Here is a 57,671-nt window from a genome sequence, read left to right on the forward strand (position 1 = left end):
CATTTGAGTTTGAATATGAGAACGCCTTTCGAGTTTCATCAAAGTTATGGGTGTTCTGCATAGAAAAAACCAGATACACGGGGTATCTGGCTTGTTTTAAATCATCAACCTATTTTAGGACGAGACAGACCCTACAACATGAGCAGAGCTAAACTTGTCATAGCAGAAAGCCCGTAGGAAGTCTTATACTCTAACTTAAGTCTGCCATTATTTTAGGTGTAGTTTAACGCATAATGTCAATTTATGTATATCATCAGCCCATGACTTTTATTGAAAGCTATATCCAGAAAACTACTCACTAAACAGCTTTAACGTTAACAACGCTAAGACTATCTAAGTAGTACTTTCAATTAGCTGCCTTATGACTTTTTTAAACGTATATAACAAAGCCCACCAATTACTAAGTAAAAGGTGGGCTTTGTTAGCTTTATTCTAAAGACATCTAACGCATTAGACTTTAGTAGCCGTACATTACTGCCTGATTTATAGCATCTTGCTGACCTGAGGCTATTAATGCAAAACCTATAAGAATAAATGGTAAAGATATCAATGACTTAAGAAATGGTGATTTACATTTCTGCCAGCGAGTTATGATATAGTAAAGGCTAGCGAAAGGTAAAAATAAATACATTAAGCCCCAAGCTGTTGACTCCTGAAATGCAATAACAATCAATTTAATAGTGAATATCAGTGAAATAATACAACCTATAATTAATAAAATAGACCCTAATGCAGTCATTTCCTCTCCCTTTGAATAATAAAGAATCACTTCATAGCATCAGTGAGACTTGTTAAATAAAACTAATTTAACTTTAAATCAGTCTTCAAGAAATTATAATACCATCATAGTTTGGGAAAGTGTATCCTGACATTATTAAAAATTTTATTAAAATCAACCCTTCTTCCTATAAGGCTTCTAGCTTTATTTAAACTCATAGGTATTAACCGACTAATTTGGTGCGACGCGTCATTAAGAAGAACCACCTGTTAATGCCTCTAGCATCTCATTAATCTCAACTTTAAACTCTTTGTCTTCGATTTTGTTGGCATGCGTTTTGGCAAACTGTAAGCTTTCAATCGCTGCGTCGGTTTGGCCCAGTTGATGCTGCAATTCCGCTTTTGAAAAGGCAATGGATGCCAAATGGTCTTTGGAGTTAATCGCTTGTGCTTTCGCGAGGGCCTTATCATACAGCGCTAACGCTTCATCGAAATCTGCCGTAAAGTCGGCCAACGTCTCCCACTGTGCAGGATGGTCCTTATCTGTGCCTTCATGCGCTTGGCACAGTGCTTCAAGCTCAGTATATAGCTTATCGAATTCAGCCTGATCGCCTTTGTTATCCGCTTCCAATAGCTGCTCTGCTAATTGATATATCGACTTATATAGTTTGGTGTTAATCATTTTTTGCCTTGTTTATTTAGGAGTCTATCTAAAAATCCATTATATCTAACACTTATTATAGAACCTTGTTCCCATTGATGCAGGGCTATTTACACTCTTCTAGCAGATTCGCCTAGGTGACTGGACTTTTTGACAATACAAGACCAATGAGACTTGGATTATGCCGCCTTATTGTCTATATAATGATAAGATTAATGCCGGCAGGGACTTTTGAGTCTGCCAGTTTAGGACCTAAACTCACCTTGTTTATTATGTATGCAGGATTTTCATGACAGACACAGTAGCGCCTACCTTTATTCCAAAGATTATCTTTTTTGATATTGATGATACCTTAAGTCGAGACGGTATTATCGCACCGCATAACCAAGCGACTCTAGAACAGCTTGCAACCACTGATATTAAGCTGGTGATTGCCACTGGCCGCTCAAAATCCATCATTCCTAAAGATATTGTTCAGTTACTGGACTCAGATGTTCTCGATGCCATTGTCTGTACCAATGGTCAATATAGCTTTGATAAAAAAGGCATTATTAGTCACTATCCACTTAGCCGCGATCAAGCTAGCAGAATACATGAGCTGTGCATCCAAAAAAACGTGGTTCATAAGTTTGACTCTGACCGTCATCTGGCGTGGGCAAATGATAACGCGGCGATACGTGCTTTTATCGCGAATAACCCCAACGCCATCATAGATCCAGACTATTACCAGTCAAATGATGTCTATCAATGCTCTGTGTTTTTTAATAGTGAAACTCAAAGGCTCGAAGAGGTTAACTTTGCTAAGCGGGGATTAAAGCTTGTCTATTGGCACCATGTTGGCGGCGATATATTGCCTATAGAGGCATCTAAAGCGCGCGGTATTGTTGATGTTTGTGAGTATTTAAATATTGATATCAAAGATGCCATGGCGATTGGCGATGGCTATAATGATTTAGAGATGTTTGATGCCGTTGGCTATGCTGTCGCCATGGGTGACGCCCAGCCCACTCTCAAACTTAAGGCAGATTTGATCACCGGTACTATTGAAGAGTATGGACTGCAATCTGCGGTACAGCATTTTCTTGGTTGATTCTATCCCATTGGCTTTAATAGTTTGACAGCTAACCAAATAATGAAGATATCTTATTTAGTTAAATTGGGCTTAGTTTAAGTCAATTAGGGATGCCATTTTTTTAGCATCCGCTGTACCTACCGCATTTAATCCTGCAACTACACCCGCTCTGTCTGAGTCAGACTTATTTTGACTAAGTTTAAACTGCGCCTTTACTTTATCCATTTGTATATCAATACGAATACCCACAATGGCTCGGCACAACCCCTGAACATAGTTGTTAGGAGCATCTTTCAATGACCAAGGCTTGGGCTGATTCGACTCAAAGGTATGGGTAATACGAGTTAGAATATCAATCAGACTGTTTGCGTCATCTAATAGCTGAGCCTTACCACTAATATGTACGCTGCGGTAATTCCAAGTTGGTACCTGCTTATGTGTTTCTGCTTTACTCGGATACCAATTAGGGCTGATATAATGCCCTGCATCCTGAAAAATAACCAACCATTCCGTTAACAACAAATCAGAATTATTCAGTGGATTGACCTTAGCAATATGTCCTAGCAAATAGTCACATTGAGAATTATCCTCACCTTTAATCCACTGCATCGGCACATGACTGGCCTCAAGACCACTTGATGTTATCGCAATAATCGTTGCTAGCGGATGCTGTTCAATAAACGCCTTTAAAACTTCACTGTCATTTTGCTCAAAAGATTTCGGGATAAACAAGCGACACTCCAAAAAAGAAAACCGTTTAACATCATAAGTGTTAAACGGTTTTAATCATAGGTATTTCGCTATCGTTATCGCTATTAAACTTGCTTAACGATGATATAAATGGTTCGGATCGGTTGGCAAATACGTTTCTTTGTCCACAGCCCATGCCCCACTTCCGCGAACCCATAAATATAAGAAGATAAAACAGTACAACACTGCCCCTTCTCCTTCATTATTTAAAGGCAACCAAAAGTTATTAAGCTCAGCGTGGAATCCAAAATAAGCCACCGCCATCATTCCTGAACATAAAAAGGCCGCCAGTCTGGTCTGAAAGCCGATAAGTATCATTACTCCAAGTACTACCTCAAGCAGTCCCCCAAACCATCTAAACGAAAATAACTCTGGAAACATATGCTCGCTAACAGGAATACCAAACAGCTTCGTTGTTCCATTCAATAAAAAAGCATAGGCGGTGACAATTCGTAAGAGAGCTAAGACGTATGGTTCAAAACGCGACATGGAACTAAACAGCACTTTCATTGACTACTCCTTACATTCGCATGGTTTTAATACCTAATCTAGTCATTAACCTAACGAGAAAGCCAAGTCCAAACGTATCAAGTCAAATGCGACAAATAATAGATTTAATGAGCTTGAACGAGTCTAACAAGGATAGGTTATTTTATTGAATAAGGTTGATATAAAGACAATGACATTAAAAAAGCAGGGTGAGGTTGGGGGATAGCCAGCAATACTATACTCAAAGGTTCAAGCTACATACGAAAGACCAACCTACCCCCAATCATCCCTTTTAGTTTATAACTATTAGATTAGATTACATTGATTATTCTAATTTGACTAAGTCAAAATTGTTTAACTTTTGTTTAATAATAGGTTTGCCTCACAACCTTATCCCTATTCCTATAACGCTGGTCTTATAATCCTGCCTTTAAGCTGGCTTCAATAAACTGATCTAGATCACCATCTAATACCGCTCCTGTATTAAAGGTCTCAACACCTGTGCGTAAGTCTTTAATGCGTGAGTCATCGAGTACATACGAGCGAATTTGACTGCCCCAACCGACATCCGACTTATTATCCTCAACCGCTTGTTGTTTCTCCATTCGCTTTTGCATCTCAAGCTCATACAGCTTAGCACGCAGCATCTTCATCGCTGTAGCCTTGTTGCCATGTTGGCTACGCTCATTCTGACACTGTACGACAATATTGGTCGGCTCATGTGTAATACGTACCGCAGAGTCGGTTGTATTGACATGCTGACCACCGGCACCGCTCGAGCGATAAGTATCAATGCGCAGATCTGCAGGATTAATATCAATGTCGATATCATCATCAATTTCAGGGGACACAAATACCGCGGCAAACGAAGTATGACGCCCATTATTGCTATCAAAAGGCGACTTACGCACTAAACGATGCACCCCCGTTTCGGTACGTAGCCAACCAAACGCATAATCACCTGATACTTTAAAGGATGCTGACTTAATGCCCGCCACACTGCCAGCAGAGACTTCAGTGATATCGACCTTAAAGCCATGCGCTTCACACCAGCGCGTATACATCCGAAGTAGCATTTCTGCCCAATCTTGCGCCTCAGTGCCGCCACTACCCGACTGAATATCAACGAAGCAGTTATTGGCATCCATCTCACCGTTGAACATACGCTTAAATTCGAGATCTTCAACTTGAGCCTGTGCAGCATTTAACTCACTTTGCACATCAATAAGTAGACTCTCGTCATCCGCCTCTACTGCTAGATCTAGCATGGCGGCCGCGTCTTCTAAGGTAGTTTCTAACCCTGTTATGGTATTAATCACGCCATCTAACTGGCTTTTTTCTTTACTGATTTTGGTCGCCCGCTCTGGATCATTCCAAAGCTCTGGGTTCTCCATTTCAAGGTTCACTTCTTCTAGACGCTCTGACTTACCATCAAAGTCAAAGATACCTCCGCAGATCCTGCGCACGGTCGGTTAAGTCTTTGATTTGTTCTTGATATTGATTGATTTCCATTGATATTCCTAAGGTTTTAAAAAGTTGTAAGGGTTATAAAAGAATAGAAAGGGTACTAAATTAAAGTAGGACTGACGCTAACACATTAGATGTTCTTAATTCCGATATTTAAAGCGACCAGTCTTCAACTGCCCAGCGGTGCGCTAAGGCATGGGCATGAAGCACATTGTCTGGCGTAACTGCGATAGCCACATCCGCCCACTCGAGCAAGGGCAGATCATTTTTTGAATCAGAATAAGCATACGTTTTATCATAGGTGATGCCTTGCTCTTGCTGTCTATCCAGCCACTTTTTCAGATGATAGAGCTTACCGTCTTTGAAGTTTGGCTTGTCCGTAAGCTTACCGGTATAGCGGTTATTTTTGACCTCAAGTGGCGTTGCCAATACTTTGGCCTGCTCGATACCGAAGCGTTCAGCAATGGCACACACCACAAAGTCATTCGTCGCCGAAATAATAACCACCTCATGACCAGCCTCCAAATGATGACGCAAGGTACTGATCGCTTGGGGGCGCATATGCGGTTCGATCTCCGTTTTGATATAGTCTTCACGTAGCTCACACAGTCTGTCCATCGGTAAGCTACTTAAAAACTGCGCCACAAATTCATTGTATTCTGTCGCATCTAAGGTGCCTTCGATATATTCTTCATAAAAGCGCTGGTTCGCTGTGCGATACTCTGCCTCATCAACCAAACCGTTTTTAACAATATATTCTCCCCAAAGATAATCACTATCGACATCCAATAACGTATGATCTAAGTCAAATAAAGCCAATTCTTTTGATTGCATAAAATACCTTTTTAAAAACACTTTTATAAGTGATTGAATATATTAGGGTCTGTTAACCCTTAACCTGAGTGTGAAAGTGGTGCGGTTTAGCCGTGATTGCAGCGGATATACTTGGTGACGCAAAAGGCTGAGGCGTGAGCTTTAGACCGTTCTCGCGGTAGCAGGAACGGGGTAAAACCACACGCCTCGCCTTATGCTAGCCAAGATAGTAGCGAAAAGCGCGATAAGCTCCAAACTCTAAGCTTTATATTTATAAGCTAATTGCTGGCTTAATAATTTTACGCTTTATACATTTTAGCTCTATAACTATTAATGCTATAACCCTAATCAGGCAGTGGCATCTCTTCAAGACCTGTCTTAAACTCTTGACACTTATGAGCGTAATGTAAGGCGGACATCTTAAGCATCGCCACTTGCGCATCACTTAATGTTTTGACGACTTTGGCCGGTGACCCCATCACCAGTGAGTTATCTGGAATCTCTTTGCCTTCAGTGACCAATGCTTTTGCGCCGATAATACAGTTTTTACCGATTTTCGCATTATTGAGTACCACGGAACCAATACCGATTAGGCTGTTTTCACCAATGCTACAGCCATGCAACATCGCCAAATGACCAATGGTCACATAATCGCCGATAGTCACTTCGATACCTGCATCGGTATGAATCACCACATTTTCTTGCACATTGCTAAAGTCGCCAATATTAATGCGGGCATTATCACCTCGAATCACCGCCCCAAACCAAACGCTGGCTTTATGACCGAGTGACACATCGCCAATGACTCGGGCAGTATCAGCAACCCAACCTTCAAAAGGCGTCGCAAACTGAGGAGCTTTATCCAAATACTTATATATCATGTTGAAAATCCTTTTAATTGGTTTACGTTTTACTTTTAATTGCATACGTCTTAACGTTTAAAAGTCTAATCCGGTTATTTTATTATATTGTATACTATCTTTTTATGAGCATTATCCAATCATTTATTATAATGTCAATTTATTGTCCGTTGTACTCGTGCTATTATCTGCTCCATCTATCAAAACACTTTTTCATTGCCTTTTTATAGTCATATTTTTATAGTCATATTATTAATGTTTAAAACATTAATAACTAAACTGCTCTAATTAAAATGACTAAATCTTCTGGATACCCTATGCGTCATTTTTTATTCGATTTTATTTTTACTATTTTGTGTTTAATCGTCGCAGCGTGGTGGGGCTTCTCACATGGTGGCGTCCCCGGCTTGGGTAAGGCGCTTGCCATTACGGTCATCTTAGCGATTATGGAAATATCGTTGTCTTTTGATAATGCGGTGGTCAATGCCTCTATTTTAAAAGGCTGGAATGACTTCTGGAAAAAGATATTTTTAACAATTGGCATTCTGGTAGCCGTCTTCGGTATGCGTTTGGTATTCCCTATTGTTATCGTGGCAGTAACCGCCAATTTAGGCTTCTTTGAGGTCATTCAACTTGCCTTAAATGAGCCTGCCCAATATGCCCAGCATCTCAACGCGCATCATGCTGAGATTTCTGCGTTTGGTGGAATGTTTTTGTTACTGGTCTTCTTAACCTTCTTATTTGGCGATAAAGACGTCCTTTGGTTTAAATGGTTTGAGGGTAAACTGAGACGATTTAGCAAAGTGGATGCCATGAGTACCTTTGTGGCCATTGTGGTATTGATGATCTCTTTAAGCTGGGTCGATGACGCTCATCAGTCGGTTATATTAATGGCCGGTATCTGGGGTATTTTAGTGTATCTGGGAGTCAATGTACTCTCGAGCATGCTTGAGGGTAGCAGCGATGCGGATGATGTCGAGGTGCTAACGGATGCGAAAGGCAATGTCATTACCAATACATCAGGCGTCTCCTCGACGATATTAAAGGGCGGTATCGCGGGCTTTATTTATCTTGAAGTATTAGATGCCTCATTTAGTTTTGACGGGGTGATTGGTGCCTTTGCGATTACCAACGATGTGATTATCATTATGTTGGGCTTGGCAATTGGTGCGATGTTTGTGCGCTCGATGACGATTTTCTTAGTAGATAAAGGCACGTTAAATGAATTTGTTTACTTAGAACATGGCGCCCATTATGCAATTGGGGCATTGGCAATTATTATGCTATTGTCCATGAAGTTTCATGTACCTGAGCTGGTGACTGGGCTTATTGGAGTGGCGTTTATTGGATTGTCTTTATTTAATTCGATCCAATATCGCAAACATGAACAGGCCAATGAATAAAAGTCTATCAAAACTTAAGCCACCACTTTTAAGGTTTCGTTTTGTTAAGCTTAAGAACCTTCTTTTAAGAAAAAGTTTTTAGGAAATAGTTGATGCGATACACATATTCTTCCGCCCTATTATTATCAGGTGCCATGATGGCGACTTGCCCTGCTTATGCCGGCAGCTCCGATATCGAAACGGCTGGCGATATCGTGATGGTAGCCATCCCTGCTGTTGCCTATGGCTCGACCTTTTATATGAACGACGAGGAAGGACGCAACCAGTTTTATAAATCTTTCGCGACCAATGCGGTGGCGACCTATGGTCTAAAAGAGCTTGTTGATAAAGAACGTCCTGATCACAGTGATGATGACTCTTTTCCATCAGGTCACACCTCTATCGCCTTTCAGGGTGCCAGCTTTATTCATAAACGCTATGGCTGGGAAGTTAGTATCCCAGCCTATATTGGTGCGACTTTTGTTGGCTATAGCCGGGTAGAGGCAGATAAGCATCATACTTCTGACGTACTGGCCGGCGCTGCTCTTGGTGTGGCAAGTAGTCTGTTTTTTACTAAAAGCTATGACAATGACAATCTACACATCAGTGCCAATCTCGCACCTGAGTCATACCAGTTAGCCGTACACTATCAGTTCTAAGCACTTTATTAATAATATTAGCTCATTATTAATAACAGATAAACAGTGCGATTGGAATTTGTTAGAGTCACCCCCATCTAGCCTATTACCAATACAAAGAAAATATTCGACCTGCGTGGATATATTTTTAATGATTGCCTAGCCATTTAGAGTCAGGTTTTGTATAATATGCAAAATCTGTACCTAAGCGAGTAGACATGACACAGTTTGCAACACTCACTAATGACCTATCCTTTAGTGATTTTGTTGTTTCCTGTCATTGGTCTACTCGCTTTTTTGTGGCTGAAATTTGTTAAATCAAATTTTATTGAGCAGAAAAACAGTCGTAATTTTCACAAATATCAGGTCATGATAAACACGAATAACAAGGGTGGTAATATGGGCGTACAACAAGACACAACTCACACTAATTTAAATCAGGCGGAAGCTGTATTGGCCTTGGCTGACGGCAGCATTTTTCGCGGCATCTCAATTGGTGCAAGCGGTCACCGCATCGGTGAGGTGGTATTTAACACCTCAATGACGGGCTATCAAGAAATTCTGACTGACCCAAGCTATGCCAAACAAATTGTCACCCTAACCTATCCACATATTGGTAACACAGGTACCAATAGTGAAGATGCCGAATCTGGCGATATTTATCAAAAGCATCAAATTTGGGCAGAAGGTTTGATTATTCGTGATGCTACCATGACCACCTCAAACTTCCGTAATTCAGAAAGCTTATCCGATTATCTTATTCGTCAAGAAACCGTTGCGATTGCTGAAATTGATACCCGTAAGTTGACCCGTATTCTGCGTGATAAAGGCGCTCAAAACGGCTGTATTCTGACCGCAAGCAATGGTGATACCCTAAGTGATGACGACATCGCAAAAGCGCTAGAGTTGGCCAAAGGTTTTGAAGGACTTGAGGGCATGGATCTTGCAAAAGAGTGCACTCATCCAGAAGGCTTTGAGTGGACAGCAGGTACATGGGAATTAGCGGACCGCGGCGTACACGGTGTAACCGAAAGTGATACTGGCGGCTACTACAAACAACTAGGCGAGCACATCGAACATAAATATGATGTGGTGGCGTATGACTTCGGCACCAAGACCAATATCTTACGTATGCTGGTCGACATCGGCTGTAAGGTGACAGTTGTGCCTGCCACCACCCCAATTGCTGACGTATTAGCGATGAATCCAGATGGTATCTTCTTATCAAATGGCCCTGGTGACCCTGCTGCTTGTGATTATGCCATCGATGCGGTGCGTCATATTATTGAAGAGACGGATATTCCAACCTTTGGTATTTGCTTAGGTCATCAGTTGGTTGGTCTAGCAAGTGGCGCGAAGACCTTGAAAATGAAAACCGGTCACCACGGTGCTAACCACCCTGTGCAGGATTTAGAAACCAAGTCAGTGATGATTACCAGTCAGAACCACGGCTTTGCGGTTGATGAATCAACGCTTCCTGACAACATCAAGCCCACGCATCGCTCATTATTTGATGGCACTAATCAGGGGATTGAGCTGACCAATAAGCCGGTATTTAGCTTCCAAGGTCACCCTGAAGCCAGTCCTGGACCTCATGATGCTGCGCCTTTATTTAAGAAGTTTGCAGACATGATGGCCGCTGCTAAGCAAGGTTAATCAAGCATATTTATTTGCTTAAGCTCAAGTTGCACTCATAAATACCAGCAGAATTAAATAAGCAGAATTAAATAAATAGAAGAGAGACTTATGCCAAAACGTACCGACATAAAAAGCATCCTAATCATCGGCGCCGGCCCTATCGTTATCGGCCAAGCATGTGAGTTTGATTACTCAGGTGCTCAGGCGTGTAAAGCGCTTCGTGAAGAAGGCTACCGCGTTATCCTTGTTAACTCAAACCCAGCAACTATCATGACTGACCCTGTCATGGCAGATGCCACGTATATTGAACCCATTACTTGGCAAACCGTCGAGCAAATTATTGACAAAGAACGTCCAGACGCCATTTTGCCTACCATGGGCGGTCAGACAGCGCTTAATTGTGCGCTAGATTTAGACAAAAATGGCGTATTAAAAAAATACAATGTAGAGCTTATCGGTGCGACCAAAGACGCCATCGAAATGGCAGAAGACCGCGACCTATTTGACCAAGCGATGAAACGTATTGGTCTTGAATGTCCGCGAGCTGAAATTGCCGAAACCATGGAGCAAGCTTTTGAGATCCAAGCAAGCTTAGGCTTCCCCTGTATTATCCGTCCTTCCTATACCATGGGTGGCTCTGGCGGCGGTATCGCCTACAACCGTGACGAATTTATCGAAATTTGTGAGCGTGGCTTTGATCTATCCCCTACTCACCAGTTATTGATTGATGAATCGCTGATTGGCTGGAAAGAATATGAAATGGAGGTAGTACGTGACAAAAATGATAACTGTATCATTGTCTGTGCTATCGAAAACGTTGACCCGATGGGCGTGCACACTGGTGACTCAATCACTGTTGCCCCAGCACAAACGCTAACGGATAAAGAATATCAGATCATGCGTAACGCCTCATTAGCGGTACTGCGTGAGATTGGTGTTGAAACCGGCGGTTCAAACGTACAATTCGGCGTGAACCCGAAAACAGGCCGCATGGTCGTGATTGAGATGAACCCACGTGTGTCACGCTCCTCTGCTCTGGCTTCAAAAGCGACAGGGTTCCCTATCGCAAAAATCGCTGCAAAACTTGCAGTTGGCTATACGCTTGATGAGCTTCAAAATGACATCACTGGCGGTAAAACACCAGCAAGCTTTGAGCCATCAATTGATTATGTAGTGACTAAGATTCCTCGTTTTAACTTCGAGAAATTCCCCCAAGCAGAAAACATCTTATCGACACAGATGAAATCTGTTGGTGAAGTCATGGCTATCGGCCGTAATTTCCAAGAGTCTATGCACAAAGCACTGCGCGGCTTAGAGACTGGTGCTGATGGCTTTGATGAACAAATCGATTTCGCCGCATTAAAAGCAGGCAAAATCAGCGAAGATAAAATCAAAGCGGAAATCACAAACCGCCTGACTGTGCCAACACCTGAGCGTATCTTCTATTTAGCAGACGCTTTCCGTTTGGGTATGAGTGTTGATGACGTCTTTAAATTTACCAATATCGACCCATGGTTCTTAGTACAAATTGAAGACATCGTTAAAACCGAAGAGCAAGTAAAACTACTAGGTTTCGGCGGCATCACTGCTAAGAACTTACGTCAATTCAAACGCAAAGGCCTATCAGATTTACGTCTGGCCAAATTACTTGGCGTATCGCAAAAGCAGCTGCGTAAAAAGCGTTGGGACTTAGAAGTTCACCCTGTTTATAAGCGTGTGGATACCTGTGCTGCTGAGTTTGCAACCTCTACAGCATACATGTACTCAACCTATGATGAAGAGTGTGAAGCCAACCCAACTGATAACAAAAAAATCATGGTTATCGGCGGTGGTCCAAACCGTATTGGTCAAGGTATTGAGTTCGACTACTGCTGTGTGCATGCCGCCCTTGCTATGCGTGAAGACGGTTATGAAACCATCATGGTGAATTGTAACCCTGAAACAGTATCAACCGATTATGATACCTCAGACCGTCTGTACTTTGAGTCAATCACGTTAGAGGATGTGCTAGAGATCGTACGTATCGAGAAGCCAGAAGGCGTTATCGTACAGTTTGGTGGTCAGACACCGCTTAAATTAGCACGTAGCTTAGAAGCAGCTGGCGTTAACATCATTGGTACCTCTCCTGACGCTATCGACCGTGCAGAAGACCGTGAGCGTTTCCAGCATATGATTCAACAGCTAAACCTGATTCAGCCACCGAACGCGCTAGCGACTAGCATGGAAGATGGCCTGATGAAGGCAAGCAGCGTTGGCTATCCATTAGTGGTTCGTCCGTCATACGTTCTTGGCGGCCGTGCGATGGAAATTGTTTATAACGAAGATGAGCTTAAGCACTACTTGCGTACTGCGGTACGTGCATCAAACGAAGCACCTGTCCTACTAGACCGCTTCTTAGACGATGCGATCGAAGTAGACGTAGACTGTGTGAGCGATGGTAATGAAGTGGTTATCGGCGGTATCATGCAGCACATTGAGCAAGCCGGCGTTCACTCAGGTGACTCAGCTTGTTCATTACCTCCTTACTCATTGTCTGATGAGATTTGTGATGAGATGCGCGCTCAAACTGTTTCTATGGCTAAAGAGCTTGGCGTGGTCGGTCTGATGAACGTCCAATTTGCAGTAAAAGATGGCACGGTTTATATTCTAGAAGTGAACCCTCGTGCCGCGCGTACAGTACCTTTTGTCTCCAAATGTATCGGTACATCATTGGCTCAAGTGGCCGCACGCTGCATGGCAGGCACATCGTTACAAGACCAGAAATTTACCAAAGAAATTAAGCCAGCCTTCTTTGCGGTTAAAGAATCGGTATTCCCATTTGCTAAGTTCCCAGGTGTTGACCCTATCTTAAGCCCTGAGATGAAGTCTACTGGTGAGGTTATGGGCGTTGGTAAGACTTTTGGTGAGGCCTTCTATAAAGGTATTATCGGTACAAACGAGCGTCTACCAGGTCTACCAGAAGAAGGCGAAATCAAAACCGTCTTCTTATCGGTGCGTGACAGCGACAAGCCAAACTTACCACCGATTGCTAAGCAATTGATTGATTACGGCTTTAAACTGGTTGCCACCTCAGGTACTGAGAAATATCTAAACGAGCAAGGTATTGAGTGCGCACGTATTAACAAAGTAACCGAAGGCCGCCCACACATTGTCGATGCCTTGAAAAATGGTGAAATAGACCTTATTATCAATACAACTGAGGGCAAACAAGCACAAGAAGATTCGTTCTCTATTCGCCGTAACGCCTTACAGAGCAAGGTTTTCTACGTAACTACACTAGGCGCTGCTGATGCTGTATGTAAGTCATACGCCATTGATCTACCATTTGATGTGTATAAGTTACAAACCTTACATGCTCAAGCAGATACTGCTGAATAATTGACATTGTGCTATTAAACAAGCAAAATTAGCGTTTAACAAACCCTATTTTGCAGCGTTATTATTATTTGAATTCATTGCTAATCGATCACGTCGGTTAGCAATTTTTTATAAGGGTCTGTTCTGTTTTTTGATTAATACAGCTTTGAGTTAAGACTCCTTTTAGCTAAGACAGTACCCATTAACATCTCATGAATTTTGCACACAACACCATCCAAAAGGCTGGTGTTGTGGTGTTTTTTTATCTATCAATTTGTTTATCTGAGGAAAATGATATGCAACGCTACCCTATGACTCCGCAAGGACACGCTACATTAGAGGCAGAACTTAAACAGCTTAAGTCTGTTGATCGTCCACGCATTACTGCCGCTATCGCAGAAGCGCGCGAACATGGCGACTTAAAAGAAAATGCTGAATATCATGCTGCCCGCGAACAACAAGGCTTTTGTGAAGCCCGTATCCGCGACATCGAAGCTAAGTTATCTGGTGCTCAAGTCATTGATCCTGCTGAGCTACCAAGAGAGGGCCGCGTCGTCTTTGGTGTGACCGTAGTCATAGAGAATCTAGATACCGAAGAGCAAAAGCGCTATAAAATCGTCGGTGATGACGAAGCTGATTTTAAAAACAACAAAATCTCAATCAACTCCCCTATCGCTCGCGGCCTAATCGGTAAAGAAGAAGGCGATGAAGCGCGTATCCAAACCCCAAGTGGTGTGGTCGAATTCGAAGTGGTTGAAGTCATTTACGAATAACCCGTAGCTGCTGTTAATCAGGTTGCCTAACTAACGAATGCTTTTTGAGTAATAAGATAAAAGTAGCCATTGGCGCTGGGTTCAAAAAATTGTTCACATTAATTAACAAATGGTTTATTATCTATAAACCTGAACTCTAGCGTCACTTGCAAAACATATGCGTTTGATGTTAAGTTACAAAACACAAACAAACGCAAATTTACTTGTGACACTTTGTGTGTATCTTACACTCTTGATGTTTTATAGCTATTCGAACCAGTTTAAGTATTATGTTTAATATGAAAAATGCATAGTCTTATGAGTTTGAATTATTAAATTAATAAATGCTTACGAGGCAATTATGAAGATATTCTCATCCACATTATGTGCGCTAGCATGTATGGTTGGAGCTACCTCATTAGGTCATGCTACTGATTCTAAGCAGACTATTAGCGTTAACAGTTCAAGCGACATCGATGTGGTACTTAACGAATTATCGCGTCAGCAAAAACAAGCCCCTTCGCTTATTCAGACTTCATTTGAGCCATCCTCTCTTGCAGAGAATAGCAGCTTAATTAGCGGCAAGTCATCAAACGCTGTTGAGCAAGATGACGATTTGTTATCTCATCTAACTCTAGTAGCATCAAATGCAGTAAGCCGTTTTAAACAAAGTGGCCGTGCATCTTGGTACGGTGGCAAATTCCATGGCCGTAAAACTGCCAGTGGCGAGCCGTTCAACATGCATTCAATGACAGCAGCACACCCCTCTTTACCGTTTAACACATATTTAAAAGTAACCAATAAAAACAACGGTAAAAGCGTTGTGGTTAAAGTAAATGACCGTGGTCCTTTCCATGGTAACCGTGTATTAGATTTATCTTATGGCGCTGCCAAAAAGATTGGTCTGGTGAAACGTGGTATTGCAAACGTTGCTATTGAAAAGGTAAGCTCGCCTTAGTCAATAGCTAAGTTAGTGTAAGCTGTAAAGATATGAGTAAGATACAAAAGAAGGCCTGCCATTGCAGGTCTTTTTTGTGCCTATTTAATTATCATTTATCTAAACTATTTATTTATGGCCTTTGTAATATTCAAAGTGTTTTAGCTAATCGCCCTCGTCTCTAACCTATGAATTCAAGGCATTAACATAGCAGCGATGCTTGTTAAAAAAAACCAAGTTCGTTATGATGGATGGGTTAAAGCTATAGCATGCTTATATTATGTTAGTCACAGGGGCGCCATTTGGCTGAGATGTACCCTTTGAACCTGATCCAGATTATACTGGCGTAGGGAGTGTATAGTAGTCGCGGTTCTCTTATTTTATTGGTGCTAGCCTTATTTTGCGTTAGCCGCCGTTACGCTTTGTCTTCTCACGCCCTCTTTATCCACATGGAGGGAATATGCAATCTCAACTGATTCATTCTTGTATTACCAATCTCAAACAACTATCCCCCTTAGTCCATAACATCACTAACTTTGTTGCCAATAACACTGCTGCCAATATATTACTGGCTGCCGGTGCATCCCCTGCTATGGTCTGCGATATCAAAGAAGCGCCTGAGTTTGTGCTATTAGCACGTGCTTTGACTATTAATATCGGTACGCTTACCCAAGACTCTTTAAGCAGTATGCTTGCAACAACCAAGGTCGCTCATGAGAACCATATTCCTTGGGTATTAGACCCTGTTGCCGTGGGTGCTACTACATTTCGTCAACAGGCGTGTCAGGAACTCATTAAATTCAAGCCAGACGTGATTCGTGGTAATGCTTCAGAGATTTTGGCTCTAGCCGGTATGAATAGTCAAAGCAAAGGCGCAGACAGTGGCGATAGCGTAGATGCCGCCAAAGCAGCCGCTAAAGTATTAACACAATATGCCAAAGTTGTGGTGGTCACCGGTGCGGTAGATTGGGTAGCGACTGACTCGCAAGGATGGTCAATTCATCACGGCCATCCTTTAATGGCACGTGTTACCGCTACCGGCTGCGGCCTGACATCCTTAATAGGCGCCTTTATCGGCGCCAATCATACTAAGCGTCCTGTTTCTACTGACGCCATCGCTGCAGCGACTGTCTCTGCGCTATGTTATTACGGACAAGCTGGCGAAATTGCGGCTCAAAAAGCCGAGGGCGCTGGCAGCTTTTATGTTCATTTCTTAGACGCCTTATATAATATAGATGCAGACAGGGTAAGTAAAAATGCAAAAATTAATATTTAAATAATGAGACTAACTCAATAGTGATGCTTTATCAGATTCATTACTCATATCATCCATAATAAAATAATTAATAAACCATTATGACTAATAATATGATTACTCAAAAAAATAAGTCCGCAGATGCCTTAGCCTTATATCTTGTGACAGACAGTAGACTAACGGCACAGCGTGGATTAATTGAAACCGTCATGGCTGCTATTGACGGTGGCGTTACCCTTGTACAACTGCGTGATAAACATGCTAGCGACGATAGCTTATATCGACAAGCCTGTTCGCTAAAAGAAGCCATCAATGGACGCGTGCCGTTAGTGATTAATGACCGAGTATTGATTGCCAAAAAAGCAAAGCTTGATGGCGCTCATATTGGCCAAGGCGACTTAAGTGTAATCGAGGCACGCCAAATCCTAGGGCCGGAGGCGTGGCTAGGACTGTCTATTAATAATATGGCTGAATTAAATAATGCGCACAATCAGGATTTAGCCCAACTCGATTACTTTGGTATGGGGCCTGTGTTTGCTACCCGTACTAAACCGGACCATTCAGCACCGATTGGCGTTGAGGGCTTAAAACAGTTATCGCAAGCCAGCCAACTACCAACGGTTGGCATTGGCGGCATTCAGTTAAATAATGCAAAAGACGTTTATCAAACAGGCTGTGATGGTATTGCGGTGGTCTCTGCCATTTGCGCCGCTGCTGACCCAAAGCAAGCAAGTGCTGATTTATTAGCCTGTCGTTCACTCTAAGGAGGTTTTTATGATTACTAATATCTTAAGTATCGCAGGAACAGATTGTACCGGTGGCGCTGGTATTCAAGCGGATATTAAGGCTATTAGCGCCAATGGGAGCTATGCCATGAGCGTCATAACTGCCGTCGTCGCTCAAAACACCCAAGGCGTGCAACAGATTGAGATGATGCCAATCGACTTAATTCGTGCTCAGATTGATTCTGTGTTTACCGACGTACAAGTCGATGCTGTCAAAATAGGTATGCTCGGTAATGCAGAGGTTATCAACTGCGTGGCAGAAGCCTTAGCTAAGTACAAGCCAAGTAAAGTGGTACTTGATCCAGTAATGGTCGCCAAAAGCGGTGACAGATTATTAGACAATGATGCCGTCACTGCCTTACGCAATAGGTTAATTCCGCAAGTGAACCTAATCACTCCAAACCTGCCAGAAGCAGCTGATTTATTGGGAACGGCTGAAGCAAGCAATCGTGATGACATGATTCACCAAGCCCAACAATTGGGCGTGCCAACTTTCTTAAAGGGTGGTCATTTAGAGAGCAACGACTCACCGGATTTATTATGTATTGATGATTCGTTTTATTGGCTTGAAGGCAAACGTATCCCAACCAAAAACAGTCATGGTACGGGCTGTACTTTATCTTCGGCCATTGCCACCTTTTGGGGACAAGGCGACACCCTTGATGAGGCGTGTAGAAAAGCCAAAGACTATTTAACCGGTGCGCTGAGTGAAGCTGACACACTCAATGTTGGTCACGGTCATGGACCGGTACATCATTTTTATAAATACTACTAGGCCCTCACTATGTCTACGCTCAAAAAAGGACTACCCTCCCCTTATGTGATGCTTATTATCGCACCTCTATTGTGGGCGACCAGTAATATCACAGGAAAATTAGGCAAAGGATGGCTAACTCCCTATGAGATGACTTTTTTTCGTTGGTTTTTGGCAGCACTGATTCTAAGCTTTGCTGCCAAACGCTTTATTCGTCAAGACTGGACGATGCTCAAGAAGCACTGGTTATGGTTGTTTGTGGTCGGGGGTAGCGGTTTCGCTCTATTTAACTTAGTGCTGTATAGCGCATTTTCACTCGGTGCAACAGTAGTCAATGTCTCGATTATTACCGCACTTATTCCTACTGGCGTGATTTGTATTACCGCCTTACTGTATAAAGATAAGACACATCCGCTACAGTGGTTCGGAGTTGCTATCGCATTTGCAGGAGTACTGTGGATATTAACCGGTGGTCAACCCTTTACGCTAGTAAACTATAAATTTGCGCTAGGTGACTCTCTAGCACTGATGACCACCGCTATCTATATCGGGTATTCAGTCGCTCTACGCCATGCACCAAAGATACACTGGGCAAGTATGATGTGGGCGATGAGCTTAGCAGGACTTATCGTGTCTGTCCCATTTTATGGTTATGATTTAATACATAATGGCTTACATTTCCCTGACTGGAAAGGCTGGTTACTGCTACTCTATATCGCTATATTTATCTCGATCATCTCCAAGCTTTTTTATATGGAGAGTGTGATTCAAATCGGTGCTGATAGAGCCTCTTTAACCATGAATCTATTGCCCGTATTTGGTGCCGTCATGGGCGTATTATTTTTCCAAGACGAGTCTATGACTACCAATCATGTGATTGCTTTGGCACTGGTGATGACCGGCATCTTCTGTTCAGAATATGGTGCTCATCTAAAGCGCCAAGCCAGCAATACACTACTTAGTAGACCCTAGAAGCTAAGAATAAAAACCAAATAAAGGTTTATTTAAATCTCGAAAGCTCTATCAATCGCATCATCTAGTCGATCAGCCGTAATCACATTAATACCCTCAAATTGCCCCATTAAATCTTTTGGGGCATTGGCTTTGGGCACAATAGCATGCTTAAAACCATGTTTCATCGCCTCTTTTAAACGCTCTTGACCGTTTGGCACAGGGCGTATTTCTCCTGAAAGCCCCACCTCACCAAAGACTGCTAAGGAGGATGGTAGTGGTTTCTCTTTAATGCTCGAAGCACAGGCCAATAACACAGCCAAATCAGAGCCTGTCTCCATCACTTTAACACCGCCGACCACGTTGACATACACATCCTGCCCACTGGTATGAATACCGCCATGACGGTGCATGACTGCAAGCAGCATCGCCAAACGCTGGGGGTCTAAGCCTAATGCCATACGTCTGGGCTGACCAGCTGAATCATCCACCAAGGCCTGCACCTCGACCAATAACGGACGTGTGCCTTCACGGCTGACCATGACCACAGAGCCTGATATGGGCTTATCGTAACGACTTAAAAATATCGCTGACGGGTTCGCCACCTCTTTCAGGCCTGTATCGGTCATGCCAAAGATGCCAAGCTCATTGACCGCACCAAAACGGTTTTTGACAGCACGAATCATTCTAAATCGTGAGTCAGACTGACCCTCAAAGTACAATACCGTATCGACCATATGCTCAAGCACACGAGGGCCTGCCAATGTACCCTCTTTGGTTACGTGACCGACCAAGAATAGCGCCGTACCTGTTTGTTTTGCATAACGCGTTAGCATAGCCGCTGACTCACGGATTTGACTGACGCCGCCGGGTGCTGAATTAATCGCGTCAGTATAAATCGTCTGAATAGAGTCAATGATGGCCACTGCTGGCTGCTCTTGGGTTAAAGCAGCACAAATAGTCTCAACATTGGTCTCTGTCATAACCTTTAGGTGCTCGCTTGGCAATCCTAGACGCTGAGCACGCATAGCGACTTGTGATAAAGACTCCTCACCTGTGACATAGAGCGCGCTACCGGACAATGATTCTGGATCTGCCATGTTTGCTGCCGTTTGCAGCAAAATGGTTGATTTACCGATACCTGGGTCACCACCAATAAGTACTACCGAACCGGCTACTAAGCCGCCCCCTAATACTCGATTAAACTCGCCGATACCGGTAGGCAACCGTGTATCAAAAGTGACATTTACTGAATTTAAGGTAACCACACCGCTTTGTGAGCCGGAATAGTTGGCACGATCTCCAGCCTTAACGCCGCCAGATTTCTCCCCAACATGACTGGCTGGCACCGGTGCTTTATTAGCAGCTTTATGATGCGGCAAGCTGACATTCGGTGCTTCAACCAGCGTGTTCCATTCACCGCAATCTGAGCACTGCCCTGCCCATTTACCAAAATAGGCACCACAATTTTGACAGACATAACTGGTTTTTGATTTCGCCATAATTTAGACCTTTATAGTTTGATAAATGAGCACCATTAGCCGCTTATTAAAGGGGATAACAGAAATTTTAGAGTTAAAAATAGCCGGCTTATCAGGCCAGCTATTATCAAATTGCGTATAGAGCAAGGCGGACAATTAGCACAGTGCTTGGAAGTCTCGTCCCAAGTACACCTCTTTCACCAACTCGTTATTCAAGATTTCATCAGGCGTGCCGTTGGCAATAATGGCGCCTTCACTCACGATATATGCGCATTCACAAATGGCAAGCGTTTCACGTACGTTGTGATCAGTAATCAATACGCCAATACCACGATGTTTTAGCGCAATAATTACATCTTTAATATCACTGACTGAAATCGGATCAACACCAGCGAACGGCTCATCTAATAAAATAAACTTAGGATCAGCCGCCAGCGCACGGGCAATCTCACAGCGGCGACGCTCCCCACCTGATACACTCATACCTAACGAATGACGGACATGACCCAAGTTAAATTCAGAAATCAGTTTCTCAAGCTCACTTTTCTGCGCCGCTTTATCCAAATCTTTTCGAGTTTGCAAAATGGCCATGATATTATCTTGTACAGATAGTTTGCGAAAGATAGACGCTTCCTGCGGCAGATAGCCGATACCAGCACGTGCACGCTCATGCATGGCATATTTAGACAAGTCTTGGTCACCTAATTTAACCACGCCCTTATCCATATTCACCAGACCAACTACCATATAAAAACTGGTGGTTTTACCGGCACCGTTTGGCCCTAGCAGACCCACAACCTGACCTTGCTCAACACTAAATGACACATCCTTAACCACCCAGCGCTTACCATAGCGTTTGGCTAAGCTGCGCATGGTTAATGTGGTCGTTTGGTTGTTTGACGTAGAGACAGGTCGCGTATCTGTTACCTGGTCGGCGTTAATCTGCTGAGTGGCCATAACTTATCTTACTCCTCTACGGCTATTCGATTCACTTGGTGGGAAAATAAGCTCTACACGTTGGCTACCACCGGCTGTGGCTTCCACATCACCCACTTTTAAGCTGTAGCGAATCTCATTACCTGAGAAGCTGGCTCCGTTCTGGGTTAACTTAGCATTACCCGTTAGCGTCACGATACCGTTTTGGGCATTGTAATCAATTTTATTTGCTTGACCTTTGGCAAGGCCTTTCTCTTTGGTCACCACTTGCTGCATTGTCGCTGGACGACCCGTAGCAATGGCCGAGCGAATGCTACGATTATCGGATAGATTAACGGTAATATTATCCGCTGCAAGCTTCAACGTCCCTTGGGTAATGGTGACATTACCTGAATAAGAAGTCACCCCAGTGCGCTCACTATAAGTTGCTTTGTTTGCCAACAAACGGATGGGCTGCTGCGCATCAGACGGCAAAGCATAAGCATTAAATGAAGCCACTGCTATCATTGTGGTAACAGCCACCATTGTTACTTTTCTGGCTTGATTTAATAGAGTGTTTGCAAGGTGCTGCGCTATGGTATTAGAGCGTTGATTCACAGTGTCGTTCCTAAGATTATGGCCTAAAAATAAGGTCTAATATTTTATATGATATGGTCTTTATATGGGGGTATTGCTCCGCCTATTCAATTAGGCAAAGAGCGATATAGTTTAGCATCTATCTTATTATATCGTTAGCTGCTCGCCTAACCTATCTGCGTTATGGCTTATCTATAAATTGAGTTTATAAGCTAACTGTTATTGGTTTAAAGAATGAATGATATTGCAAGATATGATCGATTTAGAATACAGGTTGGTCATTACGCGCAGGCGGCATAAAAGTGACAGCAACCTGCTCAAACTCATAATCACCTGTACTCATATCTGCCTTAAAACTTGCTGAATCAAAGCTATTTTCAGCTTGAGTCACCTCAATCGGCTTATCGCTATAGACTTTTTTGGCCTTTAAATCACCAATCAGCTCCTCAGCAACCAGCTTCATTGGCGGCTTAACATCTCCTTGTGCATCTGTCGACTGATGACTCGAGAAGAGCACATTGTTGGTCATAACCACTTTGGACTGCTCATGATATATGGTCGCTTCATCAGCATTTACTACTACATTTCTGTCAGCATTGGGGCGCCAGTTTAATGTCATACCATTCATTTTATCAGAATTCTCAGCTGCATAATGCGTTAGGTCGTCGGCAGTTAGTGAGTATTCTGCATAGCCATTTTCATTAGTTTGCACCGCTAAGATATCGGTTGCTTCATATTCGATATTGGTTTCAGAGAGGTTAATCACAGAGTCAAGCTCGCCCTGATTGCGATAGAACCAAACCGCAAACACCGTCACTAACAGCGATAAGATAAATAAGAAACGCGTATTCATTAAACCTCTTTGTCACTACAAAAAATCATTAGGTTAACTATACCACGCTGCACCATTGAGGCGCTCAGAGTTATGGTTTAGTTCACTAAATTTAGGCTATCTCGTTTAATCAGTATTTAGTCGAGGATATATTGGCTTAAATACTCATCGTATTTGCCGTGGCCTTTTAAGATTAAATCGCAGACTTCACGAACTGCCCCTTCACCGCCATCACGTGTGGTTACCATCATCACACGGCTTAAGACGTCTTGATGCGCATTAGGTACAGTAGCAGAAAACCCCACCGACTGTAGCGCTTTAATATCAGGTAAATCATCACCCATATAGGCGCAATCGGCCAACTCTATAGACAAATCGCTCAATAGCTCTTTTAATGCAGCAAGTTTATCATCTCGACCTTGCACCACATAATCAACACCCATCTCTTTGGCACGTTTATCAACCATAGCGCTTGAACGACCCGTGATGATGGCTGTCTTAACGCCCGCTGTTTTAAGCGACTTCACGCCGATACCATCTTTGACATTAAAAGACTTGGTCTCAATACCGTTGGCATCATAGGTGATATAACCATTCGACAAGATACCATCGACATCAAGTACCAGTAATTTTACGTTGCCCGCAGCTTTAATTAAATCTTGCATTGCTTATTCCTTTTGTCTCATCTCGTCTAATGGTGTTTTAATTTTAAATACTTTATTTTGGATATTCTTGATATTTTATAGGATGAATGAACGCCGTGACATCTTAAATATTCTGGCGAATTTCGTGATTAAAGCGAATTTCGGGATTAAACAATAAGCCCTATAAGCCTTCAGTTACAAGGTTAACTCACCCCTGCTTTTAATAAGTCGTGGATGGTGATAATTCCTTCTAGATGCTGCTTTTCGTCGACAATAAGCAGCTGATTGATCGCTTTTTCATTCATCATGGTCAAGGCATCAGAGGCACGCATGTCTTTTGACACCTGCTGAGGATTGGCCGTCATGATATCGGCCATTGGCGTTTTTAAATCTATGTGCTTCTCTAACGCGCGTCTTAAATCGCCATCGGTGAATATACCGACCACCCGCGTCTTATCATCAACAATCACAGCCATACCCAAACGTCCACTGGTCATCACAAACAGTGCTTTATGCAAACTGGTTTCTTTATTAACGATTGGTAACTGCAAGTCTTTTTCTGTTTGATGCATCAGGTCACTGACACGCATCAATAATTTGCGACCCAATGCCCCTGCCGGATGCGATAACGCAAAATCTTCAGAGGTAAAATGACGGGCATGTACCAGTGCGACCGCAATCGCATCACCTAAGGCTAAGGTTGCCGTAGTACTGGAGGTTGGTGCCAACCCTAGCGGACACGCTTCTTCTGACGCGCCTAAAGTTAAGGCCACGTCCGCAGCTTTTGGTAACATGCCGCGCTTATCACGGCTGATACTAATCAAGGGGATAGACAACTGTTTGACTACTGGCAATAGGGTCTTAATCTCATCAGATTCACCCGAATTAGAAATTGCTAGCAATACGTCACCTTTTACTAGCATACCCAAATCGCCGTGGCCGGCCTCACCAGGATGCATAAAAAAGGCAGCTGAGCCCGTAGAGGCAAAGGTAGCAGCAATTTTGCGGCCAATATGACCAGATTTACCCATGCCTGTGACTACCACACGACCACGGCAATTTAAAATCAGCTCACATGCTTGAACAAAGCGCTCATCAAGTTGTTCGATTAACAACTCTAACGCGGCCTGCTCCGTGCGAATGGCATCAGTGGCAAATTTTATATACTGCTCTGCTGTCGGATGTGAAAAGGGTGCTTTCATAATAAGTAGCTGATTTGATAAAGAATGGAAATGCCAGAAGTCGCTTATTTAATAGACAGATGTTAACGCCTAATCAAAAGTAAGAAAAGTCTCTCTAAGCATTTTAAAGGTTAAGTTTAGCACAGTCTACTGGACCAACGCAGTGCTTCGAATGTGAATACATGTGAGCCACTACGGAATAAACAGTTTATTGTATTAATCTTGATTCATTAAATAGACTGCATTAAAAAAACCTGCAATAAAAGCAGGTTTAAATATGAATGACACAATAAGAGTAAATAAAACCATAAACGCTAGTAAAGACTTTTATTGGTATTTGATTAGTAAATAAGCTTCATAATATTACATTACATTCAGCTTATTAGATACGACTGATCGTTGACTATTATTCGTCTTCACCAAATCCTTTAGGCGGCGTATCGTGGTTACTGTGCGTGCTTGGGCCACTTGGGTCATCAAAGCCACGTTTCTCAAAGTTGCGATCATCAAAACCGCGCTGTGGACGATTGCTACCGACACCAAAAGTACGATCAGAATCAAAACCGCGATCACCCTCAAAGCCGCGCTCTACACCAAATCCGCGTTCTTGTACAAAGCCGCCACGTTCTTGATTAAAGCCGCGATCTGCAAATCCGCCGCCACGATTGAAGCTGCTACGTTTACTTGCAAATCCGCCTGGCTCAAAGCCTACCGAACCACGATCAAAACCGCCACTTGGTGCGCTACCGAAGCCGCCTTGATAGCCGACAGGCTGTTGACCTGTGCTGCCCACAGGTGCTGTACCGCTGCTGCGTGGGTTACGTGCTGGAACAACTGTTGAGATCGCATGTTTATAAACCATTTGGCTAACAGTATTTTTAAGCAATACCACATATTGGTCAAATGATTCAATTTGCCCTTGGAGCTTAATACCGTTTACTAAAAAGATAGAAACAGGAATACGGTCTTTACGAAGCGAATTCAAAAATGGGTCTTGTAATGTTTGTCCTTTAGACATGATAGATGTCTCCTTAATTTTTTAATTTATTATAAGTGGATGACAAATAATTATAATGAGAATCTGTACACCTCAATTTATACTTGGTTGTTATTAGTAAATGGGGGCACAGTCATTAAGAGTCAAATACAGCAATGAAAATCGACTGCTCAAATCATAACATCTTACTTAAAGTTATCTTAACACCGTAACAGCTTATAGCAGTGATGACTATAGTACAGTTATATCTATTGTCTTATATTTGATAGTTATCGTATGACTATTTATACTTGTTTTGCTATATGTGCTGCCTATCTACACCAGCCCTTAACAATCGGATGCAGTGCGGACAGTTAAGGCATATAAAAACACGCCACTATAATAAATAGCACTACACTAACCTATCACCTATCATACACATTAAAGTCGACTAAAGAGATAATGCTTTGCATCATTTATAGTAGAGAATTTGTATACAGCCTTACTCGCTTCTAATGGGGACGCATCGTCTGGCTTTTCATAAGTAGAGACTAAGTTCCTAAGCCACGTATATTGGCGCTTTGCCAGCTGCCTTGTCGCATATAATGCCTTATTTTTCATATCTTGACAAGCAATAGCCTCGTCTACAGCCTCACAGTCATGTTGTTTATTGTCAGTAAAATTATCATTAAGTATAAGATTTTTTACTGCCGGATGCTGGGTTGCGATTAGATAGTCTATCACTTGACGATAACCCACGCAGCGCATGGACGGCATATCAGGCGCTAACGGGTAATCTTTAATTAGTGATAACACCTCGTCTATAAAGCCTGCTTTCCACATCATATCTAAACGCAGCTCAATTCGCTCATGCAGCCATTTTCTATCCGGCATAACCGCAAGACCTAGCCAATATTGATCTGGATTATCTGACAACGCCAGCTTAGGTAAATCCTGCCACTCACTTAATGGTTTATTGGTCTGTTTATATACTTCAATGGCACGTGTGATACGCTGAGTATCGCCGATGTTTAACCGAGCCGCTATATCCGGATCGACTTGCTTTAAATAATCATGTAGCGCTTCAATACCCGCTTTTTGACGCCATGCTTCTACCTGTTCACGGATAGAAAAATCAGTTTCTGGAATCGGTGATAATCCTGAAAACAGCGACATGTAATACATCATAGTGCCGCCAACCAATAACGGGATTTTGCCACGCGCATGAATCTGTTTGATAAGCGCATCCACATCGGCAACAAAGCTTGCCACACTATAACTCTGATTGGGTTCAATAATATCGACTAAATAGTGCGGAAACTGTGCTAACTCCTTTGCTGTCGGCTTAGCTGTACCAATATTCATATCTTTATAAATAAGCGCAGAATCAACAGAGATAATCTCAAAACGACCCGTTTCATAAAGCTCATATGCAAGCGAGGTCTTACCACTGGCCGTAGGTGCCATCAAACAAACCACTGCATTATCGGGTAATTGTTCACTTATGTTTTTAGGATTACGCTGCTCTGCCGTCTCAACCATGCTCTATACTCTTCGTCATCTTAATCGCTATTATTTTTATCTAAAACCCTAAACCTACTTATCTTGCCCTAGCATCATCTTCATCACCTCTTGCAATGTCAGCTTGGCTGCTGCTTTCAGCTGTATCGAAGCCTGTAAGCGAGATACATCATCACTATCAGTACAAGCCATTAGCCGATGATGCATGCTTTGATTTAGCCATGCCAGCCTATTTGTCTCATCACACTGCTCATAACTGCCCATTACCTGCTCCACTGATTCATTATCGTGGCCCAAGGCTTCTATCAGATAAAAATCAGTACATAACCACAGCATATCGTTTTGTTGTAATAATACCAATCGTGATGACTTATTCTGACCCCTATCGTCTTGAGTTAGATTTTCTAATAAGTCAGAATCAATATCAGTGAGCTCTAATAAATATAAGCATCGATATAAAGGCAGTGATAGCAATGCCTCACTTTGCACTGACGAGCCCCAACTCTCAGGCTCAGAACTCTCTTTAGGTAAGGCAGAAGCTATTGCTAAGCTGTTTTGATAATTAACCAACGGCTCATTTACCAGACTTTTATTATGCTGAATAGAATCATTAGGGCTTCGGTCATAAGAACGATTATCTGGAAAGCGCTCATTAATTACAGGAACCTTGGACGCCTCAAACCTGCCAGTAAACGCTAATGTTTGAGACTGGGATTGTCGTTGCTGTAAATCTGCACCCTTGTTATTCTGGCCTGTATTTTGGTTCTGATTAGACTTAGGCTGTCGCTTTTTCCAGCTTTGCAAGGCATCACGCACGCCTACTTCTAGATGTGCCATGATATTGGCAAGGTTTTGAATCTTAATACACTGCTTTGAGGGATGTACATTTAAATTAAGCCACGCCGTCGGCAAATTAAAGAACAGCACATAGCCCAATTGCTGCCCTTCGCCTACGCTGTCTCGCATACTCTGTGCGATACGTCTGTCTTTTACCAGTCGCCCATTAATATAAATCAATTTGTAGCTACTAGGGGGATTAATAGTAGAATTCGTACTTGGTATTATGAAGCCAGAAATCGCCAAGGGCTGAGTATTTTGTGCAGACAAAGCACTTTTAGGACGTAACCCTTCTAAATCGATAAATAAGGGTTGCAGCTTATTGTCATCAAGCAAACCAGATTGAGCGTGCAAGCTTGGCAAAATAGATTGCAGCCGTGCCAATACAGATTGCATCATATGTGATTTTATTAACCCACTATCACTGCTAGTAGTACCATTAGAGTTATTACTTGAGGTCTGATTATATAAAGCCTGCGTGTTCACAGCTTGAGACAAACCATTTGCTTTAACCGCTTCAAAATGAAAGCGTCGCTTGTCGTTATGCCATAATGTAAAGGTGATGTCACTGGCAACTAAGGCCAACTGCTTTACCACCGATTCAATATGCGCATATTCTGTCGAAATAGATTTTAAATTTCCGCGTCGTGCCGGCACATTGAAGTATAAATCCTTTACGGACACCGTCGTGCCTTGCGGATGTACTACAGGCATTAACGCAGGCGTGTCCTCTAAAATACCTGCTACATTTAACTCACGACCCACCCCATCGCTATCAGCACTACTCTTTAAGGTTAATCGAGATACCGCCGCAGTCGCTGCTAAAGCTTCTCCCCGAAACCCAAGCGTCGCAATACCTTGTAAGTGCGCCACATCAGCAATTTTACTGGTGGCAAATCGAGTAACCGCCATCACCATATCATCCGGATGGATACCACAGCCGTCATCGGCCACTTCAATAATGCCCATACCGCCTTGGGTAATACGAATTTCTATGGTTTTGGCACCGGCATCAATGGCATTTTCAACCAACTCTTTAACCACAGAAGCCGGACGCGTGACTACCTCACCAGCTGCAAGTTGGTTAACTAGCAGCGGCGGCAGCTTTTTGATACGGTTACTGTGGCTCGGTTGTACGATAGCGCTGTCTTGGCTAACAGAGTGAACGGAATTACTGGGTAATGTCATTAAAGAGGTCAACGATTGATGTGAATAAATTTATTTTGGCTAACAGTCTGATGCTTCTAGAAACTAATTTGAATAAATAAGCCTAAAGGATCGCTTAATCGAATCTAGGCACATCAAAGCGTATACTATCTGCATAAGTTACAGTGACTTCTCTCACTTCTTGCTCGTTCTGCTTGGTTACCGCAATATTAAGAGTCATAACTGGCTGCGGCAAATACTCTTCAGCACGGCTTGCCCATTCAATAATAACCAGTGCCCGCTCATCCTCTAGATACTCTTCGAAGCCAATGAAGGAGATCTCCTCTGGATCTTGCAGACGATATAAGTCAGCATGATAAACGCGCTCAATATTAGACTGAGTAGACGTCGCTAACTCATAAGGCTCAACCAAGGTATAGGTCGGGCTTTTTACCGCACCCTCATGCCCAAGCGCTCTGAGCCAATAACGGGTCAACGTCGTTTTACCGGCACCCAAATCACCAGATAGCCAGACACTACCTGTGATATTAGCCTTAGCCAATTGCTGTGCCAAGCGCTGCGTGTCCTGTTCAGACTTTAAAGTATGCGTGACTGTTTGTTCTGTCATAGTTATTATCTGCCATGATTGCTATTTAACTTGTAAGGTCACTTCAGGGTTTATAAATGGCTCGCCTGCTATCAGCTTGTCATACATTTTAGGGTCGCTCCATTCTTGCTTGACCTGATCACTAAACTCAAAGTCTTCAAGCGTTAACACACCCATGTGCTCATTGCTAACATCTTCAGCGAAGCATTGCGCATAACCTGTCGCGGTTTCATGCGCAATCACAGAATAAACGCTCACCCCTGCTTCACCATTGGCCATTTTGGTTTGGTTTAAAATACTTTGTGCCCAAAAGAAAATCACACGCGAGAATTGTTCAGCAGAGGGTGATACTGGCAGACTAATCCAGCGCGCACTAAACTGCTTACACATGGAAATATACTCAGGGTCATCTTTGTTCCAAAAGCATATCGCATGGTCAAAGCTGTCGATAATATCTTTAATAGACGACTTTAATAGCCCAAAATCATAGACCATCTGACCATTGTCTAATCTGTCCGCTTGCAAAATAAGCTCAATCTGATAGCTGTGTCCATGTATTGAGCGCTTGCATCTGTCAGAACTACAATTACGCACAATATGAGCGTTCTCAAATTTAAATAATTTACGTATTCGCATATCAATTCTCGTTAAAACCGATGACTGTTTTAGATGTTATAGGACTTACACAAGTAACGGCACTCAACATTAAATAGATGACTGAATATTATTTATTAAGCGTCTGGCTCTACCTTTTAGACTGCGCGAATAAATGATATTCAGTCACTACTCACTTGCGTAAGCCTTATTCTAGTTCTATCTGTATAGGTATTTTTTAAAAGTAATATATCAGCCTTTACTAATATACCTAGTTTAACATCATAGTTAAAAAACAAAATGGATAACACTTGTAAGTGTTACCCATTATTTCTAAAGGCTGCCTAATCCCAGAAAGCAGTTACCTCATATTTAGCTTTTTGGTTCCAAATCAATCGCTACCGAGTTAATGCAGTAACGTAAACCAGTGGTTTCTCTCGGCCCATCTGGGAATACATGACCCAAATGCCCACCACAGTTGCTACAGGTTACTTCTACGCGGCGCATGCCATGCGAGGTATCTAGGTGCTCATCCACTGCACTCTCATCAAGTGTGGCATCGAAGCTGGGCCAACCACAACCTGCATCAAATTTATTACTTGAATCAAATAATTTAGCACCGCAGCCTTTGCAGCGGTAGACCCCTTGCTCGCTCATATTATTATGAATACCAGTAAAAGGGCGCTCTGTCCCCTTTTCACGCAGCACTCGATACTCTTCATCGCTCAAGCGTGCCCGCCAATCCGCATCTGTTAATTGTGCGATCTCTTCTTTGGTCAACTGTGAATCTTGCATAACTTGTCCTTAATTACTTTAGTACATCTGACTCTTATTATGTGGGCGCGTACTGCTTTGTTCAAATTGATTTATCTGAACAGCACCTTATTTTTATCTTATAGGCACTTATATAGCCTGTCATAAATAAACCGTTACACAATCATAATAAAAAATAAGGATGCTCAACAGCTTTAGATAATTAACATTGAATAGAAATGCAAGTATATCTTGCAAAAGTGGCTATTGATAATAATATTAGAATGCAATAATATCTTGCATTAAGAGATTTATTTATATTGGTTCATCACAATATAGCGAAGAAATGAAATAAAAATAAAAGGACGCAGGCATGAATGAGCAGTCGGATTACAAAGCCCAAGGCAAACGCCTAAATAAACTGCGTAAAGCCAAAGGGCTAACAGCGGAGCAATTAGCGCAATTAATGACAGAATCGGGCTCTAAAGTCAGCCGAGGCGCTATCTCTAATTGGGAGCGTGGTATTAACGGCATCGTCTCCTCTAAATTGCCTGCGCTCGCCACCATATTGGGCTGCTCAGAAGGTTATTTATTACGTGGGGAATCTGATACCGATAACAATCAACAAGCAAACTCCACTGATAATAATTCAAATGAGACCGCTAATAGCAACCATAGTAGTAATGCCTCAAAATCATCTACACCAATCCCCTCTTCAACCTCTAGCACGAGCGAGTCAACCATGACAAATTCAAAGCGTAGCAATATTCAGCAGCCTTTAAGAAAATCTGAAAAACTTCAAAACGTCTGTTATGACATTCGTGGCCCTTTGTTAAAAACAGCCATGCAAATGGAATCACAAGGTCAGCGTATCTTAAAGCTAAACGTCGGCAACCCTGCCCCGTTCAACCTAGATGCGCCGCATGAGATTCTGCAGGATGTTGCGCTAAATTTGCATAACTCGACCGGTTATTCTGACTCACAAGGTATCTTCTCAGCGCGAAAAGCGGTATTGCAATATTATCAATCAAAAGGATTGCTATCTGCTGTCGATGTGCGTGATGTTTACCTTGGCAATGGAGTCTCTGAGCTGATTGTCATGACCATGCAAGCGCTGATGAATGATGGTGATGAGGTCTTAATCCCGATGCCAGATTATCCATTATGGACAGCAGCGGCTAACTTAGCAGGCGGTACAGCCGTTCATTATCGTTGTAATGAGGATAATAACTGGCAGCCAGATATTGAAGACATCCGCTCAAAAATCACTGACAAAACCCGCGGTATTGTGGTAATTAACCCTAATAACCCAACCGGTGCGCTTTATTCTAATGACGTCCTATTAGAGATTATCGAATTGGCGCGCGAGCATAATCTAGTGCTTATGGCGGATGAGATTTACGATCGTATTTTATATGATGATGCGGTACACACGCCGCTATGTACGCTTGCACAAGATGTATTTATTTTGACCTATAACGGTTTGTCTAAATCACATCGTATTGCCGGATTCCGTGCCGGTTGGTTGATGTTATCAGGCAACAAAGACTACGCCAGCGACTTTATCGAGGGCTTGGACATGCTAGCCTCAATGCGTCTGTGCGCCAACGTGCCAGCACAACACGCTATCCAGACTTCGATGGGCGGCTACCAAAGTATGCTCGACTTGACCGCAGAATCAGGGCGCTTATATAAACAACGTCAACTGGCTGTTGAGCGATTAAACGCTATCCCAGGCATTTCTTGCACCATGCCGCAAGGGGCGTTCTACTGCTTCCCAAAAATAGACCGCACTATCTACCCAATTGAAGATGATATGCAGTTTATGATGGACTTACTCATCGAAGAAAAAGTATTGATGGTACAAGGTACTGGCTTTAACTGGGATGCGCCCGATCACTTCCGTGTGGTCTTCCTACCTAACTTATTAGACTTAGAAGATGCAATGGATAGATTAGATAGATTCTTTGCCAATAAACGTCGTGAGTATGGTACTGAGGCGTTGGCACAGTCTTAAGACAGTCCACTACCCTAATTATTCTAGAAATAGGATTTTCAACCATAAAAAAGGTCACTAACTGAGTTAGCGACCTTTTTTCGTTCATTTATCTAAATAGCTAAAAAGAGATTACGGCTTATAGTTATCACGTAAGCTAACAATTTGGTTAAACACAGGCTTATCGCTGGTGTGTTCTACAGCGTCGGCAACGAAGTAACCTTCACGTTCAAACTGGAAACGGCTGCCCGGCTCGCTGTTTGCTAATGATGGTTCAACCACTGCATTCAATACCGTTAATGAATTCGGGTTTAACACTTCATGGATGTCTTCGGCAGCGCCTGGATTCTCAACGCTAAATAAGTGCTCATACAAATGCACAGTCGCAGGCACGCCTTGGTCTGCCGATACCCAGTGGATAACGCCTTTCACTTTGCGGTCTTCAGGGTTATTACCCAGTGTGTTTTTATCAATGGTCGCTTTTAGCTCAACCACATTACCCGCATCATCAAGCACATGCTCAGTCACTGCAAGCACATACGTGTTACGTAAACGGATTTCTGTCTTCTCTGGTGACAGACGCTTATAGCCCTTAGGTGGCTCAAGCTCATAATCACCTTGGTCAATATAAATCGTCTGTGTAAATGGAATCTCACGCTCACCCATCTCAACGTTAGGGTGCTTAGGCTGAGTCAGCCACAACGTCTTATTCGCTTCATCCCAGCGGGCATTAACGCTATCGGCTTTTAAGCTTTCCCACTCGCTGACTGCCTCATCAAAGTTAGTAATGGTCACTTTAAGCGGTTTTAGGACTGCCATACCGCGTGCAGTGGTATTTTCAAGCGATTGGCGAATGCTGAATTCTAGTAAACGGAAATCTACCACGCTGTCTGCTTTGGTCACACCAACACGGTCACAGAAGTCACGTAACCCCTCTGGCGTATAACCACGGCGACGCATGCCTGCAATCGTTGGCATACGTGGATCATCCCAACCGCTAACGATGCCTTCATCAACCAATTGCTTCAGCTTACGCTTACTGGTCAATGTATGGTCAACGTTTAGACGGCTAAATTCATACTGATGCGGCGGTACATCAAAGCCGATTTTTTCAACGGCCCAATCATAGAATGGTCGATGGTCTTCAAACTCTAACGTACATAATGAGTGAGTAATTCCCTCAATCGCATCAGATAACGGATGCGCATAGTCGTACATCGGGTAGATACACCACTTATCACCCGTCTGGTGATGCGTTTGATGCATCACACGATAAATAACTGGGTCGCGCATGTTCATGTTTGGGCTTGCCATATCAATCTTGGCACGCAGCACCGCTTCACCTTCAGCATATTTGCCATTTTTCATATCATCAAAGCGCTGTAAGTTCTCTTCAACGCTGGCATCACGCTGTGGCGACGGCTTACCCAGCTCATTAAACGAACCACGGTTTTCTTTGATTTGCTCTGGCGTTTGCAAGTCGACGTAGGCATCACCTTGCTCAATAAGTTGTACCGCCCACGCATATAATTGATCAAAATAGCTTGAGGCATGATGCGGCTCGCCCGCCCATTCAAAGCCTAACCACTGCACATCGTTTTTAATATTATCGATGTAATCTTGTTTTTCTGCAGTTGGGTTGGTGTCATCAAAGCGCAGGTTACACGCGCCTTTGAACTCTTCAGACACACCAAAGTTTAGGCAGATAGATTTTACATGCCCTAGATGCAGATAGCCGTTTGGCTCTGGCGGAAAACGGGTCACAATTTTATCGTATTTGTCTTGTGCCAAGTCTTCGCGGATTATATGACGAATAAAGTCGTTTTTCTCATCGGCAATATTGGCATTGGTATTCTCATTACTCATTCAGTTACTGCTCCTAACATCAAAAATTCTTATAAAAAGGGCAATCAAATACCCATTAAAAATAACAAATGCCCTATTCTAACAAACCTAAGCACAATCGCTCATCTATTTACACAATATATTTTGTAGCCCCTCTTTTAAAAGCTATTAATCTTTATATTTCAATCTATTTTTGAATCCAAATATTTACTATTTCATAAATTCATGAAATAATGAACTTTATAAAGTAATCACATTCACTATAAGATACTGTGCTTGTATGACGATTGACCAAATACCGACTTGCCATAGCGATGACCATCCATACTCTAAGCTTTCGACGGTTGAGCTCAGTGAAGCTCAACACAAACAAGTCACAACTATGTTAAAAGCACTGGCAGACTCCCAGCGGTTACAGATGGTTCTCCTATTAAAGGATACTGGTGAAGTCTGTGTCAGTGAGATTGCAGAGATTACAGGCGACAAGATGTCCACCTTGTCTAATCGCTTAAAGCAATTGCATGAAGCGGGTCTAGTCAATAAACGCCGAGAGGCACAGCATATTTATTATAGCTTGCAAGATGATCATGTGCGTCATCTACTTGATAACTTGATTGCTCACGCCAACCATTTATAGCGACTGGTTTGTTAGTCACGTGATTTACCTTTTACCTTCAGATTTTCGAGCATTAAGGAGTCATTATGAATACATGTAACCACCCTCAGCATCAAAACCATGACCATCAACACGGTAAAAACTGTGGACATATTGCTATTCAGCATGACGACCACGTTTGTTATGTACATGATGGCCATCTACATCATCCACACGGTGAACACGTTGATGAACATCGTTTAGAGGTTAGCGATACAAACCCTAACGCCTGTACGCCGGACCACCATTGCAGTGGACACGACGCTGATCACGTTCACGGTCCAAACTGTGGACATGAGGCAGTTCCTCATGGTGATCATATTTGCTATATTGTTGATGGTCATTTGCATCATCCACATGGCGACCATTGTGACAACCATGGCCCTGTAACGGTTCTATCTTAGTTGCCACTTATCTAAAGATGTCACAATTTGCGTACATCTAGCGTGAGTAATAACCCATGTTGCTATGCCGTATAGCAACATGGGTTTTTTTATTAGCAATTATAAGAAGCGCTATATGCATCAGAGATAATTATAATTAGTGGTTGTCTCACAGCGCAACAGATGACAATATCAAAAAAAGACGTTAGACTAGCCTTTAATTTTTCACGCTTTACTTTATATGGTAATTCTTAGCTTCTGAAACACGTGGCTATTTATTTAAGATGCGTTAAAACACCTTTATCAAATGAAGTGTTTTAAAATACGCCACTGTCCCCATATAAAGACTGTTTTCATATAAAACACAAAGGGGCTGTTTGTACGTTTACTAAACTATAAATGAGCAGTAACCCAGTAAGGATTTTCCATGCAAGCAATAAAAGCATTTGGCTTTAGCACTTTAATGATGCCAGTATTTTTAATGGGCTGTGCGAACACGACCCTAACCACAAACTCCGAAACAACAGTAAAAACTAAGGAAACACAAATGAGTGATATGCCAGTAGTACAATTAGACACCTCAATGGGCGACATCGTTATTGAGTTAAACTCAGAAGCAGCACCTAAGACCGTAGACAACTTCGTTTCATACGTAAAAGCCGGTCATTATAACGGCACTATCTTTCACCGTGTTATTCCAAACTTTATGATTCAGGGCGGCGGTATGGACGCTGAAATGAATGAAAAAGAGACCAATGCTCCTATCGAAAACGAAGCAGACAACGGCCTTAAAAACGACGAAGGTACGATTGCTATGGCACGTACACAAGATCCACATTCAGCGACTAGCCAGTTCTTTATTAACGTAAAAGACAACGACTTCCTAAACCACTCTGGCAAAAACATGCAAGGCTGGGGCTATACTGTATTTGGTAAAGTAACGAGTGGTATGGACGTGGTTAAGAAAATTGAAGGCGTTCCAACAGGCCGTTTCGGTATGCATGCTGATGTACCTAAAGAGCCTGTGGTTATTAACTCTGCTACCATAATTAGCGAGTAATTTAGCGGGTCTATTTTGACCTACTAAACCATCTAATATGTCAGATAATACCAAACAGCTAGCAAAGTACAGTCACTTAATCACCACTCGGCCGCATGATATTCGCCGAGTGGTCATCAGTGACTTACATTTATCTGCTGATGAGCCTGCCTTAGTGCAGGCTTTTTTGGCGTTACTAAATGACCTGATTGCGCTGCCTAATCTGACTGAACTATATATATTAGGTGACTGGTTTGATGCTTGGATTGGCGATGATGCCTATTTAGCACTATCAGATGAAGCCAAAACTCAGCACTGGTTGACGCCGCTTATTAAAGGCTTAAGCCACTTGCATAGAAATGGCTGCAAAACCTTTGTGATGCATGGCAATCGTGACTTTTTAATTGGTCAGGCCTTTTGTGATACCTTTTATGGCAAGCTTATCGCAGAGCCGTATTATATTACCATTGGCGACAAGGTTTATCGCTTAGAGCATGGCGATGCCTTATGTACCGATGATAAAGCTTATCAACGCTTTCGCAAGTTAATACGAAACCCTCTGGTACAATGGATATTATTAAGAAAGCCTCTCGCTAAACGTGTTGAGCTTGCACATAAAATTCGTCAGAAAAGCAGACAAGGCAAACAAACTAAGTCACTTGATATTATGGATGTGAATGACAAGGCCGTTAGAAAAGCAGTGAAGGATTCTGACCACCTATTACATGGTCATACCCACCGCCCTGCCCAGCATCTGATTGCTAATCTCACTGTTCCAAAGATACGTTACGTATTAGGCGATTGGCGTGTGCTTCATGCAGGCAGCTCTAAGCAGCAAGTAGAAGCAGTCATTGCAATAACGTCCGTGTCAGAACAAAGCGAAGAGCAGTTTCAATTAACTAAGTTTGTGGTTTAGCCTTCGCTAACACCCATTAGTCACATCATTCACGCAAGAATCAATCAAAAAAAGCCAAACGGCTATACTTTCAAAGTATAACCACTTAGCTGTTGTTATCTGCTTACCCATTTATCTATCCATATCCATTTTTAGATATGAGTAAAAAAAGTATCTTGGCAGATTAATCCAATAATTTGAAGAAATGCTGACGGTAGTGCTTAAGCTCTCGGATTGAGTCGCGAATGTCATCCATAGCAAGATGACTGCCTGTTTTCTCGACGCCTTTTAATATATCAGGGCGCCAGCGATAGCAAAGCTCTTTGATAGATGACACATCAAGATTACGGTAATGGAAGAAACGCTCTAAATTTGGCATTTGGCGTGCTAAGAATCGGCGGTCTTGGCAAATAGAATTGCCACACATCGGTGATTTGCCTTCATCTACCCATTTGCTTAAAAACTCAATAGTCTGACGCTCTGCTTCTTCTAATGTCACTGAGCTTCTACGTACTCTATCAATTAAGCCCGATTGGCCATGCTGCTTGGTATTCCAATCATCCATACCGTTCAGCTTTTGATCCGATACTTTAATCGCCAGTACAGGGCCTTCAGCCAAGACATTCAAATCATCATCTGTCACAATAGTGGCAATTTCGATAATCTCATCTGTCATGGTATCGAGACCCGTCATTTCTAGATCTATCCAGACCAAGCCTTTTTTGCCTTGATTTCTAATTCTAATTTTATTGGGATGATCGGTCTTACTCATAATTTTTCCTAAACTAAAACATGAAATAATAATATGATAGGAATCCGTCTAATCAGACACCTATACGAAAGCCTTTTATAGAAATACGGCAAGAATACAGTGATGACTAAAATTAACTTTATAATGAATCACTATTTGAATAATGGCTCTATATTAACAAATTTAACCCAGTTACCCTGAATAAATAACTCGATTGGTACGTTAATTTGTGCATACTAAGGCATATATTAATAAATCCGACCACTTTTTAATCATTCAAATCTTTTAAACAAAACAGATAAATCAAAAATAGGTAAATCGCTTTTATGGCTTTAATACGACAACGTAAGCTCACCAAACAACAGTTAAGACGCATTGATAAACAGCAAGCGCAGCAACAAGAATCCATTGATGGCAGCCTAATGGATGGTGTCGTCATGGCGCATTATGGCAAACAGCTTGAGGTTCAAGTGACCTCATTGCCTGCAATCATTCCCGAGCAGCCCGAAGTTGCTGACGGTGATCCAGAGCCTTTTTGGCAAGAAATTGAGTTAGGCGATATTTGGCGTTGCCATGTGCGCACCAACCTGCCGATGTTAGCAACCGGTGATAACGTACGCTGGATGGCAGATCCCAATACAGGCTTTGGTCGTATTGAGTCGGTACAGCCTAGAACCTCACTTATTTCACGCCCAGACCGCTATCATAAACTCAAGCCGGTTGCTGCCAATATCGATATTTTGGCCATTGTATTTGCCCCCTTGCCTGCTGCTGCACCAAACCTCATTGACCGCTATCTTGTGGTGTGCCATCACGCCGATGTCACTCCGCTACTGGTGCTTAACAAGGCCGATTTACTGTCTCTAGAGAACTACGCTTTTACTCAAGATTTGCTTAAAGAGTATCAAGCGCTTGGTTATGAGACCGTACTAACCGCAGCACCTTGTCCTGAAAATATCTTACAAAAAGCAGACGCTGAGACGGAGCAACAAGCATCAGAGTCTGATACTGTTGCGGCAGAGGATACTCAAAAGTCAGTCGGTCTTGGCGAGTTACAACAGAAAATTAAAGACAAGCTGGTTATTTTTGCCGGTCAATCAGGTGTGGGCAAAAGTACCTTGGTCAACGCCTTACTGCCAAACTCTGAGCAAAGCGTCAATATTATCTCTACAAACTCCAAACTGGGGCAACACACCACTACTACCAGTCGCCTATTGCCATTTGACCCAAGTGATTTGACCCAAGGTGGCATCGTCGATACGCCAGGTATTCGTGAATATGGTATTTGGCATCTAACGCCTGATGACATTATTGCAGGCTTTGTAGAGCTTGACCCCCTTGCCGGAGATTGCCAGTTCAGAGACTGTAAACATACCCAAAACAGCAAAGGTTGTGCGCTTTGGGCAGCGGTCGCGGAAGGTAAAGTATTGCAGCGCCGCGTTGAAAGTTTGGTGACCTTGCAAGCAGAAGCAGACACCCCCACTTATTAAGTATCCCTATATAGCAGAACAATGGCAGTACATCGCCTAAAAAGGAAGGCTAGGTAATGCATTCCTAGCCTTATCACGTTATAATAATTGCCATAAAAATTTTTACTGGAGAAGTGTTTTGTCACTAGATCGTTGGCTTGAGTTCATGGGTCACCACCCATTTTTATTTGGTACCCTAGCCGTCCTTATCGTTTTGTTCTTTACTGTAGAAAATAAACGCAGCGGCAAGAAAGTATCGCCAAATACCTTGGGTACCCTTGTAAACTCGCAAAACGCACAAATAATTGATATACGCGCTAAGAAAAAGTTTGAAACTGGTTATATTCAAGGCAGCCGTAACATTCCATTTACTCAGCTAAAAGATCGTTTGTCTGAAATCCAAGCCATTGAAGCGCCTGTTGTGATTGTTTGCGACATGGGTATTCAAGCTGGTGCTGCGGTGCAAATGATTGGTAAACCTAATGTATATCGCCTAGACGGTGGTATCGGTGGTTGGCAAGCAGCAGGTATGCCACTGGTTGGTGCGGCCTCTAAAAAAGGTAAAACTGTTAACGGCCAAGCTAAAACCCGTTAATAGCTTTTAGTATGATTATATTTACCATTATTATTAGCGCTATTGATCAAAATTAATTTACGTTAAATATACCGTATTTGGTTGAATCAATATAAACCAATACACTCTCTAAATTTATATATAAATAAAAGGGTTCATCATGACAACACCTGTAACCGTCTACACCACGCCTATTTGCCCATATTGCTCAAACGCAAAACAGCTTTTGAAATCTAAAAGCATTGAGTTTAAAGAAATCGGCATGCACGATATCAGCTCTGATGAGCGTATGGACTTAATGAAAAAGACCAATAACTACAGAACCGTTCCACAAATCTTTATCGGTGAGACCTTTATCGGTGGTTTTGATGAGTTAAACAAGCTTAATCAGGATGGTAAGCTTGATGAAATGGTTAACGCTTAATTCGTTAAACATTAGCCTATAAGTATTTTATGGGCAGCTATCTACTGCTCTATATAGTAATAGATAATAAAATATCGCTACGTATCTCATGACTCTATTTACCAAACTATTAAATAGTACCGTCAATTTTACTAGGCGGATTTAACGAGATATTCTAACTTTACTTTTTTAATTAAGGATAATTATCATGGCCGAACAACAAGCCCAGCCACAACTTGCTCTAGAGCGCATCTATGTTAAAGATATGTCACTTGAAGTACCAGGCGCTGACGTATTCACTAAAGAGTGGCAACCAGAGCTTGATATTAATCTTGCAACCAATGCAGAAAAACTTGATGAAGATCATTATCAGGTAGTATTAACTGTGACGGTTACTGCTGAAAACGCAGGCGCACCAGCCTTTATCGCTGAGGTACATCAAGGCGGCATTTTCTTATTAAAAGACATTCCAGAAGACCAAATCGGTCAAATCTTAGGTGCTTATTGCCCGAACGTTTTATTCCCATATGCACGTGAAGTAATTAGCGACATTGTGACTCGTGGTAGCTTCCCACAGTTATTGCTAGCCCCAGTAAACTTTGACCAAGCTTATGCTCAAAGCCAGCAGCAAGCTCAGCAACAACAAGCAGCTGCTCAAGGTAACGCTTAATCTATTAGATGTTTAATAGATGACAGATGACTTCATCTAATATAAAAAAGCCCCCTAATTAATAATTAGGGGGCTTTTTCTTTATAGCGCTAATAATTATATTAGCCAGTTAATAATTAACATTAACCCTTTAGCGCGCTTAAGATGTTTTCTTTAACTACTTCAATATCTTTAGTACCGTCAAACTGATGATACTTAGGTGCATCAGCGTCTTCTTTGGCTTTTTGCTGATAGAAACCAACTAAAGTAGATGTCTGCTTATGATAAGTCGCTAGGCGGTCACGGATGGTCTCTTCTTTATCATCATCACGCTGCACAAGTGGTTCACCAGTCACGTCATCTAAGCCTTCTTGCTTAGGTGGATTGTATTTAACATGATATACACGGCCAGAACCTGGATGCTGACGACGGCCTGATAAACGTGCCACAATCTCGTCATCTGGTACGCTAATTTCTACCACATGATCAATAGCAACACCTGCATCAACTAACGCTTCCGCTTGAGGAATAGTACGCGGGAAGCCATCAAAAATGCAACCATTAGCACAATCAGGTTTAGCGATACGCTCTTTCACTAGATTGATGATTAAATCATCAGATACAAGTCCACCTGACTTCATGATGCTTTCAGCTTTTTGGCCCAGCTCAGTACCCTCTTTGATAGCCGCTCGCAACATATCGCCTGTTGAGATTTGCGGAATATCATATTCTTTAGAGATAAACTGCGCTTGTGTGCCCTTACCTGCCCCAGGTGGTCCTAGTAATATAATACGCATCATAGTCGTAATCCTCTTATTTGGTGGAGATGAGCAAATATCATCTTATAAATTTAAGCGTCAATAACCACAAAGCCCTAAATATTTGGTGTTGCTACTAGGTATCTAACTATGGACGCTTTTATTGTCATTTATGTCGCATTTAAAACACAATTACCTTACATTGTGATGAAAAAAAGCTCAAGCTATTTTAATTATAAATACCGCTATAACGAAAACTTATGAGTCAAAATAACATTAACCAATAACGGCAATATATTGACATCCTAAATAAAGCCTCATCTAAAAAGTGTGTCTTAATTCAGGCTGTAATTATTTTAAATAAATCATTTTATAGTACCCGACTTAAGGCACTTGCTGATTAATTTCGATAGACACCGCAAGGTTACTAGTATTACTATCTGTATAATTTAATACGATGGGCTCTGCGCTTAAATCACCTGATTCAGTGATTGCCTGACCTGACTTACTCACTCGTGCCGTCACTACAAGCTCAGCGCCTTCATTCATCGCTTTAGTTAAGGTGTGCGTTGGCATCATCGCATCATCATCGCTTAATTCCGTCTTAAAGCCATTCACGGCTTTAGCCAAGTCACTTGCCGGCATACGTTTGACTGCTAATGGTGCACCGCCGCTCGACTCTCTAACAGTAACGTATAAGATATCAGTAGGCTCAACCAAAGCATGCAAACTGCTGTTTAATGTCACGCTTACCATGACCTTATTTGCAGCTGCTGACTGATTATTAGCATTTGCACTTTGAGCCTGTGTATGCTCATTCAATGCTTCTGCTTTTTGTGCAGCTATATTGGCACTCAATGTATCTAGACTTTGTAAGGCTTCGCTATGGTCGCCGTCTCTTGCAGAGATACCCGCACGCAGCTTATCAATCCAAGCTTGTGCTTGATCAAAGTTACCGGCACGCGCTTCACCCATTGCCATAAGCATCTGAGCGCCTTGGTGATTGGGATTTTTTTGCAATACTTTTTGTAGCGCACGTCGGCCATCCGAACCTAGCATACCGCCATTGGTAAAGAATTCAGTCTGCGCATAGCGAACCGCAATTGCCTCATCTTCTGGCTGCAAACGATAGGCACGCGCTTGTGCTTCCATCGCCTGCTCATTAGCTTCGAACGCTAAGAAAATGTCTGACAAACGCATCCAGCGCATGGCATCGTGCGCATGGTGATGCACATTGGTTTGAATAGTACCCAATAGGCCAATACTATCCTCTGCCGCCCATTCAGGTGGCGCATCGATCTTACCCGTAAGCAAGTCATCTGCGACCTGACCGACTTTGTCCTGTGCTTCCCACAGATTAACCACCGGCGAGCGATCTACCGATAAGAAGTACGCTAATACGATAAGAATAGGCACACAAATTAGAATCGTTAAGCGCGCTTTTGCGCTATGCGTAAATTGATACTCTTGTTTGGCTTTTGCTAGAGCACTATTTGTTGTATCGCTGTTGGCAGCACCCTCGTCTTGTATCTCAACATTCTTATCGTCACTGGCCAAAATTAACTGGCGCTCTAACTCTGTTTTTTGAGTTCTAAAAGACTCTTCGCTCATCTGACCTTTTGAATAGTCATTTCTAAGCTCTTCTAGGCGCTCTTTAAATACCTCAACATTGAGGGCGATTAGCTGATCGTTTTGAGCCGATTTGTCAGCTCTCAACCAAGGCATCAAAACAATAACAGCCAATAAAATTGCCAATATGACTGCCAGCGCGACAAAAATCACTAACGTTGGCATGATTTAACTCCTTACAAGTTGAGCTATAAACAGCAGAGTAGCGACAGCAGGATAATTGCTGTGTTGGTTAGCCTTTTTATCATTCATAGTATTAACGATAAAAACTAAGCTTCTTTTTAAACAAGATAATTAGTTAAACAAGATAATTAGAGGTTCTCATCTTTATGATAAGGTGACTTCTTACTACTAGTATGCTTATTTAACAGTGCTTCTAATTTTTCAGCTTCTTCGCTAGATAAGTCGGACTCTAACGTATCCACTTCAGCTTGTGAGGCACGCGTAGAAGCAGCTGCGGGCTGATTAAATTTGGCTCTTTTTGAGCGTAATATCCACCAACCAACAACCAAAATTAGGAATACAGGTGGAAAATACCAAAGAATCCAAGTTGATGGACGTACAGGCGGTTTGTAGCTGATAAAGTCGCCATAACGCTCGTACATATACTCACGTATCTGAGCATCTGTCTGACCGGCCATGACCATCTCGTACGTCTTACGCTTTAAGTCTTGAGCAATTTGAGAGTCTGAACCTGCCAAGTTTTGGTTTTGACATTTTGGGCACCGAAACTCTTCGATCAGCCCTTTGTACTGAGCTTCTTGACGCGGATTGTCAAATTCATAAACCTCAATAGCGGCATTCGCTAAGCCACTGACACTGCAGATAGACAAAATTAATGCCAACATTCTAAATAATGGTAACAGTTTGTTTTTTGCAGTAATCAATATTGAATGCTTAGAGCTTAACGCATTTTTATCGAAAACGCTTAGGCTATTATTATTGTGTGTCATTTACATACCTCAGCAATATTTGCAGTCATCTCAGGAGTATCTAGATTGGCTGTTTGCTGTTCAAGCTCGTTTAATAAATCCATACAAGGTTGAATTCGAGCCTGCCAATTCTGCTCGTTTACTTCTCCGACGATATGCTGACGAATATTGCCTCGACTGTCCACAATAAACGTTTCAGGTGCACCGGTTAATCCCAAATCAATAGCAAAGCTGCCCGAATAATCACGGAAACTAAATAAGAAAGGGTCGCCACCATTTTGTAAATACTCAGTTGCATTCTCTAACTCATCTTTGTAGTTCACACCGACCATAGGCACGCCGCGGTCATGCAGCTCCATCAAAAAGGGATGCTCTACAATACACGTTGGGCACCATGAACCCCACACATTAAGCAAGTAAGGACTGTCTGGCATATCACTATTAGACATATTTTGTGAAGTGTCCGCTAATAAAGGCAAATCGAAAGTCGGCACCGGTCTATTCAAAGCGTTATCAATCACTACATCTGTAGGCTTGCCAAGCTTGAAGAACAGCATAACAATCAAACCCACGAACACAATAAGAGGAACCAAAAACCAAAGCTTAATTTGCGACTTATTCATAACCGGATCAGACATCTTACTTCCTCATGCTCATAGAAAATCTAGTACATTTGGTCAAATACCCAAACCTCAGTAAACAAAGCATCTCTTGAATTTCAAAGATACCCGCTTGCTCTTTGATTGATGCTTACTACTTTTTTAAACGATAACGGCGATCTAATATACTAATAATGCCGCCCAGTGCCATGATGATTGCACCTAGCCACAACCACGCAATCATAGGCTTCACGTAAATCCGAACTGCCCAATTACCATTAGGATCATTATCATTAATCGGCTCACCAAGCGCTACATAGACGTCACGCATCAAAGTGGTGTTAATACCTGCTTCTGTCATTGGCATCATGCTGACCACATAGTTGCGTTTTTGTGGATATAGCGTGGTGATATAATTATCGTTTTTCTCAACTTTAATCTCAGCTTGCGTGGCGTCATAGTTTTGAGCACGCACTTCATCAAAGGCAGTTAAGGTAAAATGATAACCTCTAACTTCTACAGTATCGCCAACCGTCATCGCCACATCTTTTTCTACGCTCAGCGCGCTGGTTACACCAATACCTAATGCAAGAATTAGCATACCAGTATGCGCAATATGCATACCCCAGTAATGTAGCTTCAAGCGCTTTAGACCTTGCATAAGACTTGGGGCGTTACGAGTCTTGTCTTTAATATCAAAGATAATCCAGCTCAATACCCAAAAACATAATACGCCAGTGATAATAATCTGCAGGTTCATGCTTTGGGTCAGTAGATAAGTGGCAATACCGGCGAGCAATAAGCTGCTCGCAAAGATGCCAGTCGCAACGCCTAATAAAGGACGCTTTTCACGTTTCCAGCGGATATTAGAACCCATACCCAAGGTTAATAATAATAGCCACGTTAATGGTACAAATAACGCGTTGAAGTACGGAGGGCCAACCGATACCTGACCAAGGTTGAACGAGTCGGCAATGATTGGATATAGCGTACCAAGTAACACCACTAAGGTTGCTACTAGAATAATAATGTTGTTAATAACCAGTAACGTCTCACGAGATTTGAGATCGTAATGACTCTCAACCGTCAGTCTCCAGCCGCGTATAGCAAAGGCTAATAAGCCTGCACCAATCACAATACCGAGAATCGCTAGAATAGCTAAACCACGGGTCGGGTCAGCGGCGAATGAGTGAACAGAGGTAATAACCCCGGAGCGTACTAAGAAAGTACCTAATAAACTCAGGGCAAACGCAAAGATGGCAAGCATAATTGTCCATGCTTTAAATACACCTCGTTTTTCGGTTACTGCAAGCGAGTGAATCAAGGCCGTACACGCAAGCCATGGCATTAATGAGGCATTCTCGACAGGGTCCCAGAACCACCAACCGCCCCAGCCAAGCTCGTAATACGCCCACCATGATCCCAGCGCAATACCTAACGTCAAAAAGCACCACGCAGCCAACGCCCAAGGACGCGACCAACGTGTCCAGACGGCATCCAAACGACCTGCCCATAACGCTGCCATACAAAATGCGAAAGGTACAGACATGCCCACGTAGCCCATATAAAGCATGGGTGGGTGAAAAATCAAACCAGGGTCTTGTAGTAGTGGATTTAAATCAGCACCATCAACAGGAATGTTGGGTAACGTGCGGTCAAAAGGAGATGAGGTAAAGATGAGCATGGCCAGCATCATAAACTGAACAGCGGCTAGAATAACCAAAACGCGAGCACGCATATTCAGCGGTAAGCCGCGGCTAAACCAAGCCACCATAGCGGACCAAGCGGCTAAGATGGTTACCCATAATAATAGCGAGCCTTCATGACCACCCCAAGTAGCAGAGACCTTGTAATACCAAGGTAATAACGAGTTAGAGTGCTGAGCCACGTAGACCAAGCTAAAGTCGTTATAATAAAAGCCTGCCATCAAGGTCAAAAATGATACAAGGGCAGCGGCAAATTGCGCCCAGGCCAAGCTTGGAGCCAAACGCTGCAAATGGGTCTGATTTCTGACAATACCAAAAGTTGGCAGTACCACTTGCAATAAGGACAATACCATTGCTGCTACTAACGCAAAATATCCTAGCTCAGTTATTACCATATCCGCTCGCCCTAAACTACTACACTGTGACCTATTTTAATCGATAAAATAGGTGCATGAATACTCACTAAATATAAAATTCGGCTACTAATAATGACGCTAATTGTACTGAATGTCTATCCAAGAAACACATCAAAAATCACCAAACAGTCATCTTGATACGAATGTTCTCAAGCAATCTTTAAACTCTATTTAGCTGACCTATAGTCCTTTCATAAACAAAGCCACTTATAATAAAAGTGGCTTTGTTTATATCTTTCTATATTACTGTTGTTACCGTTATCCACCGCTTACTGGGAAGAATACCAAGATTAGATGTAGCCAACCCGCTAAGAAGCCAGTTACCCCGCCTAAAATAATCAAAGTGGTTTCATCTTCTCTAAACGCAGGTCGTAATAAATTTTGGAATTCGCGTGACGATAACGCCTTAATGCGCTCACTAAATAAGCCGAAAATCTTATTGGCGCGGCTCTCGTTAAGCTCAGGATCACGAATCGGAATCATGGTCGCATCAATAGATTTATCAAGAATGGTATTTTTGAGCTGACCAAATTCACGGCGCCCTAGCCCAACTCTTAATGTTGTATTCACCACCGGCGCTTCTAAAAGGCCATATAAATGACTCTTCATTAGATTACGGGTTTTTGCCGCGCGCTGACCATACATCATCTCATTCATGATGTTTTCAATCGTGACCAAATCTTTTACCACGATACCAGCGAACACTTCTGACACCTCTGGCTGACGTTTCATAAAGCCGCCTTGCCACTGATACGTATCAATTTGCGGCAGTACCGGCACAATAAATGGAAAGCCTTTCACACGTTTAAACAGCTTGAGGTACTTGATTGGCTTTGGATCAACAGGGTTAAACACCATCCAAATGGCAATCCAATTGGTCAAGAAACCCCAAACTGCGGCAAAGAAAGGCACTGTCCAATGCTGCGGTACTAGCAAATAGATAAACATCTGCACAATACCAAAGATAAAGCCAATCAAAGCACTGATGTGCCAAATAAAGTTAATCTCTTTTTGACCAACTTTGAGAAACATATTCACCATTAGACGGCGATCATTTTCCATCGTACGCACAATCATCTGGCGCATATCGACCAAATCTTCAACATTATGCGTTAAATCAACAACCAACTCGCGCATGATACCCGGCAATTGCTCATGAGCATAGGCATAGATACGGCGCTTCATGGCGTAAGGCATATTACTCCACAAGGACGCTGAACGCTCATTCATTATCTCATCAATCAGCTGATCCAAATTTGCATCAACGGTCTTGGTAATGAAATCTGCCATCTCCTCGGGTTCCATGGCTTTAAAAAACTCATCCAACGACCCAAGCTTAGAGAGAGTTTGGTCAACAATGACGCCTGAAATCTTGCCTGCCTTTGCTGGTACGATACCTTGCCAGCCAATCCCTTGCCAGCCATAAGGTAAATTTGGAATTTTAATACCCCAGAATTTAATGGGGTAAAAAAGCATTTTTAATGCCATCCACACATGGACCCAAGTTACGAAAGCGGTCACAAACGGAATAGTTAACATCGCTAAAAATTCAGGATGCGTGCTGATAACTTGCCAAATAGAGGAAAACATGTTGGGAATATCACTTATACTTTAGGTAAACTAACCTAGTCACTATAATTTTCGAGTGCTAAATTCTAACACACTCGCTCCTGATTTAGTTAATACAGTAACGTTTGCTACTTCAGACTTGATAATAGCCTTTTAATGACAGCTTCTGCAATAGCTTAATTTTTTACGTAATCTTTCTAATCAATTTACCTCATTTAAGTCGCTCACTCATTCGTCTTTACTTTCTCTTTAAATATCATATATTTAGTGAATAACTTAGTGGTATGCATAGATGTCACCATGATTTTTTGATTCATATCGGCTATTTTTAGAATTAGCATTTAGAATAAATAGCGACTTAAATAGAGGCGCTTACCTTGGTCAAACAATCTAACAGATAGCCCACATCCTACTGAGATTCACTAATTTCAATATGATATAATAGACGGCTATTGGCTCACTTGGCTTTACGCCCTACTCCTACCCTTTATTAGCCTGCTAAGTATATAAATTTAATGAAACTACCCATATCACCAGATATCCGCCAAGAAAATCGGATATTCGTCCACCGTATCCTATTTGCTGCCTTATTTATATTCTTAGGCTTAGGCGTGCTATTGGCCCGCTATTGGTATCTGCAAGTATTTTCGTACGAAAAATACGCCACCCAAGCTGATAATAATAGAATCAAGCTAATATCAGATGCGCCGTCTCGCGGTTATATCTATGATAGAAATGGCTACATTCTGGCAGACAATAAGCCAGTATTTACCGCCATGCTTAGCCCAGATGAAGTCAAAAACCCTGAACGTACTTTGCAGTTGTTGGCACCTATTTTTGACTTAACCGAAGAAGATATTACCGATATCTTAGCGCGCGTTGATAAAAGTAAAAACGACCCTGTAACCGTTAAAATCGATCTGACCGAAGAACAGATGGCACAGTTTAGTGAGCGTAAGCCTTTTTTAAAAGGGGTTAGTATTCAAAGTAAACTGACTCGTCACTACCCTTACGACGAGCTATTTGCGCACGTTATTGGTTATGTGGGGCGTATTAATGACAAAGAATCAAAAGAGATTGATAAAGACCGTTACGCCGGTACTGACTTGATTGGTAAGATTGGTATCGAAAAATACTACGAAGACTTATTGTTAGGTAAACCTGGCTATCAAGCGGTCGAGACCAATGTGCACGGCGATGTGCTACGTAAGTTAGAGAGCACCCCGCCAACGCCAGGTAATGATATTTATCTAAGTTTAGATTATGGCTTGCAAAAAGTCGCTCAAGAGCAACTGAACGGTCGCCGTGGCGCTATTGTGGCTATTGATCCGCAAAATGGCGATGTGCTTGCCTTTGTGAGTAATCCAAGCTTTGACCCTAACCCTTTTATTTCGGGTATCTCGTTTAAAGATTACGCCACATTACGTGATGATCCCGATCAGCCGTTATATAACCGAGCGCTACAAGGCATGTACCCTCCCGCCTCTACCGTCAAGCCATTTGAAGGCTTAGCAGGGATTCATTACGGCATCATGAGCTGGAATGATACGATTTATGACCCCGGCTACTTTACCTTGCCTGGTGACAGCCACCGTTTCCGAGATTGGAAAAAAGGCGGTCATGGTACGGTCGATTTGACTAAGTCTATCGTGATGTCGGTGGATACCTATTATTATAAGCTATCTTATAAATTAGGTATTCAGCGTTTGCATGATTGGATGGTGAAGTTCGGCTTTGGTAGCGACACCGGTATTGATTTACCTAATGAGAAGTCGGGAATCATGCCCTCACCAAAATGGAAAAAAGATACCTACGACAAAGAGTGGCTACCCGGTGAGACCATTTCAGTGAGTATCGGTCAGGGATATTTTCTAGCCACACCGCTGCAGGTAGCAAATGCGACGGCGATGACTGCTAACTTAGGTCAGAAGCTGACCCCACATATGCTCAAGCGCTCAGATGGCGCAGCAGAGGTGCATCCTATTGATAGGCCAACTGGTAAAATTGAGTTTAACGGAACTCAAGCAGATTGGCTGAAAATGCAAAACGCAATGGAGCAAACCGTTAAACGTGGTACAGCGCGCCGTATTTATACGCCGCGCTACCGCATTGCCGGTAAAACCGGTACGGCGCAGGTGAAATCCATTGCGCAGGGTCAAAGCTATAACAAATCTGCTCTTGATAAACGCCACTGGGACCATGCCTGGTTTACTGGATTTGCGCCGGTTGATGAGCCAAGTATTGCCCTTGCTATTCTCGTTGAAAACGGCGGCGGCGGTAGTACTACAGCAGCGCCAATTGGACGTGCTCTTTTTGATTACTGGGTATTACAGCGCCCGAATAATCCGATTCTACCACCTACCCCAGAAGAGTTAGAAGAGATCAGAGCGCAAAAGGCCATAGCAAAGGCACAATTAGAAGCAGAGCGCGAAGCCAAAGAAAAGCACGAGGCGTTAGAGAAAGAACAACAAGCAGCAGGAGCATCGGAGACAGCAGAACCGGCTGCTGCTACAGAATAAAGTGATCATAAGGTATGAGTGCCATGAGTTCTAAGCGTCGTGCCCCAAACGAGCAAAATCCAAAATCTGGTAGATTAAACAAACGTCAGTTAGCAAAATCATCGCGCGCGCAGATAACCGGTGAAGTGCGTATCATTGGTGGCCAGTTTAAACGTCAATTAGTCCCTTTTATTGATGCCGATGGCTTACGTCCTAGCCCGGACCGCCTGCGTGAGACCTTATTTAATTGGCTACAGTTTGAGTTACATGATGCCAATGTACTAGACCTTTGCGCCGGTAGCGGTGTCTTGGGTTTCGAAGCCCTGTCTCGTGGTGCCAATCATGTGACCCTTATAGATCTGCAACCTAAACAAGCTTACCTGATTGCGCAAACGGCAGAAAAACTCAAATTGTCTGATTCACAAGTAGACTTGCATATCGGTGATGCACTAGCGGTTATTCCCACCCTGCACACCTCTACAGTACAAAACTCTATAGAAGGGGTTGACTCTACCCAAAAAACTAACGATTTAGCCCCTTATCATTTTGTCTTTGTTGATCCGCCTTATAATTTGAATCTATGGGTACCTTTATTAAATAGCTTAATTGAGAATAAAAAGGTCACGGCAGAAACCCTCTTTTATATAGAAGACCGACGTGAATTGGCAGAGACTTTATCTGAGTTAAAACAAGACTATCAGGTACTTAAAAGCACCAGAATCGGTCAAATTTATGCCAACTTAATTCAAATAACGCTCTAAAAACACAGCCAATACAAATAAAGAGCGAAATAAACGCCCGTATTTACATTCATTGGTTGCTTTTTTACTGTGTAATGCATACAATGTGCGTCTGTTTTTTGAGAGCCCCGTTTCCCCTAACACTCTCAACAAAGGTGAGGTAGGATGTCATTATCTATCTTGACAACTGCCCCACTCGACAACTTAAGGTTTAATCATGAAAACACAAAGTGCAAAACCCGCTGAGGTTACTCACGACTGGTATATCGTAGACGCTGAAGGTAAAACTTTAGGTCGTCTTGCCACTCAAATTGCTGCCCGTCTTCGCGGTAAGCATAAGCCATCTTTCACTCCGCATGTTGATACTGGCGATTATATCGTTGTAATCAATGCAGACAAGATTGCTGTAACTGGTAAGAAAGCCCAAGACAAAAAATACTATCGTCACAGTGGTTATCCTGGCGGCATTAAAGAGACTAACTTCACTAAGTTAATCGCTCATAAGCCAGAAGAAGTCCTTTTGAAAGCCGTAAAAGGTATGTTACCTAAAGGTCCTCTTGGTTATGCTACCATCAAGAAGTTGAAGCTATATGCTGGTACTGAGCATCCGCATGCCGCCCAGCAGCCTCAAGAACTAGACCTTTAATCGCATAATCAGGAGTAAGTTATGGAACGCAATTACGGAACTGGTCGTCGTAAAACGTCAACTGCCCGTGTCTTTTTATCTAAAGGTACTGGTAATATCGTTGTAAACGGCAAGCCACTTGATGAATACTTTGGTCGTGAAACTTCACGCATGGTTGTTCGTCAACCACTAGAATTACTTGACTCAGCTGAAACCTATGATATCTACGCTACCGTTAAAGGTGGTGGTATCAATGGTCAAGCCGGTGCTATCCGTCATGGTATCACTCGCGCGTTGATCGAGTCAGACGAAACATTGAAACCTGCTCTTAAAGAAGCTGGCTTCGTTACTCGTGACTCTCGTCAAGTTGAACGTAAGAAATTGGGTCTACGCAAAGCGCGTAAACGTCCACAATTCTCTAAGCGTTAATTTATTTTATAGGCAGAGTTTACTTTGCTTATTTGATTCAAAAAAACCCTTGTTGACTCAAGGGTTTTTTTATTTTTACAGATGAGAATTTATTTTAGTACTAAAATAGCTTAGAATAGACACAATTAGTAATATTAGGCAAAGCCAATGTAACCCAATAGCTATTATTATAGATATATGACTCGACGGAATCACAACGGATTGAAAGTCATAGTCAGGTTACATAATATTTGATTGGGTACTACATACCAGTATGAAACATCGCGAATGACTTATATACTAGGTCACGTCGTTTCATGACTTTTATCTGGAGGAAGTTTTTAATGAGCCATGCCGAAGGCGTCAACATAAAACGCCGTAGAGTTCTGATCGCTTCGACTGCCGCTATAGGCGCAGTAGGGGTTGCTTCGGTGGCCACACCATTCGTACGTTCTTGGTATCCAAGTGCGAAGGCCGAAGCTGCAGGTGCTGCCGTAACACAAGACATTAGTGCTATCGAAGATGGCCAAATGATTGTTGTTAAATATCGCGGTAAGCCAATATTTGTCGTTAAGCGTACTGAAGAGATGATCGCAAACTTAGAAAAGGTAGTCCCTCAACTAAGTGATCCAAACTCTGAAGCTTCAGTGCAACCTGAATATGCCAAAAATCCAACCCGCTCACGTGAGCCTACTGTGCTAGTGGTAGAAGGTGTGTGTACCCATTTAGGGTGTGCGCCTAACTATCGTCCAGAAGTAGGTGCTGCTGATTTAGGTGGTAATAGTTGGTTTGGTGGATTCTTCTGTCCCTGCCATGGTTCAAAATATGACTTAGCTGGCCGTGTATACAGTGGTGTACCTGCTCCGCTTAACCTAGCAGTACCAGAATACAGTGTTGATGGTTCTATCTTAACTGTCGGGGAGGCATAATCATGAGCTTTGGTAAAAAAATGATGAATTGGGTTGATGCCCGCTTCCCTGCAACTGAGACATATGAATATCATATGTCAAAGTACTACGCGCCAAAGAACTTTAACTTTTGGTACTTTTTTGGTGTTTTGTCGATGATCGTATTAGTCAACCAGCTAGTAACTGGTATTTGGCTAACGATGATGTTTAACCCAAGTGCTGAAGGCGCATTCGCCTCTGTTGAATACATCATGCGTGATGTCAAAGGCGGCTGGTTGATTCGTTATATGCATTCTACCGGTGCCTCTGCTTTCTTCGTAGTGGTCTACCTCCATATGTTCCGCGGTATGCTCTATGGTTCGTATAAGAAGCCTCGTGAGCTTATCTGGTTGATTGGTATGGGTATCTACCTATGTCTAATGGCAGAAGGCTTCTTCGGCTACCTACTTCCTTGGGGTAACATGTCATTCTGGGGTGCTCAGGTTATTCTTAACTTACCTGCGGCTATTCCTGTTATTGGTGACGGCCTTGCTGAATGGGTTCGTGGTGACTATCTAATCTCTGGTATTACCCTAAACCGTTTCTTCGCTCTTCACGTTGTGGCAATTCCACTGGTATTAGTTGGCTTAGTATTTATTCACTTAGTGGCCCTACACCATGTTGGTTCAAATAACCCTGATGGCGTTGATATTAAGAAGCTTAAAGATAAAAATGGCGTACCTTTAGACGGTGTTCCATTCCATCCTTACTACACTGTGCATGACATGGTTGGTATCGTGGTATTCTTTATCATCTTCTTTGCTGTGGTATTCTTCTTCCCAGAAGGCGGTGGTTTCTTCTTAGAAAAACCAAACTTTGAAGTGGCTAACTCACTGAAAACACCAGAACACATTGCACCAGTTTGGTACTACACACCATTCTACGCAATCTTACGTGCGGTACCTGATAAGTTAGGTGGTGTTATTGCTATGGGCGGTGCGATTGCCATGTTGTTCTTATTGCCTTGGTTAGACCGTTCACCTGTGAAGTCTATTCGTTACAAAGGTATCTTATCTAAAATTGCTTTAGGTATCTTCGTGGTTAGCTTCTTGGTATTGGGTTATTTAGGTGTGGCACCTGCTACTCCAGTTAATACAATCATGGGCCGTGTCTTTACTATCTTGTACTTCTTATATTTCCTATTGATGCCAATTTATACATCAATTGAGACTTGTAAGCAGCCACCTGAACGCGTTACTGGAGGTCACTAATGAGTGCTTTAACTAAATCATTGACCGGATTTGGCTTTGGTGTTGCTATGGCACTTGCAGCCACCACCTCAGCTCAAGCAGCAGGTGGACATGGTTGTGGTACATTTACAAATGCAGAAGGTGTGGAAGAGCATCTAGCTTGTAGTACTGCCCCTATTGATTTTGGTAATAAGGGGTCATTACAACGTGGCGCGACCATGTTTATGAACTACTGTGCTGGGTGTCATACTGCTAAATACGTACGTCATTCACGTATTGCTCAGGACTTAGAGATTCCACCTGAATTGGTTGAGAAGTACTTATTGGTCACCTCCGACCAAATTGGTGATCACATTAATAACGGTATTGACCCTGAGATTCAAGCGGGTTGGTTCGGTGCTCCGCCACCTGACTTATCTTTAGAAACTCGTTTACGTGGTGATGACTGGGTTTACACTTACCTATTAAGCTTCTATGAAGACCCTAGCCGCCCTTGGGGTGCTAACAACTTAGTACTTAAAAACGCTGCAATGCCTCACGTTTTACTTAACTTGCAAAATGAGTTGGGTGAAGAAGAGTATCGTAGCCGTGTGGGCGACTTAGTGAACTTTATGGCTTGGATGGCCGAGCCAGTTCGTGAAGACCGCCAACGTTATGGCTTCTTTGTTATCTTGTTCTTATTGGTACTATTAATTCCAGTATACTTATTAAACAAAGAATTCTGGAAAGACGTTAAATAAGCGCTTCTACCTATCAATAAATAGTAAGCCAAATACTAAAAAAGAGATGATATTAACTATCATCTCTTTTTTTTGGCTGATTATTGCCTATCTGGCACATTTTTAGTCTATGATGGCTTTATCATCTATTAATCCTCTCACACTGTTTTTAAAGCGGTTTATAATAGTACTGTTAAGTATTATGCTATTGATTAACGCCCCCAGTTTCGTTACGATGCTAGTCTACTTATTGCCCTATGTCGTGTATGATTGATCCTAAAGACATTCCTGATAGCCAGCTTGTGTTGTATGCCGATGATGGCTACGATAGCCATGTTATCCGGTTTTTGTTGGCTGAAAAACAGCTGAAATACTATTTATCGCTCCTTGATAGTGAGCGCCCTGAAGATTTACGTCAATTAAATCCGTATAACACCCTACCGGTATTGACGCATCGCGACCTAAGCCTTTATGAATTAAATGTTATCTTTGAATATTTGGAAGAAAGATATCATGGTCATAAACTGCTGCCTGACACACCAAAACTAAAAGCGGTTCAACGGCAATTGGCATGGCGCATTCAGAATGATTGGCTTAAACTTGGCAGAATATTACTGACTCATAAAGACAGTATTAATCCTGAGCAAGCAACAATAGCACACCGTAAATTAAGTGATGCGCTTGTTACGCTCTCCCCTGTTTTTGGACAATCAACTTACTTTATGTCTGACGAATTCGGTTGGTGTGATGTATTATTAGGCACCATGTTATACCGCTTGGATGAGATGGGTATCGAGTTGCCTACTCACTTAACACGTCCATTAATGGATTATCAAAAGCGTATATTTGAGCGTGAAAGCTTTATTAAAACTTTGGACTAATCCTTATTCAGTCCCTAGCATTCAGCACGATAT

55 protein-coding genes and 1 riboswitch are annotated in these 57,671 nt (G+C 42.5%); of the genes, 28 read left to right on the forward strand and 27 right to left on the reverse strand.

Annotation, left to right across the window (positions count from 1 at the left end):
• Window positions 1-457 precede the first annotated feature (457 nt).
• Both AC2SLM_RS06320 and AC2SLM_RS06325 read right to left on the reverse strand, forming a co-directional pair.
• Window positions 458-739, reverse strand: a complete 282-nt coding sequence (locus tag AC2SLM_RS06320) for a hypothetical protein (RefSeq protein ID WP_486552679.1) — start codon at window positions 737-739, stop codon at window positions 458-460.
• Between the two features lie 231 nt (window positions 740-970).
• On the reverse strand, window positions 971-1,399 hold the full coding sequence (locus AC2SLM_RS06325) for a tetratricopeptide repeat protein (protein ID WP_486552681.1): 429 nt from the start codon (window positions 1,397-1,399) through the stop codon (window positions 971-973).
• A gap of 268 nt (window positions 1,400-1,667) precedes the next feature.
• On the opposite strand from AC2SLM_RS06325, the gene AC2SLM_RS06330 reads away from it, so the two are divergent.
• Window positions 1,668-2,468 (forward strand): Cof-type HAD-IIB family hydrolase, encoded by an 801-nt coding sequence (locus tag AC2SLM_RS06330; protein WP_486552682.1) that lies wholly within the window; start codon window positions 1,668-1,670, stop codon window positions 2,466-2,468.
• A gap of 72 nt (window positions 2,469-2,540) precedes the next feature.
• Here the strand turns inward: AC2SLM_RS06330 and AC2SLM_RS06335 are convergent, their stop codons facing one another.
• The 5 genes from AC2SLM_RS06335 to AC2SLM_RS06355 all read right to left on the reverse strand — a co-directional run bounded on the left by AC2SLM_RS06335 (window position 2,541) and on the right by AC2SLM_RS06355 (window position 6,850).
• Entirely contained in the window at window positions 2,541-3,182 is a 642-nt protein-coding gene (locus tag AC2SLM_RS06335; protein WP_486552684.1) for an FMN-binding negative transcriptional regulator, read from the reverse strand.
• Between the two features lie 93 nt (window positions 3,183-3,275).
• A complete protein-coding gene (locus AC2SLM_RS06340; RefSeq protein ID WP_486540887.1) occupies window positions 3,276-3,710 on the reverse strand; it encodes a DoxX family protein in 435 nt (144 codons plus the stop codon).
• A gap of 395 nt (window positions 3,711-4,105) precedes the next feature.
• A protein-coding gene (gene prfB / locus AC2SLM_RS06345) for a peptide chain release factor 2 (protein ID WP_486552686.1) occupies window positions 4,106-5,201 on the reverse strand; the annotation gives its coding sequence in 2 pieces (ribosomal slippage) (window positions 4,106-5,128 and window positions 5,130-5,201; 1,095 coding nt in all).
• A 108-nt stretch (window positions 5,202-5,309) separates the two neighbouring features.
• Window positions 5,310-5,990, reverse strand: a complete 681-nt coding sequence (locus AC2SLM_RS06350; protein WP_486552687.1) for an HAD family hydrolase — start codon at window positions 5,988-5,990, stop codon at window positions 5,310-5,312.
• A gap of 323 nt (window positions 5,991-6,313) precedes the next feature.
• Window positions 6,314-6,850 carry a gamma carbonic anhydrase family protein gene (locus AC2SLM_RS06355; protein ID WP_486552689.1) on the reverse strand — a complete coding sequence of 179 codons (537 nt, stop codon included), beginning with the start codon at window positions 6,848-6,850 and terminating at the stop codon, window positions 6,314-6,316.
• A gap of 296 nt (window positions 6,851-7,146) precedes the next feature.
• Between AC2SLM_RS06355 and AC2SLM_RS06360 the strand changes: the two genes are divergently transcribed.
• The 10 genes from AC2SLM_RS06360 (at window position 7,147) to AC2SLM_RS06405 (ending at window position 19,299) form a co-directional block, all read left to right on the forward strand.
• A complete protein-coding gene (locus AC2SLM_RS06360) occupies window positions 7,147-8,232 on the forward strand; it encodes a DUF475 domain-containing protein (RefSeq protein ID WP_486552690.1) in 1,086 nt (361 codons plus the stop codon).
• Between the two features lie 92 nt (window positions 8,233-8,324).
• Window positions 8,325-8,870, forward strand: a complete 546-nt coding sequence (locus tag AC2SLM_RS06365; protein ID WP_486552692.1) for a phosphatase PAP2 family protein — start codon at window positions 8,325-8,327, stop codon at window positions 8,868-8,870.
• Window positions 8,871-9,248: 378 nt separating this feature from the next.
• Window positions 9,249-10,505, forward strand: coding sequence for a glutamine-hydrolyzing carbamoyl-phosphate synthase small subunit (gene carA, locus AC2SLM_RS06370; protein ID WP_486552694.1), 1,257 nt, complete (start codon window positions 9,249-9,251; stop codon window positions 10,503-10,505).
• A 90-nt stretch (window positions 10,506-10,595) separates the two neighbouring features.
• The gene (carB, locus tag AC2SLM_RS06375) at window positions 10,596-13,865 is read left to right on the forward strand and encodes a carbamoyl-phosphate synthase large subunit (RefSeq protein WP_486552695.1); all 3,270 of its coding nucleotides are present in this window, start codon (window positions 10,596-10,598) and stop codon (window positions 13,863-13,865) included.
• A gap of 275 nt (window positions 13,866-14,140) precedes the next feature.
• Window positions 14,141-14,617 (forward strand): transcription elongation factor GreA, encoded by a 477-nt coding sequence (gene greA / locus AC2SLM_RS06380; protein ID WP_486552697.1) that lies wholly within the window; start codon window positions 14,141-14,143, stop codon window positions 14,615-14,617.
• A gap of 340 nt (window positions 14,618-14,957) precedes the next feature.
• A complete protein-coding gene (locus AC2SLM_RS06385; protein WP_486552698.1) occupies window positions 14,958-15,554 on the forward strand; it encodes a septal ring lytic transglycosylase RlpA family protein in 597 nt (198 codons plus the stop codon).
• A gap of 260 nt (window positions 15,555-15,814) precedes the next feature.
• Window positions 15,815-15,903, forward strand: a riboswitch (TPP riboswitch).
• Between the two features lie 90 nt (window positions 15,904-15,993).
• Window positions 15,994-16,809, forward strand: coding sequence for a hydroxyethylthiazole kinase (gene thiM / locus AC2SLM_RS06390; protein WP_486540904.1), 816 nt, complete (start codon window positions 15,994-15,996; stop codon window positions 16,807-16,809).
• Between the two features lie 92 nt (window positions 16,810-16,901).
• Entirely contained in the window at window positions 16,902-17,552 is a 651-nt protein-coding gene (gene thiE, locus AC2SLM_RS06395) for a thiamine phosphate synthase (protein ID WP_486540906.1), read from the forward strand.
• A gap of 10 nt (window positions 17,553-17,562) precedes the next feature.
• Window positions 17,563-18,348: a bifunctional hydroxymethylpyrimidine kinase/phosphomethylpyrimidine kinase gene (thiD, locus tag AC2SLM_RS06400; RefSeq protein ID WP_486540908.1), complete on the forward strand. Its 786-nt coding sequence runs from the start codon at window positions 17,563-17,565 to the stop codon at window positions 18,346-18,348.
• Window positions 18,349-18,357: 9 nt separating this feature from the next.
• Complete coding sequence (locus AC2SLM_RS06405; protein WP_486552699.1) at window positions 18,358-19,299, forward strand: DMT family transporter; 942 nt, start codon at window positions 18,358-18,360, stop codon at window positions 19,297-19,299.
• Between the two features lie 32 nt (window positions 19,300-19,331).
• Here the strand turns inward: AC2SLM_RS06405 and radA are convergent, their stop codons facing one another.
• The 12 genes from radA to msrB form a co-directional block, all read right to left on the reverse strand.
• On the reverse strand, window positions 19,332-20,780 hold the full coding sequence (gene radA / locus AC2SLM_RS06410; RefSeq protein ID WP_486552701.1) for a DNA repair protein RadA: 1,449 nt from the start codon (window positions 20,778-20,780) through the stop codon (window positions 19,332-19,334).
• 135 nt (window positions 20,781-20,915) lie between these two features.
• On the reverse strand, window positions 20,916-21,632 hold the full coding sequence (lptB, locus tag AC2SLM_RS06415) for an LPS export ABC transporter ATP-binding protein (RefSeq protein WP_486540951.1): 717 nt from the start codon (window positions 21,630-21,632) through the stop codon (window positions 20,916-20,918).
• 87 nt (window positions 21,633-21,719) lie between these two features.
• Complete coding sequence (lptA, locus tag AC2SLM_RS06420) at window positions 21,720-22,220, reverse strand: lipopolysaccharide transport periplasmic protein LptA (protein ID WP_486552780.1); 501 nt, start codon at window positions 22,218-22,220, stop codon at window positions 21,720-21,722.
• A 313-nt stretch (window positions 22,221-22,533) separates the two neighbouring features.
• Complete coding sequence (gene lptC, locus AC2SLM_RS06425) at window positions 22,534-23,124, reverse strand: LPS export ABC transporter periplasmic protein LptC (RefSeq protein ID WP_486552702.1); 591 nt, start codon at window positions 23,122-23,124, stop codon at window positions 22,534-22,536.
• 116 nt (window positions 23,125-23,240) lie between these two features.
• Window positions 23,241-23,768: a KdsC family phosphatase gene (locus AC2SLM_RS06430; RefSeq protein ID WP_486552704.1), complete on the reverse strand. Its 528-nt coding sequence runs from the start codon at window positions 23,766-23,768 to the stop codon at window positions 23,241-23,243.
• A 182-nt stretch (window positions 23,769-23,950) separates the two neighbouring features.
• The gene (locus AC2SLM_RS06435; protein WP_486552706.1) at window positions 23,951-24,949 is read right to left on the reverse strand and encodes a KpsF/GutQ family sugar-phosphate isomerase; all 999 of its coding nucleotides are present in this window, start codon (window positions 24,947-24,949) and stop codon (window positions 23,951-23,953) included.
• A 385-nt stretch (window positions 24,950-25,334) separates the two neighbouring features.
• Window positions 25,335-25,946, reverse strand: coding sequence for an RNA chaperone Hfq (hfq, locus tag AC2SLM_RS06440; protein WP_486540920.1), 612 nt, complete (start codon window positions 25,944-25,946; stop codon window positions 25,335-25,337).
• A 399-nt stretch (window positions 25,947-26,345) separates the two neighbouring features.
• A complete protein-coding gene (gene miaA, locus AC2SLM_RS06445) occupies window positions 26,346-27,446 on the reverse strand; it encodes a tRNA (adenosine(37)-N6)-dimethylallyltransferase MiaA (protein WP_486552708.1) in 1,101 nt (366 codons plus the stop codon).
• Between the two features lie 54 nt (window positions 27,447-27,500).
• Window positions 27,501-29,450, reverse strand: coding sequence for a DNA mismatch repair endonuclease MutL (mutL, locus tag AC2SLM_RS06450; RefSeq protein ID WP_486552710.1), 1,950 nt, complete (start codon window positions 29,448-29,450; stop codon window positions 27,501-27,503).
• 94 nt (window positions 29,451-29,544) lie between these two features.
• On the reverse strand, window positions 29,545-30,036 hold the full coding sequence (gene tsaE, locus AC2SLM_RS06455; RefSeq protein ID WP_486552712.1) for a tRNA (adenosine(37)-N6)-threonylcarbamoyltransferase complex ATPase subunit type 1 TsaE: 492 nt from the start codon (window positions 30,034-30,036) through the stop codon (window positions 29,545-29,547).
• 21 nt (window positions 30,037-30,057) lie between these two features.
• Entirely contained in the window at window positions 30,058-30,651 is a 594-nt protein-coding gene (locus tag AC2SLM_RS06460; protein ID WP_486552713.1) for a 6-pyruvoyl trahydropterin synthase family protein, read from the reverse strand.
• A gap of 330 nt (window positions 30,652-30,981) precedes the next feature.
• Window positions 30,982-31,404 carry a peptide-methionine (R)-S-oxide reductase MsrB gene (gene msrB / locus AC2SLM_RS06465; RefSeq protein ID WP_486552714.1) on the reverse strand — a complete coding sequence of 141 codons (423 nt, stop codon included), beginning with the start codon at window positions 31,402-31,404 and terminating at the stop codon, window positions 30,982-30,984.
• A 331-nt stretch (window positions 31,405-31,735) separates the two neighbouring features.
• Between msrB and AC2SLM_RS06470 the strand changes: the two genes are divergently transcribed.
• Window positions 31,736-33,379 (forward strand): aminotransferase class I/II-fold pyridoxal phosphate-dependent enzyme, encoded by a 1,644-nt coding sequence (locus AC2SLM_RS06470; RefSeq protein ID WP_486552715.1) that lies wholly within the window; start codon window positions 31,736-31,738, stop codon window positions 33,377-33,379.
• Window positions 33,380-33,490: 111 nt separating this feature from the next.
• Here the strand turns inward: AC2SLM_RS06470 and AC2SLM_RS06475 are convergent, their stop codons facing one another.
• The gene (locus AC2SLM_RS06475; protein WP_486552717.1) at window positions 33,491-35,224 is read right to left on the reverse strand and encodes a glutamine--tRNA ligase/YqeY domain fusion protein; all 1,734 of its coding nucleotides are present in this window, start codon (window positions 35,222-35,224) and stop codon (window positions 33,491-33,493) included.
• A gap of 259 nt (window positions 35,225-35,483) precedes the next feature.
• Between AC2SLM_RS06475 and AC2SLM_RS06480 the strand changes: the two genes are divergently transcribed.
• The 4 genes from AC2SLM_RS06480 (at window position 35,484) to AC2SLM_RS06495 (ending at window position 38,196) form a co-directional block, all read left to right on the forward strand.
• Window positions 35,484-35,840, forward strand: coding sequence for an ArsR/SmtB family transcription factor (locus AC2SLM_RS06480; RefSeq protein ID WP_486552718.1), 357 nt, complete (start codon window positions 35,484-35,486; stop codon window positions 35,838-35,840).
• Between the two features lie 65 nt (window positions 35,841-35,905).
• Window positions 35,906-36,262, forward strand: coding sequence for a hypothetical protein (locus tag AC2SLM_RS06485; RefSeq protein WP_486543133.1), 357 nt, complete (start codon window positions 35,906-35,908; stop codon window positions 36,260-36,262).
• A 526-nt stretch (window positions 36,263-36,788) separates the two neighbouring features.
• Window positions 36,789-37,301 (forward strand): peptidylprolyl isomerase, encoded by a 513-nt coding sequence (locus AC2SLM_RS06490; protein WP_486552782.1) that lies wholly within the window; start codon window positions 36,789-36,791, stop codon window positions 37,299-37,301.
• 37 nt (window positions 37,302-37,338) lie between these two features.
• Window positions 37,339-38,196 (forward strand): UDP-2,3-diacylglucosamine diphosphatase, encoded by an 858-nt coding sequence (locus tag AC2SLM_RS06495; protein WP_486552719.1) that lies wholly within the window; start codon window positions 37,339-37,341, stop codon window positions 38,194-38,196.
• A 163-nt stretch (window positions 38,197-38,359) separates the two neighbouring features.
• On the opposite strand, the gene orn is transcribed toward AC2SLM_RS06495, so the two are convergent.
• The gene (gene orn / locus AC2SLM_RS06500; RefSeq protein ID WP_486543137.1) at window positions 38,360-38,947 is read right to left on the reverse strand and encodes an oligoribonuclease; all 588 of its coding nucleotides are present in this window, start codon (window positions 38,945-38,947) and stop codon (window positions 38,360-38,362) included.
• A gap of 305 nt (window positions 38,948-39,252) precedes the next feature.
• On the opposite strand from orn, the gene rsgA reads away from it, so the two are divergent.
• The 4 genes from rsgA (at window position 39,253) to secB (ending at window position 42,042) form a co-directional block, all read left to right on the forward strand.
• Window positions 39,253-40,416, forward strand: coding sequence for a ribosome small subunit-dependent GTPase A (gene rsgA / locus AC2SLM_RS06505; protein ID WP_486552720.1), 1,164 nt, complete (start codon window positions 39,253-39,255; stop codon window positions 40,414-40,416).
• Between the two features lie 145 nt (window positions 40,417-40,561).
• Window positions 40,562-40,990, forward strand: coding sequence for a rhodanese-like domain-containing protein (locus tag AC2SLM_RS06510; RefSeq protein ID WP_486543233.1), 429 nt, complete (start codon window positions 40,562-40,564; stop codon window positions 40,988-40,990).
• Between the two features lie 139 nt (window positions 40,991-41,129).
• Window positions 41,130-41,393: a glutaredoxin 3 gene (gene grxC, locus AC2SLM_RS06515; protein ID WP_486552722.1), complete on the forward strand. Its 264-nt coding sequence runs from the start codon at window positions 41,130-41,132 to the stop codon at window positions 41,391-41,393.
• A 184-nt stretch (window positions 41,394-41,577) separates the two neighbouring features.
• Window positions 41,578-42,042 (forward strand): protein-export chaperone SecB, encoded by a 465-nt coding sequence (secB, locus tag AC2SLM_RS06520; protein ID WP_486543235.1) that lies wholly within the window; start codon window positions 41,578-41,580, stop codon window positions 42,040-42,042.
• A 122-nt stretch (window positions 42,043-42,164) separates the two neighbouring features.
• Here the strand turns inward: secB and adk are convergent, their stop codons facing one another.
• From adk to AC2SLM_RS06550, 6 genes are all read right to left on the reverse strand, one after another.
• Window positions 42,165-42,818 carry an adenylate kinase gene (gene adk / locus AC2SLM_RS06525; protein WP_486543237.1) on the reverse strand — a complete coding sequence of 218 codons (654 nt, stop codon included), beginning with the start codon at window positions 42,816-42,818 and terminating at the stop codon, window positions 42,165-42,167.
• Between the two features lie 345 nt (window positions 42,819-43,163).
• The gene (ccmI, locus tag AC2SLM_RS06530) at window positions 43,164-44,573 is read right to left on the reverse strand and encodes a c-type cytochrome biogenesis protein CcmI (protein WP_486552724.1); all 1,410 of its coding nucleotides are present in this window, start codon (window positions 44,571-44,573) and stop codon (window positions 43,164-43,166) included.
• Window positions 44,574-44,719: 146 nt separating this feature from the next.
• Window positions 44,720-45,256 carry a cytochrome c-type biogenesis protein gene (locus tag AC2SLM_RS06535; RefSeq protein ID WP_486552784.1) on the reverse strand — a complete coding sequence of 179 codons (537 nt, stop codon included), beginning with the start codon at window positions 45,254-45,256 and terminating at the stop codon, window positions 44,720-44,722.
• 101 nt (window positions 45,257-45,357) lie between these two features.
• Window positions 45,358-45,978 carry a DsbE family thiol:disulfide interchange protein gene (locus AC2SLM_RS06540; protein ID WP_486552725.1) on the reverse strand — a complete coding sequence of 207 codons (621 nt, stop codon included), beginning with the start codon at window positions 45,976-45,978 and terminating at the stop codon, window positions 45,358-45,360.
• Between the two features lie 115 nt (window positions 45,979-46,093).
• Window positions 46,094-48,040 carry a heme lyase CcmF/NrfE family subunit gene (locus tag AC2SLM_RS06545; RefSeq protein ID WP_486552727.1) on the reverse strand — a complete coding sequence of 649 codons (1,947 nt, stop codon included), beginning with the start codon at window positions 48,038-48,040 and terminating at the stop codon, window positions 46,094-46,096.
• Between the two features lie 279 nt (window positions 48,041-48,319).
• Window positions 48,320-49,651, reverse strand: coding sequence for a DUF445 domain-containing protein (locus AC2SLM_RS06550; RefSeq protein ID WP_486543149.1), 1,332 nt, complete (start codon window positions 49,649-49,651; stop codon window positions 48,320-48,322).
• A gap of 494 nt (window positions 49,652-50,145) precedes the next feature.
• On the opposite strand from AC2SLM_RS06550, the gene mrdA reads away from it, so the two are divergent.
• The 8 genes from mrdA to AC2SLM_RS06590 all read left to right on the forward strand — a co-directional run bounded on the left by mrdA (window position 50,146) and on the right by AC2SLM_RS06590 (window position 57,638).
• Entirely contained in the window at window positions 50,146-52,149 is a 2,004-nt protein-coding gene (mrdA, locus tag AC2SLM_RS06555) for a penicillin-binding protein 2 (protein ID WP_486552729.1), read from the forward strand.
• Window positions 52,150-52,172: 23 nt separating this feature from the next.
• On the forward strand, window positions 52,173-52,889 hold the full coding sequence (gene rsmD, locus AC2SLM_RS06560; RefSeq protein ID WP_486552731.1) for a 16S rRNA (guanine(966)-N(2))-methyltransferase RsmD: 717 nt from the start codon (window positions 52,173-52,175) through the stop codon (window positions 52,887-52,889).
• A 196-nt stretch (window positions 52,890-53,085) separates the two neighbouring features.
• A complete protein-coding gene (gene rplM / locus AC2SLM_RS06565; RefSeq protein ID WP_486543155.1) occupies window positions 53,086-53,514 on the forward strand; it encodes a 50S ribosomal protein L13 in 429 nt (142 codons plus the stop codon).
• A 21-nt stretch (window positions 53,515-53,535) separates the two neighbouring features.
• On the forward strand, window positions 53,536-53,922 hold the full coding sequence (gene rpsI, locus AC2SLM_RS06570) for a 30S ribosomal protein S9 (protein WP_007393902.1): 387 nt from the start codon (window positions 53,536-53,538) through the stop codon (window positions 53,920-53,922).
• Window positions 53,923-54,245: 323 nt separating this feature from the next.
• On the forward strand, window positions 54,246-54,830 hold the full coding sequence (gene petA, locus AC2SLM_RS06575; RefSeq protein WP_486543157.1) for a ubiquinol-cytochrome c reductase iron-sulfur subunit: 585 nt from the start codon (window positions 54,246-54,248) through the stop codon (window positions 54,828-54,830).
• A gap of 23 nt (window positions 54,831-54,853) precedes the next feature.
• Window positions 54,854-56,059, forward strand: coding sequence for a cytochrome b (locus AC2SLM_RS06580; protein ID WP_486543241.1), 1,206 nt, complete (start codon window positions 54,854-54,856; stop codon window positions 56,057-56,059).
• Window positions 56,059-56,778, forward strand: a complete 720-nt coding sequence (locus AC2SLM_RS06585) for a cytochrome c1 (protein ID WP_486552733.1) — start codon at window positions 56,059-56,061, stop codon at window positions 56,776-56,778. Before AC2SLM_RS06580 ends, AC2SLM_RS06585 begins: the two co-directional genes overlap by 1 nt.
• Before the next feature lie 245 nt (window positions 56,779-57,023).
• Window positions 57,024-57,638 carry a glutathione S-transferase N-terminal domain-containing protein gene (locus AC2SLM_RS06590; RefSeq protein ID WP_486543161.1) on the forward strand — a complete coding sequence of 205 codons (615 nt, stop codon included), beginning with the start codon at window positions 57,024-57,026 and terminating at the stop codon, window positions 57,636-57,638.
• Window positions 57,639-57,671: the final 33 nt, after the last annotated feature.

The sequence above is a fragment of the Psychrobacter sp. CX16 genome, from assembly GCF_057396245.1.

Bases quoted from the DNA above. Each gene is read 5' to 3' on its own strand.
- AC2SLM_RS06320 (WP_486552679.1), bottom strand. From the start codon at position 739: ATGACTGCATTAGGGTCTATTTTATTAATTATAGGTTGTATTATTTCA.
- AC2SLM_RS06325 (WP_486552681.1), bottom strand. From the start codon at position 1,399: ATGATTAACACCAAACTATATAAGTCGATATATCAATTAGCAGAGCAG.
- AC2SLM_RS06330 (WP_486552682.1), top strand. From the start codon at position 1,668: ATGACAGACACAGTAGCGCCTACCTTTATTCCAAAGATTATCTTTTTT.
- AC2SLM_RS06340 (WP_486540887.1), bottom strand. From the start codon at position 3,710: ATGAAAGTGCTGTTTAGTTCCATGTCGCGTTTTGAACCATACGTCTTA.
- AC2SLM_RS06350 (WP_486552687.1), bottom strand. From the start codon at position 5,990: ATGCAATCAAAAGAATTGGCTTTATTTGACTTAGATCATACGTTATTG.
- AC2SLM_RS06355 (WP_486552689.1), bottom strand. From the start codon at position 6,850: ATGATATATAAGTATTTGGATAAAGCTCCTCAGTTTGCGACGCCTTTT.
- AC2SLM_RS06360 (WP_486552690.1), top strand. From the start codon at position 7,147: ATGCGTCATTTTTTATTCGATTTTATTTTTACTATTTTGTGTTTAATC.
- AC2SLM_RS06365 (WP_486552692.1), top strand. From the start codon at position 8,325: ATGCGATACACATATTCTTCCGCCCTATTATTATCAGGTGCCATGATG.
- carA (WP_486552694.1), top strand. From the start codon at position 9,249: ATGGGCGTACAACAAGACACAACTCACACTAATTTAAATCAGGCGGAA.
- carB (WP_486552695.1), top strand. From the start codon at position 10,596: ATGCCAAAACGTACCGACATAAAAAGCATCCTAATCATCGGCGCCGGC.
- greA (WP_486552697.1), top strand. From the start codon at position 14,141: ATGCAACGCTACCCTATGACTCCGCAAGGACACGCTACATTAGAGGCA.
- AC2SLM_RS06385 (WP_486552698.1), top strand. From the start codon at position 14,958: ATGAAGATATTCTCATCCACATTATGTGCGCTAGCATGTATGGTTGGA.
- thiM (WP_486540904.1), top strand. From the start codon at position 15,994: ATGCAATCTCAACTGATTCATTCTTGTATTACCAATCTCAAACAACTA.
- thiE (WP_486540906.1), top strand. From the start codon at position 16,902: ATGATTACTCAAAAAAATAAGTCCGCAGATGCCTTAGCCTTATATCTT.
- thiD (WP_486540908.1), top strand. From the start codon at position 17,563: ATGATTACTAATATCTTAAGTATCGCAGGAACAGATTGTACCGGTGGC.
- AC2SLM_RS06405 (WP_486552699.1), top strand. From the start codon at position 18,358: ATGTCTACGCTCAAAAAAGGACTACCCTCCCCTTATGTGATGCTTATT.
- radA (WP_486552701.1), bottom strand. From the start codon at position 20,780: ATGGCGAAATCAAAAACCAGTTATGTCTGTCAAAATTGTGGTGCCTAT.
- lptB (WP_486540951.1), bottom strand. From the start codon at position 21,632: ATGCGCAGCTTAGCCAAACGCTATGGTAAGCGCTGGGTGGTTAAGGAT.
- lptA (WP_486552780.1), bottom strand. From the start codon at position 22,220: ATGGTGGCTGTTACCACAATGATAGCAGTGGCTTCATTTAATGCTTAT.
- lptC (WP_486552702.1), bottom strand. From the start codon at position 23,124: ATGAATACGCGTTTCTTATTTATCTTATCGCTGTTAGTGACGGTGTTT.
- AC2SLM_RS06430 (WP_486552704.1), bottom strand. From the start codon at position 23,768: ATGCAAGATTTAATTAAAGCTGCGGGCAACGTAAAATTACTGGTACTT.
- AC2SLM_RS06435 (WP_486552706.1), bottom strand. From the start codon at position 24,949: ATGAAAGCACCCTTTTCACATCCGACAGCAGAGCAGTATATAAAATTT.
- hfq (WP_486540920.1), bottom strand. From the start codon at position 25,946: ATGTCTAAAGGACAAACATTACAAGACCCATTTTTGAATTCGCTTCGT.
- miaA (WP_486552708.1), bottom strand. From the start codon at position 27,446: ATGGTTGAGACGGCAGAGCAGCGTAATCCTAAAAACATAAGTGAACAA.
- mutL (WP_486552710.1), bottom strand. From the start codon at position 29,450: ATGACATTACCCAGTAATTCCGTTCACTCTGTTAGCCAAGACAGCGCT.
- tsaE (WP_486552712.1), bottom strand. From the start codon at position 30,036: ATGACAGAACAAACAGTCACGCATACTTTAAAGTCTGAACAGGACACG.
- AC2SLM_RS06460 (WP_486552713.1), bottom strand. From the start codon at position 30,651: ATGCGAATACGTAAATTATTTAAATTTGAGAACGCTCATATTGTGCGT.
- msrB (WP_486552714.1), bottom strand. From the start codon at position 31,404: ATGCAAGATTCACAGTTGACCAAAGAAGAGATCGCACAATTAACAGAT.
- AC2SLM_RS06470 (WP_486552715.1), top strand. From the start codon at position 31,736: ATGAATGAGCAGTCGGATTACAAAGCCCAAGGCAAACGCCTAAATAAA.
- AC2SLM_RS06475 (WP_486552717.1), bottom strand. From the start codon at position 35,224: ATGAGTAATGAGAATACCAATGCCAATATTGCCGATGAGAAAAACGAC.
- AC2SLM_RS06480 (WP_486552718.1), top strand. From the start codon at position 35,484: ATGACGATTGACCAAATACCGACTTGCCATAGCGATGACCATCCATAC.
- AC2SLM_RS06485 (WP_486543133.1), top strand. From the start codon at position 35,906: ATGAATACATGTAACCACCCTCAGCATCAAAACCATGACCATCAACAC.
- AC2SLM_RS06490 (WP_486552782.1), top strand. From the start codon at position 36,789: ATGAGTGATATGCCAGTAGTACAATTAGACACCTCAATGGGCGACATC.
- AC2SLM_RS06495 (WP_486552719.1), top strand. From the start codon at position 37,339: ATGTCAGATAATACCAAACAGCTAGCAAAGTACAGTCACTTAATCACC.
- orn (WP_486543137.1), bottom strand. From the start codon at position 38,947: ATGAGTAAGACCGATCATCCCAATAAAATTAGAATTAGAAATCAAGGC.
- rsgA (WP_486552720.1), top strand. From the start codon at position 39,253: ATGGCTTTAATACGACAACGTAAGCTCACCAAACAACAGTTAAGACGC.
- AC2SLM_RS06510 (WP_486543233.1), top strand. From the start codon at position 40,562: ATGGGTCACCACCCATTTTTATTTGGTACCCTAGCCGTCCTTATCGTT.
- grxC (WP_486552722.1), top strand. From the start codon at position 41,130: ATGACAACACCTGTAACCGTCTACACCACGCCTATTTGCCCATATTGC.
- adk (WP_486543237.1), bottom strand. From the start codon at position 42,818: ATGCGTATTATATTACTAGGACCACCTGGGGCAGGTAAGGGCACACAA.
- ccmI (WP_486552724.1), bottom strand. From the start codon at position 44,573: ATGCCAACGTTAGTGATTTTTGTCGCGCTGGCAGTCATATTGGCAATT.
- AC2SLM_RS06535 (WP_486552784.1), bottom strand. From the start codon at position 45,256: ATGTTGGCATTAATTTTGTCTATCTGCAGTGTCAGTGGCTTAGCGAAT.
- AC2SLM_RS06540 (WP_486552725.1), bottom strand. From the start codon at position 45,978: ATGTCTGATCCGGTTATGAATAAGTCGCAAATTAAGCTTTGGTTTTTG.
- AC2SLM_RS06545 (WP_486552727.1), bottom strand. From the start codon at position 48,040: ATGGTAATAACTGAGCTAGGATATTTTGCGTTAGTAGCAGCAATGGTA.
- AC2SLM_RS06550 (WP_486543149.1), bottom strand. From the start codon at position 49,651: ATGTTTTCCTCTATTTGGCAAGTTATCAGCACGCATCCTGAATTTTTA.
- mrdA (WP_486552729.1), top strand. From the start codon at position 50,146: ATGAAACTACCCATATCACCAGATATCCGCCAAGAAAATCGGATATTC.
- rsmD (WP_486552731.1), top strand. From the start codon at position 52,173: ATGAGTTCTAAGCGTCGTGCCCCAAACGAGCAAAATCCAAAATCTGGT.
- rplM (WP_486543155.1), top strand. From the start codon at position 53,086: ATGAAAACACAAAGTGCAAAACCCGCTGAGGTTACTCACGACTGGTAT.
- rpsI (WP_007393902.1), top strand. From the start codon at position 53,536: ATGGAACGCAATTACGGAACTGGTCGTCGTAAAACGTCAACTGCCCGT.
- petA (WP_486543157.1), top strand. From the start codon at position 54,246: ATGAGCCATGCCGAAGGCGTCAACATAAAACGCCGTAGAGTTCTGATC.
- AC2SLM_RS06580 (WP_486543241.1), top strand. From the start codon at position 54,854: ATGAATTGGGTTGATGCCCGCTTCCCTGCAACTGAGACATATGAATAT.
- AC2SLM_RS06585 (WP_486552733.1), top strand. From the start codon at position 56,059: ATGAGTGCTTTAACTAAATCATTGACCGGATTTGGCTTTGGTGTTGCT.
- AC2SLM_RS06590 (WP_486543161.1), top strand. From the start codon at position 57,024: ATGATTGATCCTAAAGACATTCCTGATAGCCAGCTTGTGTTGTATGCC.